General features: G+C 55.8%; 32 protein-coding genes and 1 riboswitch. Of the genes, 23 read left to right on the top strand and 9 right to left on the bottom strand.

From position 1 onward, the window contains the following. The first annotated feature begins 379 nt into the window (after positions 1-379). On the top strand, positions 380-790 hold the full coding sequence (locus VKV18_RS01210) for a DUF302 domain-containing protein (protein ID WP_324202407.1): 411 nt from the start codon (positions 380-382) through the stop codon (positions 788-790). Positions 791-834: 44 nt separating this feature from the next. On the opposite strand, the gene selA is transcribed toward VKV18_RS01210, so the two are convergent. Continuing rightward, complete coding sequence (gene selA, locus VKV18_RS01205) at positions 835-2,274, bottom strand: L-seryl-tRNA(Sec) selenium transferase (RefSeq protein ID WP_324202406.1); 1,440 nt, start codon at positions 2,272-2,274, stop codon at positions 835-837. 76 nt (positions 2,275-2,350) lie between these two features. On the opposite strand from selA, the gene ligA reads away from it, so the two are divergent. The 3 genes from ligA to VKV18_RS01190 all read left to right on the top strand — a co-directional run bounded on the left by ligA (position 2,351) and on the right by VKV18_RS01190 (position 7,330). Then, the gene (gene ligA, locus VKV18_RS01200) at positions 2,351-4,471 is read left to right on the top strand and encodes an NAD-dependent DNA ligase LigA (RefSeq protein ID WP_324202405.1); all 2,121 of its coding nucleotides are present in this window, start codon (positions 2,351-2,353) and stop codon (positions 4,469-4,471) included. Positions 4,472-4,547: 76 nt separating this feature from the next. Then, complete coding sequence (locus VKV18_RS01195; protein ID WP_324202404.1) at positions 4,548-5,450, top strand: sugar phosphate isomerase/epimerase family protein; 903 nt, start codon at positions 4,548-4,550, stop codon at positions 5,448-5,450. Between the two features lie 128 nt (positions 5,451-5,578). Continuing rightward, a complete protein-coding gene (locus VKV18_RS01190) occupies positions 5,579-7,330 on the top strand; it encodes a SurA N-terminal domain-containing protein (protein WP_324202403.1) in 1,752 nt (583 codons plus the stop codon). Between the two features lie 374 nt (positions 7,331-7,704). Here the strand turns inward: VKV18_RS01190 and VKV18_RS01185 are convergent, their stop codons facing one another. The 3 genes from VKV18_RS01185 to VKV18_RS01175 form a co-directional block, all read right to left on the bottom strand. Further along, positions 7,705-8,259, bottom strand: a complete 555-nt coding sequence (locus tag VKV18_RS01185) for a hypothetical protein (RefSeq protein ID WP_324202402.1) — start codon at positions 8,257-8,259, stop codon at positions 7,705-7,707. A 154-nt stretch (positions 8,260-8,413) separates the two neighbouring features. Next, positions 8,414-11,194, bottom strand: coding sequence for a DNA polymerase I (gene polA, locus VKV18_RS01180; protein WP_324202401.1), 2,781 nt, complete (start codon positions 11,192-11,194; stop codon positions 8,414-8,416). A gap of 30 nt (positions 11,195-11,224) precedes the next feature. After that, positions 11,225-12,259 carry an adenosine deaminase gene (locus VKV18_RS01175; protein ID WP_324202400.1) on the bottom strand — a complete coding sequence of 345 codons (1,035 nt, stop codon included), beginning with the start codon at positions 12,257-12,259 and terminating at the stop codon, positions 11,225-11,227. Positions 12,260-12,584: 325 nt separating this feature from the next. Here VKV18_RS01175 and VKV18_RS01170 point away from each other — a divergent pair, with 325 nt between their 5' ends. Further along, complete coding sequence (locus tag VKV18_RS01170; protein WP_324202399.1) at positions 12,585-13,595, top strand: Gfo/Idh/MocA family oxidoreductase; 1,011 nt, start codon at positions 12,585-12,587, stop codon at positions 13,593-13,595. A gap of 93 nt (positions 13,596-13,688) precedes the next feature. On the opposite strand, the gene purH is transcribed toward VKV18_RS01170, so the two are convergent. Then, positions 13,689-15,290 carry a bifunctional phosphoribosylaminoimidazolecarboxamide formyltransferase/IMP cyclohydrolase gene (gene purH, locus VKV18_RS01165; RefSeq protein ID WP_324202398.1) on the bottom strand — a complete coding sequence of 534 codons (1,602 nt, stop codon included), beginning with the start codon at positions 15,288-15,290 and terminating at the stop codon, positions 13,689-13,691. A gap of 82 nt (positions 15,291-15,372) precedes the next feature. Then, positions 15,373-15,457: riboswitch (ZMP/ZTP riboswitch) on the bottom strand. A gap of 131 nt (positions 15,458-15,588) precedes the next feature. Between purH and VKV18_RS01160 the strand changes: the two genes are divergently transcribed. Continuing rightward, positions 15,589-16,377: a sugar phosphate isomerase/epimerase gene (locus VKV18_RS01160; protein WP_324202397.1), complete on the top strand. Its 789-nt coding sequence runs from the start codon at positions 15,589-15,591 to the stop codon at positions 16,375-16,377. Here the strand turns inward: VKV18_RS01160 and fmt are convergent. The 4 genes from fmt to VKV18_RS01140 form a co-directional block, all read right to left on the bottom strand. Then, positions 16,357-17,328: a methionyl-tRNA formyltransferase gene (gene fmt, locus VKV18_RS01155; RefSeq protein ID WP_324202396.1), complete on the bottom strand. Its 972-nt coding sequence runs from the start codon at positions 17,326-17,328 to the stop codon at positions 16,357-16,359. The two genes, VKV18_RS01160 and fmt, sit on opposite strands and share 21 nt — an antisense overlap. A gap of 56 nt (positions 17,329-17,384) precedes the next feature. Next, entirely contained in the window at positions 17,385-17,972 is a 588-nt protein-coding gene (gene def, locus VKV18_RS01150) for a peptide deformylase (protein WP_324202395.1), read from the bottom strand. 118 nt (positions 17,973-18,090) lie between these two features. After that, positions 18,091-19,692, bottom strand: a complete 1,602-nt coding sequence (gene ggt / locus VKV18_RS01145; protein WP_324202394.1) for a gamma-glutamyltransferase — start codon at positions 19,690-19,692, stop codon at positions 18,091-18,093. A gap of 161 nt (positions 19,693-19,853) precedes the next feature. Beyond that, positions 19,854-21,029: a hypothetical protein gene (locus VKV18_RS01140; RefSeq protein WP_324202393.1), complete on the bottom strand. Its 1,176-nt coding sequence runs from the start codon at positions 21,027-21,029 to the stop codon at positions 19,854-19,856. A 204-nt stretch (positions 21,030-21,233) separates the two neighbouring features. Here VKV18_RS01140 and VKV18_RS01135 point away from each other — a divergent pair, with 204 nt between their 5' ends. The 17 genes from VKV18_RS01135 to VKV18_RS01055 all read left to right on the top strand — a co-directional run. Then, positions 21,234-22,427 (top strand): FhaA domain-containing protein, encoded by a 1,194-nt coding sequence (locus VKV18_RS01135; RefSeq protein ID WP_324202392.1) that lies wholly within the window; start codon positions 21,234-21,236, stop codon positions 22,425-22,427. 112 nt (positions 22,428-22,539) lie between these two features. Further along, positions 22,540-24,045 carry a Stp1/IreP family PP2C-type Ser/Thr phosphatase gene (locus tag VKV18_RS01130; protein WP_324202391.1) on the top strand — a complete coding sequence of 502 codons (1,506 nt, stop codon included), beginning with the start codon at positions 22,540-22,542 and terminating at the stop codon, positions 24,043-24,045. Positions 24,046-24,049: 4 nt separating this feature from the next. Continuing rightward, entirely contained in the window at positions 24,050-25,990 is a 1,941-nt protein-coding gene (locus VKV18_RS01125) for a serine/threonine-protein kinase (RefSeq protein WP_324202390.1), read from the top strand. 138 nt (positions 25,991-26,128) lie between these two features. Then, a complete protein-coding gene (locus VKV18_RS01120; RefSeq protein ID WP_324202389.1) occupies positions 26,129-26,701 on the top strand; it encodes a hypothetical protein in 573 nt (190 codons plus the stop codon). Positions 26,702-26,941: 240 nt separating this feature from the next. Further along, a complete protein-coding gene (locus tag VKV18_RS01115) occupies positions 26,942-28,243 on the top strand; it encodes an adenylosuccinate synthase (RefSeq protein WP_324202388.1) in 1,302 nt (433 codons plus the stop codon). Positions 28,244-28,739: 496 nt separating this feature from the next. Beyond that, entirely contained in the window at positions 28,740-32,150 is a 3,411-nt protein-coding gene (locus tag VKV18_RS01110) for a hypothetical protein (RefSeq protein WP_324202387.1), read from the top strand. Continuing rightward, positions 32,140-32,352, top strand: a complete 213-nt coding sequence (locus tag VKV18_RS01105; protein WP_324202386.1) for a hypothetical protein — start codon at positions 32,140-32,142, stop codon at positions 32,350-32,352. The genes VKV18_RS01110 and VKV18_RS01105 overlap by 11 nt, the downstream gene beginning before the upstream one ends. A 53-nt stretch (positions 32,353-32,405) precedes the next feature. Further along, complete coding sequence (locus tag VKV18_RS01100) at positions 32,406-33,374, top strand: tyrosine-type recombinase/integrase (protein WP_324202385.1); 969 nt, start codon at positions 32,406-32,408, stop codon at positions 33,372-33,374. A 166-nt stretch (positions 33,375-33,540) separates the two neighbouring features. Then, positions 33,541-33,795: a hypothetical protein gene (locus tag VKV18_RS01095; protein ID WP_324202384.1), complete on the top strand. Its 255-nt coding sequence runs from the start codon at positions 33,541-33,543 to the stop codon at positions 33,793-33,795. Continuing rightward, positions 33,770-33,991: a helix-turn-helix transcriptional regulator gene (locus tag VKV18_RS01090; protein WP_324202383.1), complete on the top strand. Its 222-nt coding sequence runs from the start codon at positions 33,770-33,772 to the stop codon at positions 33,989-33,991. The genes VKV18_RS01095 and VKV18_RS01090 overlap by 26 nt, the downstream gene beginning before the upstream one ends. A 114-nt stretch (positions 33,992-34,105) precedes the next feature. Next, positions 34,106-37,303, top strand: coding sequence for a DUF3987 domain-containing protein (locus VKV18_RS01085; RefSeq protein ID WP_324202382.1), 3,198 nt, complete (start codon positions 34,106-34,108; stop codon positions 37,301-37,303). Next, positions 37,296-37,763 (top strand): hypothetical protein, encoded by a 468-nt coding sequence (locus VKV18_RS01080; protein ID WP_324202381.1) that lies wholly within the window; start codon positions 37,296-37,298, stop codon positions 37,761-37,763. The genes VKV18_RS01085 and VKV18_RS01080 overlap by 8 nt, the downstream gene beginning before the upstream one ends. Before the next feature lie 150 nt (positions 37,764-37,913). Then, the gene (locus VKV18_RS01075; RefSeq protein ID WP_324202380.1) at positions 37,914-38,495 is read left to right on the top strand and encodes a hypothetical protein; all 582 of its coding nucleotides are present in this window, start codon (positions 37,914-37,916) and stop codon (positions 38,493-38,495) included. Between the two features lie 463 nt (positions 38,496-38,958). Next, a complete protein-coding gene (locus VKV18_RS01070) occupies positions 38,959-39,792 on the top strand; it encodes a hypothetical protein (RefSeq protein WP_324202379.1) in 834 nt (277 codons plus the stop codon). Positions 39,793-39,804: 12 nt separating this feature from the next. Further along, positions 39,805-40,998 carry a redoxin domain-containing protein gene (locus VKV18_RS01065; protein ID WP_324202378.1) on the top strand — a complete coding sequence of 398 codons (1,194 nt, stop codon included), beginning with the start codon at positions 39,805-39,807 and terminating at the stop codon, positions 40,996-40,998. 89 nt (positions 40,999-41,087) lie between these two features. After that, positions 41,088-41,882, top strand: coding sequence for a nucleotidyltransferase family protein (locus VKV18_RS01060; RefSeq protein WP_324202377.1), 795 nt, complete (start codon positions 41,088-41,090; stop codon positions 41,880-41,882). Continuing rightward, positions 41,869-43,062, top strand: a 1,194-nt coding sequence (locus VKV18_RS01055; RefSeq protein ID WP_324202376.1) for an MFS transporter, incomplete at its 3' end; no start/stop codon positions are given. The genes VKV18_RS01060 and VKV18_RS01055, both read left to right, overlap by 14 nt.

Here is a 43,062-nt window from a genome sequence, read left to right as displayed (position 1 = left end):
AAGTGCCTTCTGCGTAAGGCTATCCGTCAGCAGCTTAATGAGATAAGGCGGAGGTAAACTCAACGCGGAGGTGCACAGCGTCAAGACGACGATCAACAAAATCAACCGCCAATAGACGCGCACCTCTTTCAAAAAACGTATAAAATTTTGCATGCCCGTTCTTGTTCGATTTTGGAATCGGCCTCGGTTAAAGCCGCTTACTACCAATATCGGGAAAATGCATTTTTTATTCTACCGCACAAACCTTCATTATGGTTTCCTTTCGCAGCCTGTCCGCCGCAAAATGCTGAACCCCCTCAATCGCCGGTTTTAGCGATAACCTAGTCAAGGCCTCTATCGTATAAAAAGATAGCTATAAATCTATGTTTGGAGGAATTCAATGCAACAAGTCTGTCGCTACGGATTAGGCACCACGCTCTCTGCCTCCTTCGCCGATGCCTTGCGCCTCACCAAAGAGGCTTTCCAAAAACAGGGCTTTGGCACCCTCTCCGAAATAGATGTCCAAAAAGCGCTCCAGGAGAAACTTGGGCTTCACCGTGAACCCTATACCATTCTCGGCATGTGCAACCCACACCTCGCCTCGCAAGCGATTGAAGCGGAACCCCATGTCGGCCTGCTGCTGCCTTGCAATGTGCTGGTGGCACAGCGCGGCGCGAACGTCGAGGTCTCCGCACAAGACCCACGCGAGATGGTCGAGATCACACAGAACCCGAATCTCAAGCCTATCGCCGAAGAGGCCTATCAGCGCATCGTGGCCGCCCTCACCCAGCTGGGTTCTTATTCACCATAAGGAGGCCGCGGGTTCCAGAAGCCGACACGCGGTCTCTAACGCCTTCAGAGAAGCGTGCGTACCGTATCGGCGATCAGCTGAATCTCCTCCGATTCCAACGTGCGTGGGTCGAAAAGCACCCAATCGTCTTGAACCCGTGTGAAGACCGGTGTTGGGGCGAGGCGGAGGCGTCTTGCAATGGTCTCTGAGGAAAGTCCACCATCGGCACTCTGCAATGCCACACAAAACGTATCGAGCCGCTCCTCCGGCAGAGAGCCGCCTCCGACCTCCGAGTAGTCGCGACGGTATTCGATCCGAAAGCGCTCCTTAGGCAGCACCCGATGCAGAGCGCGATGGAGCCGTCTTGCTAGACGGACGATCTCTGGCATCGAGCGATGGAAATAGCGCAATGTAGGAATAGCCTGTAGCGCCTGCTCCCGATCACGATAGAGCCTCAGGGTGGCCTCCAAAGCCGCCAAAGTTAATTTATCAACTCTAAGCGCTCTCGCCAGCGGATGTTTCGCGATCCGCTCGATGTATCTACGTTTTCCCAAAATGAGGCCGGCCTGCGGGCCGCCCAACAGTTTATCTCCACTCGCCGTCACCACATCCGCCCCTGCTCGCACGCTATCGAGCACCGTGCCTTTGCCCTTCACGAAGTTCAATAACGCGCCACTGCCTTGGTCATCCATCACCGGTATGTCGTGGCTGTTGCCTAAAGCCACCAAATCCTCTAGGGGAACCGTCTCGGTAAACCCGATAATGGCAAAGTTGGAGGGACGGCATCGCAAAATAAGCCCAGTGCGTTCGGTGATGGCCTGCATATAGTCCGAAAGTCGAGTGCGATTTGTGGTGCCCACCTCCACCAACAATGCGCCGGAGGCCCGTACAATGTCGGGCATGCGAAAACTTCCGCCTATCTCCACCAGCTCCCCACGCGATAGAACGACCTCTCGTCCCGCCGCAAGCACGGTAACTGCCAGAAAAACCGCCCCGGCGCAGTTGTTCACCACATAGGCATCTTCAGCACCTGTCAGCTCGCAAAGCAGAGAGCGCACGTGGTCTTGGCGCGATCCGCGACGCCCGCTCTCTCTGTCTATTTCCAAAGTGCAGTGTCCTTTCGCCACCGCCCACAACGCCTCGGCGGCCTCGTCGGCCAACCGTGCCCTCCCTAGCCCTGTATGGAGGATCACGCCCGTGGCGTTGATAGCTCTGCAGAGCGAGGGTTGCATACGACGTTGTGTCTCCGCTATCACCTCCCTCACGATGTCGGCGTAGTTTGGCGTAGAGCAATCTGACCTGGTCTGCAGCTCCTCGCGTATCTGCTGCAACACATGCCGGATAGCCTGCACCAGCACGGTCTGAGGGATGTTCTCCGCCAGTCGGCGTATTTCAGGGTTCGCCAACAGACGGCTCACCGAGGGCAGAGAACGAAGTTTCTCTGCAAGCCCGTGGGCCTCTTGAGCGTCTTCATTACCGGCCGAATTGTGTTTCTTGTCCGCCATTTTGGTATAACTTTACCCGACAGATGTCATCTCGAAGCAAAGCGAGAGAACCTAATTTCCTTTGAGGTTTCTATCCATGCCCGAACCCCAGTCTTCACAACCGACCGAAGCCATCCGCCGCCGTGTACAGGAGCTGCGCGAGCAGATAGAGCGGGCGAACTATCGCTACTATGTGCTCGATGACCCCGAAATAACCGACGCAGAGTACGACGCCCTGCTGCGTGAGCTAAAAGAGTTAGAGGAGCGTTACCCGGAACTGAGAACTCCCGATTCGCCTACGCAAAGGGTGGGAGCCGAGCCGGCCGTAACAACCTTCGCTCCATTTCCCCATCGCGCTCCCATGCTCTCTCTCGATAATGCCTTTTCTTACGAAGAGCTACGCGCCTGGGAAGACCGCAATCGCCGTCTGCTTGGCGCCTCCCCGGAGACGCGTTTTGAGTATGTTTGTGAGTTGAAAATAGACGGACTCTCTATCTCTTTAATCTACGAAAACGGACGGTTTGTTAAAGGAGGCACCCGTGGCAATGGGGTTGTCGGCGAGGACGTTACCCTCAACTTGCTCACCATTCCGTCGCTTCCAAAACAACTGCGGCCTATCTCCAAAACATCCGAGCAGAAGGGCCTAACGACCTCGCAGCTACAGCCCACATTGAACTTCACCTCCGATTCACAACAGGCCGACTTCCCCACCTTCATCGAGATACGAGGCGAGGTCTTTCTCACCCATCAGGAGTTCCGGCGCATCAACGAGGAGCTAGAGGAGCGCGGAGAGCGAACCTTTGCCAACTGTAGAAACGCGGCCGCCGGCTCGGTGCGTCAAAAAGACCCGCGCATTACCGCGACTCGAAAACTCGATCTCTTGGTTTACGCGGTTGGGCACTATGAGGGCTGGGAGTTTCAAAGCCAATACGAACTGTTACAGACCTATCAGGCGTGGGGGCTGCCAACAAACCCCAATATTCGCCTGTGCGCTACGATAGAAGAGGCTATTACTTTTTGTGAAGAGTGGGCCACCCGTAAAGAAGAGCTTCCCTACGATATTGATGGCGTGGTGATTAAGGTCAATTCGTTTGCCCTCCAGCGCGAGCTAGGCCAAGTGAGTCGCTCGCCACGATGGGCTATCGCCTACAAATATCCGGCGGTTCAGGCTCGCACAAAGGTTCTAGCCATCGAAGTCCAGGTGGGGAGAACCGGCGCGTTAACCCCTGTCGCCCATCTCGAACCCGTTCCCCTTGCAGGGGTCATCGTGGCCCGTGCCACCCTGCATAACGAGGATGAGATACGCCGTAAAGACGTGCGCATCGGCGATACGGTCATCATCCAACGGGCAGGAGAGGTGATTCCGGAAATCGTGGAGGTTGTCACCGCCGAACGCGATGGAGATGAGATCGTCTTCCAAATGCCCACCCACTGCCCTGTTTGCGGTACGCCTGTCGAACGACCTCAAGGCGAGGCCATCGCGCGATGCCCCAACCCCCTCTGCCCGGCGCGTGTCCAACAGACCATCGAGCACTTCGTTTCTCGTAACGCCATGAACATCGAGGGACTTGGAGAGAAGCACATCGCCCAACTCATTCAGAAGGGGCTTATCAAAGACCCTGCCGACCTCTACTATCTCACGAAAGAGCAACTTCTTCCTCTGGAACGTATGGGAGATAAATTGGCCGAAAAGATTTTGGCCAACATCGCCGCCAGTCGAAGGCGTCCTTTAGCCAACCTTATCTACGCCCTAGGAATACGCCATGTGGGCGAACACGTGGCCGCCGTGCTTGCAGACCATTTCGGCTCCCTAGAACGTCTCCAAGAGGCTTCGGTGGAGGAGCTGGCCCAAATCTACGAGATCGGGCCTGCCACCGCAGAAAGCATCGCCGCTTGGTTTGCCGATCCACAAAACCGTCAGATGCTCGAAAAGCTCAAGCGTGCCGGGGTACAGCCGATGGCGCAAGGCAGCGCCCCCATCTCCGATGCGCTCAAAGGCAAAACCTTTGTCTTTACCGGCGCGCTTACACATATGACCCGTGAAGAGGCGGAGGCTGCCGTGCGCCGCTTGGGAGGGCGCGCGGCTAGCAGCGTGAGCCGTCAGACCTCTTATGTGGTTGTTGGAGAAAACCCCGGAAGCAAACTTACCAAAGCACAGCAACTCGGCATTCCCATCCTCACGGAAGCCGAGTTTCTCGAGCTACTCGAGGCGACCTGATGGACGCTCTACGACCACCCCTTGACAAAGCAGGCCAACCGTTGTAAACTTCAGCCTAACGCTAATGCCCAACGAGGTGCCCAAAAAAAGAACCATGCATCTTTCTGCCATCACCGATGAAATATCACAGGATTTCGAGCATGCGCTCGATGTCCTTCTGGAGTACGGCGCGGAAGGCGCCGAACTGCGTGGGCTATGGAATGTGAATATCGCCGATCTCAGCGACGAGCAGGCCCAAAAGGCCAAAAAAGCGCTTCAGGCTCGCGGCCTTAAAGTTGCCGCCCTCGCGACCCCCTTTTTTAAATGCGACCTCGAGCCCGCCGCCGGGGCGGAAGCTGCAGGCCCTCTGCATCTTGCCCCTCCGCGCGATTTCGCCCAGCAGATGCAGATTCTAGAACGATGCGCCCGCTTAGCCCACCTCTTTGAAACCCCCTATCTGCGCGTTTTTACCTTCTGGAAACGCGGCCCCTACACGGACGAGGTTGAAGATCGCATCGCGAACGCCTTTGAGCAGCCGTTGCAACTGGCCCAACGCGAGGGTTTAACGCTGGTGTTAGAAAACGAACATGCCTGCTATGTCGGCACCGGCGCCGAGGCAGCCCACCTGGCCGCTCGAATAAACCACTCTCATTTTCGCATATGTTGGGACCCAGGTAATGCCTTCGCCGGCGGAGAACGCCCCTATCCCGATGGCTATGAGGCGGTGCGCCCGTGGATAGCCCATATGCACGTAAAGGATGCCCGCATGGTATCAACCGAGCATCATGGCCTCCAGCCGCGCTGGTGTGTTATGGGGCAAGGGGAAATTGACTACGACGGCCAGTTTGCGGCGCTCCGTCGGGATGGCTACCAGGGCTTCGTCTCCCTAGAAACCCATTTCGTTCCCGAAACCGGCACCGGCCCCGACGGCAAGGGCACCCATGAAGATGGCTCTCGTGCCTGTCTGGAATATCTCCGCCGCTATTTTCACGTATCCTAAAAAAGACTCGTGATGGGATGGATCCGTTTGAACTTGAAGAAAAAATGGCCACCTATCCGCTTTGGGGTAGGATACACGTTGGTTCAGAAATCTAGCTTTTCGGTGCTCTTGGAGGACACAAACTTTTCATGAAAATCTTCTCTCTTACCAACTTTCGAAGGTTAACAAAAAACACAAACTGGTGTTGCGCCCTCTTCTTCGCCATTCTGTTGGGCTTCGGATTCGCCTGGAACCAGCTCGTTGGGGTGGGACGAGGTGGTGGGCCTACCGCCACAAACAGCCTCGACCGCACCGTGCTCAAAATTGATGGCGTTCCGGTTTCGCAACTCGAATACGAACGCGCGGTTCAGGCGCAGGGCCAGGCAGTAGCTCCCGGCCCCCCCTTCGTACAGGCCCAAACGGCCGCCATTGCCCAGCTGGTGCAGAATACAGCCCTACAGGAGCTGGCCAAAAAATACCATGTACAGGTGACCTCTACCGACGTAGATCGTTATATTGACCAACTGCGCGTGGAGGCCGGCCAGCAAAAAGCCTCCGACTCGGCTTGGGAAAACTTCGTGGAACAGAACATGGGCATGACGCTTGCCGACCTGCGTCGCCAGCTAGCAAAAAGCCCCCAGCTTCTCGCTCAAGCCCTCATCGCCTACTTCAAACGACAACAGCACATCACTCCACAAGATGCACAAAACCAGTATGCCCAGGTGAATCTCCTTACCGTCTTCGTGCCGATTGGGAACTCGCCACTCTCTCCGGTAAAGCCCGGTCAAAAACCGCTTACCGATGCGGAAGCCCAAAAGTTGGCCAACGAACTGCTGGCCAAAGCCAAAGCCGGTGCCGATCAGAAAGCCCTCGCCAAAACCGACCCACGTGTACGGGTGGTTCAAACGGGTTTTCGTTCGGAGTACTCGCAAGTGCCCGGTATGATGAGCGATAATAGTCCCTTCGGGGTTTTAGGCTACGGCAAGGATTTCGATGCCGCCGTTCACGCCACACCGGTCAACGGCTTTACCCCTATCGTCAAAACGAATGGTCTGTTTTCCGGCTATATCTTTGCCAAGGTGCTCGCTCGGAAAATCGCGCTACCTAAAAACTTCAATGCCCGCCAGGCCGTGGCCGATCTGCAAACCCAAAAAGCCCAGCAACAACTGCAAACCGAGTTGTTGCAGCTCATCAATAACGCCAAGATTCAGGTCGTAGACCCCGACAAGCAGCCCTATGTGGATGCCTATCTTTTGGAGCAACTGCAACAAAAGCAGATCATGGCGCAACTCGGTCAGCCCACTTCAGGCCCCGCCCCCACCAAAGCGGAAATAGATGCGCTGCAGAATAAAGAGAACGCTGACTTTGAAGCGCTTTTAAAACACAACCCTAACGATCCTACAGCCGCCCTCATGGTCGCCCAAAACATCGAGCAGAACAAACTTTACGCCAAGGGGGTCACTCCGGCACAACAGCAGGCCTATCGGCAACAGCTCATTCAACTCTACCAAACCGCCTTAAACAACTACGAAGATCGAGACCTGCGCTTTAAGCTGGCCGATCTCTACGCTGCACAAAAGGATTTCACCGACGCACAAAAGCAGTACGAACTCATCGCCAAATATCTGGCGGAGGACCCACCCTACAACTCAACCACCGATCAGCAGTACATCGGATACTACCAGAGGTTGGCCAATGCCTTCTCCGCGCTCGGCCTGCCCGATGAGGCCAAGAAGATGCAGCAGCAACTTGCGCTGGTAAAGCAGCAATTGGCTAAGGATAAAGCGAAAGAGGCGGCTGCCAACAAAACTTCGTCGCCCCTGCAAGGCAGTGTTAGCCTCCCTCCTGGCGGTAAGGCCACCGTCCCGTTAAACACTGGTTCAACAGCATCAAAACCGTAGTCTTAACTGCGTGACAGGCAAATCGGGGCAAGAGGCATGGGAGGATCGGCAAAACCCGCCGATCCTCCGCACGCAAATGGGGCGACCCGCTGGGTCGCCCCTACACAATTTCCATCAGTAGGCCCTCCTTAAAAACAACCATAACAGCTCTCTCCACAATGCGGAAAACTCGTCGTTCTATCTATCGGCAATCTTCTCTATAAACCGCCGTTTGCTAAAACCGCCTACATTGTGCTCTGCGAAGACAGCAAAAAACAAACGGAGGCGAGCAAGATTTCGGTTCGCCTCTGCCAACTGGCTCTTGCAGCAAGAAGTTGCCTGCTAGCCCCTCTCTCCATTGAGGAGAAAAGAGAGCATAGGGTTTCTGTCTGAGCTTAGGCTTCTACCCGATGCCTTCGACGGTAGTTCCACACTCCACCGGCCGTTAACATGAGCAGCCCCAACCCCAACAGAGAGCTGACTTCAGGCGTAGATGCTTTGCCGCCTACCAGAACACTAAAGTTCTGGGTCACAGAGCTACTCGTTCCATTGTCGGTGAAGTTTATCGTGTACGACCCGGTGTAAAGTGTGCCGGGCGTATAGTTGGAGGGCACAAACACATCAAACAGATCGCCCGTCCAGCTATCTCCACTCTGACCGGATGGACTTAAGGTAGGCGGAGTTTTAACGAAGTTGTCGGTGAAATCACTTGCAGCATTGGGGTCGGTGTAGGTGAAAGAGTCGCTGTCCAGACTAATGCTGTTGTTAGGGTCTGTGTTCGTTAACGTGGCGATGAAATTAAATGTGCTGCCCGGGCTCACGGTTGGGTTGGGGTTTTGGAGGGTAAAGCTTAACTGCGCGTTGCTCACACTTCCCCCCAACAGCCAAAATCCACCTGCTGCCACCACCGTAGCAAGGACAGAACGCACCGTAGCATGAAATCGTCGCATAGTCCTTCTCCTTGTTGTTTGTTATAGAACTTGCCTCTCGCAAACCTGCTTGCCAGGCTCTCGATCAATTATAATGCAATTTCCGTGCCAAATCCGCATTTCTATGGGCTTTTTTGGAAAAATTTTTAAAAATGACTCCCCGGGGGCGAAAAAGCTATCGCTTTTGTGAGAGAAACGCCACACTCTCCATATTCGCCCAGTCCAAACCCACCTTGGCGTCCACTTTCAGAGGCACTTTAAGCGGATAGGCCTCCTGCATTAAAGGAACGATCTCGGCAACACATGCTTCGATCTCATCCTCCTTCACTTCAAACAGCAGCTCGTCGTGTACCTGCAGCAGGAGGCTACAGTCCTTGCGATCGGCAACATGGTGGTACACACGGATCATGGCCAGCTTCATGATGTCGGCTGCCGTGCCCTGTATAGGCATGTTGATGGCCGCCCGTTCCGCCGCTTGACGCACCTGATGGTTGCCGCTATGCAGATCGGGCAGATAGCGCCGCCGGCCGAAAAGCGTTTGCACCCAGCCTTGCCGATGAGCCAGCTCTTTTATCTCCTCAATATAGCGCTTTACCCCCGGAAGCCGCGCGAAATAGGCCTGAATCCACTCATGCGCCACACCTGTCTCCACACCTAAAGTGGTGGCAAGCGAAAACGCGCTCTGGCCGTAGATCACGGCGAAGTTGATGGTCTTGGCAAGCCGCCTCTGCTCCGGCGTCACTTGGGACACATCTACTCCGAAAACGGTGGCGGCCGTAGCCGCATGAATGTCTTCATCGTTCAAAAAAGCCTGTATCAACGTGGGATCATCGGAAACGTGGGCCAACACCCGTAGCTCGATCTGAGAATAGTCGCAAGAAAGCAGCTTATAGCCTTTGGGGGCGATGAAAGCGCGACGAATTTGTCGCCCTACCTCCGAACGAATCGGGATGTTTTGCAGGTTCGGGTCGGAAGAGCTAAGCCGGCCTGTACTTGCTACCGTCTGGTTAAGGCTGGTATGGACTCGGTGAGTGTCCGGCCGCACAAGCCGCACCAAGGCATCGGCGTAGGTGGCCTTCAGTTTGGCCATCTCTCGATACTCCAATATCTTTCGGGCGATCTCATAGCGCGGGGCGAGCTGCTCGAGCAGATCGGCTCCGGTAGAATAGCCCGTCTTTGTTTTCTTACCACGCGGCAACTGTAGCTTATCGAAAAGCACCTCCTGCAGCTGCTTTGGCGAGCCGATGTTAAACTCCATACCGGCCAACTCATAGATTTCAGATGCAATTTTTGCGATCTGTTCCGCCATCTTTTGGCTTAGAACGGAAAGATAGTCAACATCCACCAACAGGCCATGCTGCTCGATGGCGGCCAGAACCGGCACGAGGGGCATCTCGATTTCATAGAAAACGCGCGTCATGCCGTTGGCCTCCAACTGCCTCTCGAGCGGCTCTTCCAAAGCTAAAATCGCCCCAGACTCGACCATGAGACGTTCTGCCGGTTCGAAGGCGTCCTCCACCTCGAGACGACGGCGCAGATGGGCTTCCGCGATGTCCATCAGCGGGTAGGCGCTGCGCCCCGCATCTAGGAGATAGGCGGCGATCTGCACATCGAAGTCGAACGGCAAGGGGCGAAAGCCATGACGCTGCAATACAATGAGCGCCTGCTTCGCCTGATAGGTCAGTCGCCGTATCCCCGATGCGTTAAACAGAGGCTCTAGCTCCTGTACAGAGGCCACATAGCCGGTCTTTCGAACGCTCGTCTCTTCCCCGTCCCCTTCGGTAAAAGACCAAAGCCCCCCTATCGCTTTCGGCTCTTGAACGGCCACATAGTAGCTGCTCGGCTCAGGACTGCCGCTACTCCCCTCCGCCTCCTCAACAGCAAAAGCCACTCCACGCAGCTTGGCGTCGAGCGGGGATTCCCCCTCCAGCTCAAGTCGGATGGCAACACGCCCTTTGGTTTTGACCCTCTCTAAAGCCTGTTGGAGCGTAGCCGCGTCTCTTATGGGGCGATAGGCCACCTCGAACCGCGCTTCCGGTGCCTCCTCTTCGCGTGCTGCCAGCGGCGAACTCGGCTGTGGGATTCGCGCTAACAACGAACGAAACTCCAGATCGCGAAAAATGGCGCGCACCCGTTGCCAATCCGCCTCGCTAGGTGAATAGGGCACAATTTCAACATCCAGCGGAACATCGCAGACGATGGTCGCCAGGCGTTTGGAAAAGAGCGCCTGCTCTTTGCCCTCCTTCAACGCCTGCTGGATGCGGGGCGGTGTAACCTCATCGAGATGCTCCAAGAGGTTTTCAAGCGTTCCGAACTGTTGCAGCAGTTTCGCGGCGGTTTTCTCGCCGATGCCGGGCACCCCCGGTATATTGTCGGAGGCATCGCCGGTGAGGGCTTTAAAATCGGGTATCTGTTCGGGCCATACCCCATACCGATCATAGACTGCCTGACGGTTATAGGCTTTTCTTTCAGAAACCCCTCTTTGGGTGATCTCCACGATCACACGTTCGTCCTCTACAAGCTGCAGCTGATCCGAGTCGCCGGTAATCACGATCACTCTATAGCCTTCCGCTTTGCCCTTGTGCGCCAAGGTGCCGATGATGTCGTCGGCCTCATAGCCGGCAAGTTCTACGCAGGGGATACCGAAAGCGCTCACCAACTCCCTTGCAATCGGCATCTGCTCTTTCAACTCCGGTGCGGCAGAAGGACGATGGGCTTTATAATCTACAAACTCCTGTTCGCGAAAAGTGGGAGCATGAGCGTCCCAGCACACCATGATGGCGTCGGGCTTATCCGTTTGCAGCACCGACAGCAGCATATTAGCCAGGCCGTACAGCGCGCCGGTCGGTCGCTTATCGCTTGTGGTAAGCGCTTGACCGGCAAAAAAAGCCCGAAACAAGAGGCTATAGCCGTCTATGAGGATCAGTTTTCGTGTCACCCCGTTTTCACTTTCCATTGTGTTCTCCTAGCTAGGCGCCTCGTTATATCACGCTCCTCGCGCAAGGCGAGCGGAGCCTGTGATGTTGGCGATGAGGCTATCCGGCGAATCGGCATGGGGCCAGGCGAAAGCATGACGATAGGCCGCTTGCTGACACCGTCGAAGCTGATCGAAATTGATGATGTCAAGGGTCAAAAGGTTTTCGTACTCGAACGGCAGTCGCACATTGTGCAGGCCGGGATTGTCGGTACAGATAACGACATCCACCCCGGCCCTCTCGCAACGCTCGAACACCTCACGCAGCGCCTCCAGCGATTGCATGGTGCCTGTGCGGAGATAGGAGGTTGGACAAACCTCTAAACACTGCCCTCGCGCGGCAATGGCCTCTAAAAGTTCTGGTTGCCGCAAAGGAATCTGAATGCCGTGTCCGATGCGGTCTACATAGGGCAACAACTCCGGGTAGAGGCCGTTGGGCGTCTCGAAAAGGTGGCAAGTGGTTTTCAGGCCGAAAGAACGTGCGTAGGCGAAAAGGTCCATCCACTCCTGCAGGCGCCCCGCGTAGAGCGTATCCGGCCCGGCCAGGTCTACCCCACATACGCACTCCGGTTCCGATGCCGCCAAATCCACAATCGCTCGATTGATGGAGTAGGGTAAACGGCTGTGCATACACAAAATCTGCCGCAAGATCAGCGGATATTCGGACGATTCTGCCGCCTGATGCACCGTGCGGACGACTTCACGCATCTGCAAAAGGCGTTCGGCTTCTGAAAGCGTGGGGTCGGTTCGATAAAACGGCGTGTAGCGCAGCTCCATGTAGAGAATGCCCTCAAAAACGTAGGCCCCTCGCACAAGCTTGGAAATAAAATAGGGCAGATTCTCCAACGTCTGCACCTGCTCGACCATGGTATGAAGTTCAAGAAACTCGGTTAGCGTGGCGCGCGGGCGCGTTACGAAACGCTCAAAGCTTTCGTAGTCAGGGTAGTGCGCAGCGAGAGGATGGTTGTGCCGATGAAGAAAGCGCCAAAAGATGCGCGGTACGACGGCACCTCCTAAATGACGATGAAGTTCGGCATAAAGCGGCATCGTTGGCCGGAGAGCATCCTTTCTATTTCGAGCGACAGAAACGCCATTTTCGCCTATTTTACCTTAATTTATCCGTACGAAACGGGCAGTGGTTCCCTTCGCCGGTTGGGCTTCCGTCCCCCGTTCCTGCCTTCCCAGCCGGAGCAGGACGATGAGGAGCTGGCCGCCATGCCCCTGATGCCAATGGGGAGGTGGCGCGTCTCACGCGGTTTCCTCTTTTCTCCGTGCCACCCTTTGCGCCTAGCGCGATTGTCGGGAAGCAGGAAATCGGCATCGGCTTCTCTAAATTAGCGATAGTCTAACACGAAAGGATCAGAGTGAGGGCATGTTTCGAGTAGCACTTGTCGGTGCCGGTGGCATGGCCAGCATGCACGCAAACTGTTATGCCAATATCCCAAACGCCACGCTCGTGGGCGTGATGGATATTCGGGCAGAGGCCGCACAGGCACTCGCCGCCAAGCATGGAGCCAAAGCCTTTACCGATTTCGACGCGATGCTAAAGGAGCTTAAACCCGATGTGGTGGATGTTTGCTGCCCCACTCCCTGGCATTGTGACTACGTAGAGGCTGCTTGCCAACAAGCGCAAGCATTGGGCATTCGGGGCATCTCCACCGAAAAGCCCATGGGGCGTACCCTAGAAGAGTGCGATAGGATGATTGCCGCCTCGAAAGCGGCCGGCATCCCGCTTTTTGTGGCGCAGGTCGTTCGCTTCTTTCCAGAGTTCTCTCTGGCCAAACGCCAGATCGCCGCCGGCGCGGTGGGAACCCCGGCGTGCGTGCGCACACGTCGCGGAGGCCCCATGCCGCGCGCCTGGAACGATTGGTATGGTAATTTTGCTCTTAGCGGCGGGTGTGTGCTCGACCTGATTATCCACGATTTTGATTGGCTACGTTGGACATTCGGCGAGGTAGAACGAGTTTATGCTCGCGGCTTTGGAGGCGCCCAACTGCCCGACAGGGACTACGCGCTGGTAACCCTTCGCTTCAAAAACGGATGTATCGGCCACGTGGAAGGAACCTGGGCCGACCCAGGCGGCTTCAAGGTAGCCTTTGAAATAGCCGGCGACGCCGGCCTGCTAGAGTATAACCATAACCAGCCCGCCGGCGTGCCGCTTCGCATCGCTTTGGAGGGCGGCGACGGCCCTCGGGCAGGCGTCGCTGTGCCCGAAAGCCCCGTCGCCGTAAACCCCTATCAAGCCGAACTGGCGCATTTCCTCGACTGTCTAGAAAAGGGGATTCCCCCCTCCATCACCGCCGAGGATGGGAAAGAGGCCGTACGCATCGCTCTGGCCGCCCTTGAATCCATTCAGACCGACAAACCCATCTTTCTCCTCTAAGTTCCCTACAAAGCAACTTGCCTATCCGTCTCGTGAGGGGTAGCCTCCCCCACATACTTCCTTGTGCGCGGAGGCTACCTCGCATCGTGTGTGTTAGTGCAGAAAGTGGCGAACGCCGGTGAAGACCATGGCGATGCCATAACGGTTACACACATCTATGGTATCCTGGTCTTTTTTGCTGCCCCCTGGTTGAATAATGGCCGTGATGCCCGCCTCTGCAGCCGCTTCCGGCCCGTCGGGGAAGGGAAAGAACGCATCGGAGGCCATAACGGCGCCCTTCGCTTTCTCTCCGGCCTGTGCCACGGCCAAACGCACGGATTGAACTCGATTCATCTGACCGGCGCCAACTCCAATAACCTGACGGTCTTTCGTGAAAACAATGGCATTGCTCTTCACATGGCGCACCACCCGCCAGGCAAAAAGCAACTCTTGTATCTCTTCCTCTGTGGGTGCCCGTTCGGTCACCACCTTCAGATCGGCCGCGGTAACCACGATATGATCGGGCGTTTGGGCTAAAATGCCGCCCGTTACTCGTTTGAAGTCAAGACCGGTACCTATGGCCTTCTCACGCCAGCCCCTCAGATCGCCCACTTCCAAAAGGCGCAGATCGGCTCCCCATCCCTTTCGTTCTGTGAGAATGGGAATGGCCTCGGCCGTATATCCCGGGGCGATGATCGCCTCGAAGAAGGTGTTCTTGCCCGTGATCGCCTCGGCGGCCTCCTCATCCACCGGACGAGTCAGGGCCAAAATGCCCCCGAAAGCCGAAACCGGGTCGCCCTCACGCGCTCGTCGAAAGGCCTCGGCGGTTGTTCTACCTAAGGCCACTCCGCAGGGATTGGCATGTTTGATGATCACCGCGGCCGCCTCCGGCTCCTCACTGAACTCCTTCGCCGTCTCTAAAGCGGCATTCAGATCGTAGATGTTGTTGAACGAAAGCTCTTTGCCATGCAACTGCCTTGCATTGGCAACGCAAGGCTCTGTGATGCCATCAGCTACATAGAAAGCGGCCTTCTGATGAGGGTTTTCTCCGTAGCGACATTTTTGTGCCTGCCGATAGGCGATGGCAAAGGTGTCCGGCAACTCCTCCTCCACCTGGAAGCGAGCGCTTAGCCATGCGCTAATAAAGGAATCGTAGCGTGCCGTATGGGTGAAGGCGCGTGCAGCCAACTTCCTTCGCGTCGCCGGTGTGGTCTCTCCTCCGTTGGCTTTCATCTCCTCTAGCACCCAACCGTAGTCGCGCGGATCGGTCACCACGGTTACGGCAGCGTGATTCTTCGCCGCAGAGCGGATCATAGCCGGTCCACCGATGTCAATGTTCTCGATGGCCTCTTCCAGCGAAACCTCCGGCTTAGAAACCACCGCAACGAAGGGATAGAGATTCACGCACACCAGGTCTATCGGCTTGATGCCCTGTTCGGCGATAGCCTTCATATGCTCCGGTTTTGTGCGATCGGCCAGCAGCCCACCGTGCACTGCCGGATGGAGCGTTTTCACCCGCCCTTCCAACATTTCGGGAAAGTGGGTAATCTCGCTGATGTTAGTTACCGGCAGGCCGGCTTCCCTCAGGGCCGCAGCGGTGCCGCCGGTAGAGATCAGTTCATAGCCTAGCTCATGAAGCCCTTTTGCAAAAGGCACCAGCCCGCTTTTATCAGATACACTAAGCAAGGCTCTACGTAACGGTTGTGAATGAGCCATCCCTCTTGTTCTCCTTTCGTATTTGCATGAACCGTATTTCGCTTAAACCGCATATAAAAACCAAAACGCCCAGGCTCTCTGTGTTGAGCGCCCAGGCGTACGGCATTCTCCCCCACCGATGCTCCCTCAGAGTAAGCTCTCTGTAAACGCCAGTGGCATCGGTGTCTCAAGTTTTTCAGGCGCTACTATACTACCCTGCCATGTCCTAAAAATCAATAGACACGGTTTGCGGAACCGGCCATCCCAAATCGTAACGATGTGTGGGAAAATAGATAGAGTTTCTAACAGGGGGAAGAAAATGGCAGCCATCATTGCCGCCCAAATGTACACACTTCGCGAGTTCACCCGCACGCGCCATGGCCTGGAAGAGAGCCTAAAAAAACTCCATGACATCGGCTACCAGGCGGTACAACTCTCTGCTGTGGGCGCCATGGACGGTGAGGCTCCAGAGGTTACCGCGCAAGAGGCGCGTGAACTTTTAGATCGTTTTCAACTGCGATGCGTGGCAACACACCGGCCATGGCCGCGTCTGGCGGAACGGACCGAGGAAGAGATCGCCTTCCACAAAACTCTGGGCTGCGACTATGTAGCCATCGGCGGGTTGCCGGAGCGTTACGCCGAGCGCAAGGCAGAAGGATATCGCCAGTTTCTTAAAGACTCTGCGCCCATCATCGCCAAACTAAAAGAGGCCGGCATTCGGTTCGGCTACCACAACCACGCCCACGAGTTCCAGCGAATTGGCCCCGGTCGGCGCACTCTCTTCGACATCTTCATCCAAGAAGGCAGCCCCGATTTCACCCTAGAGATTGATGTCTATTGGGCTGTGCATGCCGGCGTAAACCCCGTGCGAATTTTTGAACAGTGCCCCGGTCGGGTGCCGGTGATCCACGTAAAAGATAAAGAGGTGGTTCCTGAAGGCCCGGTGATGGCCGCGGTGGGCGAAGGGAATCTGGATTGGGATGCGATTCTACCGGCCGCAGCACAGGCCGGCGTTGAGGTCTATGCCGTAGAGCAGGATGTTTGTCGGCGCGATCCGTTCGACTGTTTGCGCTCTAGCCTTCAGTTCCTAGCCGGTTATCGGCTGTAGCGGCTCAAAACAGTCCCCAGGCTTTAGGCGTACCCCCCGCGCCCAGGCCGCAGCATCCATGCGTCGCCCGCTCTCCGGCTGCACCTCCAAGAGGGCAAGAGAGGTGCCGCCACCGGCTGCCACCACCACACCGGGAGGCGACTTCTGAAATGCCACGACCGTGCCCTCCGGCGCCTCAAACCGTTGAGCCGAAGGCACCGCACGCCAAAGTTTTACTCGCCTACCCTGTATCGCGGCAAGGGCGCCCGGCGCGGGGTTCATGGCACGAATGCGATTGACAATGGCCTGCGCGCTCTCATTCCATCGAATAAGGGCGTCTTCCGGTTTGATGGGGGGCGCATAGCTCGCCTCGGCCTCATTCTGTTTTTGACGCACGATAGTCCCACGCTTCAACCCCTCCAGTGTCGCCACTAACAGGCGCGCCCCTATGTCGGCCAACTTCTTCGTGAGGGTGCCTGTGGTGTCCTCTGGATCAATAGGGCAGGCTTCCGCCAACAGAATATCGCCTGTGTCTAGCGTAGGTTCCATCCACATCGTCGTGACGCCCGTCACGCTCTCCCCGGCCATAATCGCGCGCTGAATGGGGGCTGCCCCGCGATATTTGGGCAATAACGAGCCATGAACGTTGATCGGCCCGAGAGGCGGCAGCTGCAAAAGCGCTTCGGGGATGATCTGCCCAAAGGCGGCGAGCGCGAGGACATCGGGGGCAAGTTGGCGCATCGTCTCAATGAACGATTCGGAGCGTACCCGGCGCGGCTGCATGATCGGCAGTCCCAGCCGAAGAGCCGCCTGTTTCACGGGTGAAGGCACCGGATGCAAACCCCGCCCTTTTGGCTTATCCGGTTGGGTGACAACGGCCAACACCTCGTGCCCTGCCGATACAAGCGCTTCAAGCGAAGGGACGGCGAACTCCGCCGTTCCAAAGAAGACCACTCGAAGTTTCTCCGACAAACTTAAGGCCTCTCTCCCTACTTACTACCTACGAACAAAGCCTCATCCATCAGGCGCTAAGGGCGCGAATCGGCGGCTCCGGCCACCTCTAATTCAGGCTCCTCCTCAATTACCCAAACCAACGTCTCCGGGTCGGCACGGTCTATAAACAGGATGCCATCAAGATGGTCTACCTCATGTTGGATAACACGTGCCTCTAGTTCCGACACTTTTTTCACCACCGGTCGCCCGCGTTCATCGAAGCCCTTCACTTTCACCTCGTTCGCCCGTGCGACAATGCCACGCAGCCCCGGAATGGAGAGGCAACCCTCCGGTGGCTCGACCTGTTCACCGGACATATGGACGATTTTAGGGTTGATTAGAACCTGCAATCCCTCCCCAACATCGTAGACGAGGATGCGTTGCGACACTCCAACCTGGGGCGCCGCCAACCCAAGCCCATCTGCATCGCGCATGATGGTCTCCATCCGCCTAATCAACTCCTGCGTCTCTTTGGTAAAACGTATAACCGGCTTGGCGACCGCCCGCAACACAGGGTCCCCCAACTTCACAATCTCCGGGTGCTGTTGCCAAAACTCCTCTAACTCCGGCGGCGGCTTAAGACTATCATCAAGACGCCCCAAAGCCTCTTTGTTCTCTTCCATCCTACCAACTCTCCCCCAAAACCATCCCTGCAATCCATCTATTGGCACACTTCAGATACATTATACTGTGCCGAGCGGGCCAGGCGCAACCGCTCCGCCTTAAACCCATTCATACACGCTAAAATCCCACCGCCTCCCCATCGCAACGGGGGTCGGAAGCGCCAAGCAAAGCCTCCGTTTGCGCATCACGTGCAATGAGCTGGCAAGCGCTTCCGTGAGCCCACGGGCCGATAGGCGCTACCTCATGCCCCCGACGCCGAAGCGTCTCTATTACCGCCGTATCCACCCTGCTTTCGATCTGCAGAAGATTTGCCGGCCCGTTTCCCGCAACGGAAGGGCCGTGCGCCCAACGAGGAGCCTCCAATGCCTGTTGCGGATTCATGCCAAAATCGAGTAGGTTACAGATCACCTGTAAACTCGTTTGAACCTGCCAGTCGGCCCCTGGGGTTCCGCCCACGTAGGCCACGTCTTCCCCACCCGCCGTCTGCCGGGTAATAAGCCAGGCATTGAGGGTGTGCAACGGCTTTTTGCCCGGCTGCAGGAAGTTCGGGCTTTTGGGGTCTAGAGAAAAACCGCTAAGCCGGTTGTTCAGCAAAATGCCGGTGTTCTCCACCACAACGCCGGAGCCATATCCCCAAAACACGCTTTGTATAAAGCTTACCGCGTTGCCGTCGCCATCCATCACACAAAAATAGGTTGTATCGTGCGTCGGTTCTGAATAGCTTTGCAGAGAAGAGGCCCGTTCCATCCGAATTTCATTGCGTCGGCGGGCGGCATAGCTCTTATCCAGAAGTTTCTCCACAGAAACCGACACAAAATCGGGGTCGCCCAAGCATCGCGCCCTATCGGCAAAGGCCAACTTTTTCGCCTCTACCATCACATGGATGGCATCGGCGCTCAGGGGCCCTATCTGCGCAAGTTCAAAACCCTCTACCAGGTTCAGCTCCTCAAGCAAAAGCAGTCCTTGAGATACAGGCGGCTGGCCATGAACGGTATGGCCACGGTAGCTCGTTTCTATCGGCTCCCCCACCCAGGTGCGGTGGTTCGCCAAATCCTCATAGCTCAACAGACCACTTCGTTGCCGGCAAAAACGCGCTATCTCTTCGGCCAACTTGCCCTCATAGAAGGCCTCTCGCCCAGAGTCGGCAATAAGAGCGAGAGTTTTTGCCAAAGCGGGCTGCCGTATGGTTTGGCCTACTGCAGGGGGACGATCCTGACCGGTGAGCGCCCGTAACGTATCGGGAAACTCCTGCCACAACGCCTGCGAGTCGCGAAAAACACGGGCTGTGCGAAAACCTATTGGGTAACCCTGCTCGGCATAGGCAATGGCCGGCTCCAAAACTTTGGAAAGCGGCAAACGTCCCCATCGTTTATGAAACTCGTGCCACACGTCCACCAGGCCGGGCACCGCCACAGAAAGCACGCCGCGCGTGGGAATGGCAGCACCAAAGCGCTCGGCCGTAGCGGCCTGCGGAGCCTTGCCGCTTCCGTTAAAGGCATAGGTTTTACCGGTGGCAGCCTCATAAACGATAAGGAAAGCGTCCCCGCCGAGGTGGCTTGCATGAGGCTCTGTTACACAGAGCACAGCCGATGTCGCGACGGCGGCATCGGCAAAAGAGCCGCCGTCCATTAACATCTTCAATCCCGCCGCCGCTGCCAACGGCTGTGAGGCGGCCACCAGCCCCCGTTTGGCCACAACGATCCCGCGATGCTGTTCCATATTGACCTCCTGCCCATACCGAGCCATGTGCGATATGCAGATGCGCCTTGAATATTCTACTCGAGCCGCCCTCCGCACCCACGCTTTTTATTAGGAACAGGGCAGCCCAAGAGAAAATCCTTCCAAAGGCAGCCTACCTACGGCGGAAAGTTCTGGCATCTCTAGGACTGTTGAGCCACCATAAGGCCTGGGCGAAGCCCCTTAGGAGCAGGCGGTCTGTGAAAAAGTTCATCCTGCGACCGCCAAAAGAACTCATGATTCCATGAGGGTGTTTCGCTGTCTTCACAATAGAGATGGAATCCGTTCCTTATCTTGCTATAGCCTAGCGCATGGCCGGTGTAAGGATCACGTGGCCAGTGCGACAGATTCGGCCTTTCCGGTAGCCGGCCGGAGGCACTGCGCCATGCGAGCAGTTCGAGGGCCGAACGGGTCAGCAACGACTGGGCCATCACATCGGCGCGCACTTTGGCGATGTCGGCATAGAAGGCATGAGGAGCACCTCGCTTCAAGCCGGTTTCAGCGGAACCGTTCATTCCCTTCCGATCAAGCGCTTTAAGCTTATCCACAACCTGCCAGTAGGGCTTTGTCACCAGAGGAAGCGCCTTATTGAGGCGGGTAAGTACCTCGGTGGTATCGTCTTTCGCCTGCCCCTCCCTCGTCGCGCATTCACAAAGCAAAAGCCGCCGTTCGCCCTTTAACGCGCTCACGAAATTCGGCAGAATATAGCCCTGCCGATAACAAGCCAAAGCCTCTTTCACAAACGCGCTATTCTTGCCCTCCACGGCCAAGAAAAAACGCAGGTTTTCAAGGGCGAGCCGTTCGATAGCAGCCTGCGTTAGGCAGGCACTTAGGCAGGGGTTAGCTCCCAGGCGCTTGGCCAACTGAAAGAGAAGTTTCTCGTAGCGCAGCGCCACGTCCTTTTCTCCTTTCCTCATGGAAACGCGGCTTGCAGCGACCAACAAAATGGCGCTTCCTCGAAATATCGTTGCGGCGGGAGAGGTGAGATCAAACGGATAGTGCTCCGTACACGGAACGGAGGCGCTCCTCCCTCCGGCAAGTCGCTCCGCCTGATACAACAGATCGGCATGCAACTTCAATGTTCTTTCCGCCTGACAGAAAGCCACTTCACTGGGCAGGTTCGTCTGGCAAAAAGCGCTCAAGAAACAGAGTTCCCCGCTCTCCGACAGCGCGCGTATCTGCGCTACCATATCGGCCCCAACCGGTGCACGAGAGATAACTTGTGTGGGAGCTGTGCGGGTGGCCCAACTGGGGAAACTGGTCGCAAAGAAAAGGCATGCCATCGTGAGCACGCAACGTGATCTCCAAATCACCGACACCTTGCTTTTTTCCTTTCTTCATCGAACAAAACCGCTTGCACACTCTTGAGCAGCGGCAATTCCAAATAGAAAGACGGAATACTATTCACGGCGTTTCAGTTTTTTGAAGCTTTTCTTCGCGGCCACCCGTTCTAAACGGCCAACGTTGACGGCATTGCTTGATTGAAGCTATAATGCAATCGTTACTGCTAGGAGGCTGGCAAGATGGATATCTTTGAAAAGATCAATCGCTCTTTTGCCCAATGGTATGAGGGACTTTTTGGTGGCAACGACGATGTACGCCCCCGCGATATTCTGCGCATGATCCTCACCGAACTGGAGGAGAATCGAAAAGAGGGTTTCGACACGCGCACCTATGTGCCTAACCAGTACATCCTCGAACTCTGCCCAGAAGATGAGGAGGAGAAAGAGTACCTCCTCTCGTTCCTCGATAAAGCGGAGCTTGAGGAGGCCGTTCGGCGCTACTGTCGTCAGAACCGGTACCATATTCGAGGGGAGCTGGAATTCGTGCTGAAAGTGCTAACGCCCGAAGAAGTGGAGGAGCGACATCCCCCCAAAATATCCATTCGTAGCCGCTACACCGCTCGCGTAGCCACCCCCGCATCCCCGCAGATGCCCCTAGAAGAAGATCGCACCGTTGCCGCAGTGGGTCGCGCCGGGGAGGAGAGCCAAACCGTTGCCGGCATGGCAACGGCCTACCTTCAAATTCAAACGCCTGGAAAATCGGTCTTTCGCTATCCCCTGCTGCGCAGCACCATCTATATCGGGCGTTCGTCGCGCGTCGGCAACGACCTCGTGCTGGAAGAAGACCCCATGGTTTCCAAACGCCACCTACGCATCGAACGCGAGAAAGACGGACGTTTCACACTCTATGATCTCGACAGTACCAACGGAACCTGGGTTAATGGGCATCGCGTAGAAAGCTATGTGCTGCAGCCCGGTGATGATATCCTTATCGGAAGCACCCACCTGGTCTTTGAACAAGAGGCCAAGCCGGTGCCGAACGGTTCAGCAAAACCAACAGCTCCTGAACCTAAAGCGGTCATCGCTCAATTCGGCGGCGCTGCCGCTGAGGGAGATGCCGTTCACCCCTCCCCCGCAACGAAGGCGGAACTGCTGCTTCTAGAGGGCGACAAGGTACGCGATAGTTTCGTGCTCGGTTCAGAGGCTTACATAGGCCGCGGCATCACCAATGATATCGTTCTGCCCTATCGAAATGTGGCCATTCGGCACGCCCGTATGTTCCTTCAGGAGGGTCGCTATCGCGTCGAGCCGCTGGAGGGTGCCCCCGTAAAACTGAACGATATGCTGCTTGAGCCGGACGAGATCGCCGTTTTGCATAGCGGAGACCGTATTCAGCTGGGGGACGTGCTGCTCAGCTTTGAGATCGGAAGTTAACCATGATTGTTTTAGGACTACTACGTTTCGCATTACTGATTATTTTTCTCTTTTTTGGACTTCTGGTCGTTCGCTTGCTCCGCCGAAGCCGCGATTAGGGGAGAGATAAAACGTGCAGATCGTTGCTGAACCGATTCCGATTCGCGTTGGGTGTCGTACCGACGTCGGCCTCAAACGTGAGCACAACGAAGATAGCTTTGCCGTTGTTGACGGGGCGGCTCTTAACGGGCTGCTCGACTGCGTTCTGCTCGTTGCCGACGGGATGGGCGGAATGGGTGGAGGCGATGTGGCTTCCCGAATCACCGCCCATACGGTGCCGGAGACCATCCATCAGCTTTTGCAGACAAGCCCCTATGAAGAGCTACCAAGCCTCCTACTTCAGGCCTTTCGGGTTGCCAACCAAGAGGTTTTCACCCGTCGCGCCGATCGCATCGAGCAACGCAGCATGGGCACCACCTGTGTCTGTGCCCTCATTCGCAACGGCATGTTGGCCATCGCTCACGTCGGCGACAGCCGCGCCTACCTCCTCCGTCATGGACGCTTAAGCCTCCTTACGGCCGACCACTCGGCGGTATGGGAGGAGATACAGGCCGGGCGCATGACCCGCGAGGAGGCCGAAGCGAATCGGTATCGCCACGTCATTACCCGCGCCATCGGCATCGCACCCGATGTAGAGGTGGATACCTCGTTGCACTCCCTTGAAGTAGGCGACATCCTGCTCCTCTGTTCCGATGGCCTCACCACCGAAGTGAACGAGCGGGAGATCGCCCAAATTCTCGTCTCCTCCGCCGATCCTCAAGAGGCCTGCAATCGGCTGGTTGAATCGGCGCTGCACCACGGCGGCTCCGACAATGTAACGGCGATTGTGGCGCGTTATGGCCCCGTAAGCGCCCTTCTGCCATCCGACGAGGAAACCCCTACCGACAATGCCGCCACTTGGCGCCACGCTCTCGCACCGGAAGCGGTTGCTGCCCCCAAATCTGTTTCCAAAGTTACCGTAGGTTGGGTCGTTGCCACGCTTGTGTTGCTCTTGGTGGCTCTTACCGAAGCCGCCGGGATATACTATCTGCGCTCCAAGTTTCACCATGTAGCGCCTCCTCAGCCTATCGTACGCTCCCAGCCACCGCCCAAACCCGCCGTGTTCGGGCCTTTAAGCTATGCCACCACCGCCACAAAACTGCTCGATATGCCGCTGCGCAACGATGTTCTCCAGATCATGCCCAACGGCGACCTCCTGCTGGTCAACCTTCAAGGCAAGCTGATGGACTTCAACCCCCAAACCCACCTTCTGCGCCCTATCCCGGTAAATGCACAACTCCCTCCTGCGCCAGAAACATCCACAAAGAAAACGAAACCTACCGCCCATTTTTTCCTTACTTTAGATAGGGCAGGAAATCGCTATCAAATTCGACCTGACCTACGCTGTATCGAGAAATTTACACCGGAAGGCACGCGCGTCGCGGCCGACATCGGGAAGGGATCCCTGGTAGCCCCTACCTGCTTAGCTGTGGCACCTTCGGGGACGATCTACGTCATTGACAACGGGCGACTGAAATCTATTCAGGCCTACCCGGCGCGCCCGCAAAACTCTGAACCATCCCCCTCTCAAGCGAGATAAAACGATGCCCTTAGGAATGCTCGGTAAATATGAACGCCTTGACATTCTAGGCCATGGGGCCTCTGGAATCGTCTATCTTGCCCGCGACACACTCTTAAATCGCCAGGTGGCCCTCAAGGAGATAGATGCGGAAGCGGGAGATGTAAGACGCTTTCTTGAAGAGGCACGCCTGCTAGACCGCCTTCATCACCCGAACATCGTGCGCGTGCATAGTATCGATCGCATTGAGGGACATCTGGTCATTGACATGGAGTATGTGCGCGGGAAAAACCTGGCCCAAATCCTACGCGAGGAGGGTTCCCTCCCGCTTGGTCAGGCCCTCGACATCGCCATTCAAGTGCTCGATGCCCTCGATTATGCCCATAACCTCCAGACCGTCCATCGCGACATCAAACCGGCCAACATCCTGGTGGGTCGCGACGGGGTGGTGAAACTGGTGGATTTTGGGCTTGCCGAAATCCTGGCCACCAATGCCTATGCCGGTGGCGCCGGCACCTACGCCTACATGGCCCCGGAAGACTTTTCCTCTGAAGACCGGTCTGACTATCGCTCCGACCTCTGGGCTGTGGGGGTTACGCTCTACGAAATGCTGACCGGAGAACGCCCTTTTAAAGTACGCCAAACGCGAGACCCCTTTGCATGGAAACGGGTACTGGAAACAGAAAGCCCAACCCCGATCACAGAATACTTACCGCAGGCGCTTGTTGAGGGGGAGGGCGTCGGCCTTGAGGGGAAGGGCGTCGGCCTTGAGGGGAAGGGCGTCGGCCTTGAGGGGGAGGGCGTCGGCCTTGAGGGGGAGGGCGCCCTGCCCCAGAAAATCTTGCGATTTTCTGGGGACCCCAGTACTGGCCTTGAGGGGAAGAGTGTTGGTCTTGAGCTGGAACGTATACTTGAGCGCGCGCTGGCTCGCAACAAGCAAGATCGCTATGCCACGGCTCGCGCGTTCCGTGACGAGCTTGTAGCGCTGCGCACCAGCCTGTCGCCCGAAACCGCAGAGGTGCGTCTACAACCCCCACCCGCCTATTCCGCTTCTCCCATCCCGTCCAATCGCACAGCAACCCGCCTAGAAAACCCTCCACCGGTGCAGAGGGCACAAGAGATGCCAGGTACCGTCGTTGCCGAGGTGCTGCCGGAGCCTGCAGCCCCCAAAACCTTCTTCCGAAGGCGTCCACGCCCCATCCTTATGGTTGCCGACCCGCAGGAGATAGATTTTGGCGAACTGCGAAAAGGAGAAAAGCGCACCGTGCGCGCACGGGTACTCTCTAAAGGGGTGCAGGGGCCTGTGCAGGGATGTGTTGTTCATGCTCCAGAGTGGGTTGAGGTAAGTCCCATCAACTTTCAACATCCTCGACAAACGCTCCAGATTGTGGCCGATAGCAGAAGAGTCTGGGAAACGGGCGCCTTTGAAGATCACATCACGGTAGAAGGCAGCGCTGGCCAAGTGCAGATTCCGGTGTTCCTTCGCGTACTGCCCGCACGGCCCACCTTTCGGCAAGTGGCCTTCTGGTTTTTACCGCTTTGGCTACTCTGCCTCTCGCCGCTTGCCATGATGGCAGTACATCTCTACCAAGAGCCTACCGCTTTTACCTCCCTACTTCCCAGTCTTTGCATCTCCGGCCTACTTGCCCTCAGTCTCTTCATCACGGCATGCGCCGCCGACCTCGGAACGAACGAGCGGATTGCTTGCCTCGTCTTTATCTTTGTCATGCTCTTCTTTATGGGAGGAACCGCCTCGCTCTGGCGAGAGCATGCGCTAACGCCTTCTGTCCATAGAGCGCTGGTCTACGGAGTGCAGCAGAGCGCCATTCCAGCTTTTCTCCTCGGTGTTATGCTGCTTCTGCAATCGCTCCATTTCCGCAAGTGGAAGCTTTGGGCCGTTGTAATGGCCTGTTTGGGGCTATTGCTCGACGGCATGTTGCTTCGCATTTTGTGGCCATCAGCCTAGCTCGCCAAGAGGACGAGGCAGCTTTCTTGAAGACAGGGAACAAAATTTCTCTGAATCGCTTCCAATATGCTAGACTAAAGAGGTTGCCTTTTTCCTTTCTCAAATCAATATCTTTCTCGATGAGGAGGTTTTTCGCCCATGATTTCCCGCTTTCAGCTGAGCAAAGCCATCGCCTTCGCCACGCTCGTAAGCGTTCCTCTGTTCGCCAAAGCGGATACGCCCTCGCTCCCTGCCACATCGTCTTCGCCTGTCCTCCAGCGTCCAACCCCCGATCTCTTTTCTAAATCCGCTCCCTGTCAGGTTGGGCCTATCATTGGAGGTCATTTCGTTCCTCTCAACCTGCGATTAGGAGCGGAGCTTTCCCCTCGCACCAAATTCGACGGTGGGGTAGACCTCGACGTGCCCGGAGTTCATTTCGGAAGGGGTTCTAGCGCTCGAATCGATTTTGATGCCATCGTCTCGGCGAACTTCGGTGGAGTTTCCACCCTCTTCCCGCTCACCTTTGATCTGATCTACCATCCGGCCTTCGTCGGCATCCATAACCCCTATCTTGGGTTTGGCATCGGCCCCTACTTTGGTGAGCGAACGCGATTTGGTGGCAAAATCGTCTTCGGAGCCAACTTCACACGGGAGCTAGGGCTTGAGGGCGCCGTCCATTTTGCCGGATTTGGCCCTGCGCTCTTCACGCTTCAACTCCGCTTCCCGCTTTAACCTAACAACACACCGACCCTCTTTAGGCAAAGAGGGTCGGTACGGCTCTCATTCCCCGTATGGAAAGCTTTGTGCTATAATAGTTCGGCATTTGGGGTTGCATTTTAAAAAATACGAGAAGTTTGGCAGCCCTATGCCGCTATTCTATCGCCTCCGGATCCCCTCAGGTGGAGGGAAAAGGGAGGAACGAAACCGCCCCGCGCGGCTTCGACTCCCGTGGGGCTGGAGGTCGAGAAACGTATGAACAACTTAGTTATTGTGGGCGCGCAGTGGGGCGACGAAGCCAAAGGGAAGCTGATAGACTATTTGGCCCAAGAGGCGCGCATGGTGGTTCGCTACGGCGGTGGCAACAACGCCGGCCACTCGGTGAAAGTAGGTAACGAGGAGTTTCGTTTCCATCTCATTCCTGCCGGCATCCTTCATCCGCACCTTCAATGCGTTATCGCGGCGGGCACCGTTATAGACCCGGCCATCCTTTCCGAAGAGATCGCCGATCTCAAACGGCGTGGCGTGGAACTACACAACCTTCACCTTTCCGCAGCCGCCCATGTCATTCTCCCTTATCATCGTCTCCTCGATGAACTCGAAGAGAACCGACGGGGCGAAGCGAAAATCGGGACAACCGGTCGTGGCATCGGCCCGGCCTACGCCGATAAGGCCGCCCGCATCGGCATTCGCCTCGGCGATTTCATTCATCCAACGCGTTTTAGAGAACGCCTCACGGAGGTGCTCGCGCTTAAAAACGCTATATTAACCCATGTCTATCAACAGCCCCCACTAAACGCCGACGCGCTTTTCGAGGAGTATGCAGTCTACGCCGAACAGATAACACCCTATGTCTGCGATACAACTCCCCTCATCCACGCTGCGGCCGTGCAGGGCGGCGTGCTTTTTGAGGGCGCACAAGGGAGCTTGCTCGATATAGACTTGGGCACCTATCCCTATGTCACCTCGTCGCACCCTATTGCGGGCGGGGCCTGTCTGGGCACCGGCGTGGGGCCTACCCTCATTAACGGTGTAGTCGGCGTTGCCAAAGCGTATACCACCCGTGTTGGGGCCGGCCTGTTCCCCACCGAACTGCACGACGCCACCGGCCAATATATTCGAGAAAAAGGCCACGAATACGGCACCACCACCGGCCGCCCAAGAAGATGTGGGTGGCTCGATATTCCCGTCCTCCGCTACTCCGCCCAGATCAATGGGCTTACATGCCTTGCTCTGGGCCATCTCGATGTTCTCTCCGGCCTAGATGAGGTGAAAATCTGTTATGCTTACGCCGATAGGCAAGGCCGCACCCTCGACGTACCCTCCGTCGAGATTTTCATGGAGAACACCGTGACCCCCCTCTACGAAACCCTTCCAGGTTGGCATGAAGACCTCGCCTGCGTGCGCGATGTTAAAGACCTGCCTTCCACCGCCCTGCGCTATATCCAAAGAGTGGAGGAACTGACTCAACTCCCCATCGCCATGCTTTCCGTAGGGCCGGAACGCAGCCAAACGATACCGCTTAAACCTGAACTCCTGAACTCACACCGGGTCTAAAGGAAAGCTACAGGTTATGCCGCGGGCATCGCCTCATCGGTTTTGGTGTGTCGGTAGTGGATGGCCTTACATTGCATGTTTGGAGGATATAAGTCCTGACCTCGGATGTTTAGACCTAGACAGAGAGTTTCTTTTGGTTCACTTCCTCTCGTAGAGGCTACGAGAGGATTTTTGTCAAAAAGCATACTGCATAGTATAATTGTAGTTGTTCCGCAAGGGCTTCGCGTCTAAGCACAGGGAACTCGGTGCCGCTGATACTCGATTTGCAATCTAGGCTCAAATCTCGCTTCGTGAGGCCCTCCATGCAAAGAGCGAGACAACCGTTATAACGCGGCCTTAAAAAGGCGCTCGCTGCACCTAGGCTCAGCGGCAAAGCTGAAATTTGACAAAACCTGACTTCTTCAAGAGGGAATAAGCGCCTATTCGACGCCCATGTTGGTTGAAGGCCGTTCCCTCCGCACACTATGCGGCGGAACAGAGATTAGGAGACAACTGAATGACCCACGACGAACTCCGGCAGGAAGCCGACACTCCGAACGCTTCAGAGGAGACGCTTCCTACGCAGGGGCCGTCTGATGCGGATGCGCCGCCCGCAACGCGCCGCCGAACCCGTAGGCGCACGGGGTCTGCCGCAGCATCCACATCGGAACCGGCATCTGGGACAAGTTTAACGGCAACAAACAATGAAAACTCGGAAGACGTAGAGGGGAGTGCAACCCAAAGCTCAGAGACGTTAGAGACAGCCGAGGAGCCTGTCCCCAAAGCCTCCTCTGCGAAACGCACAACACGCCGACGCAAAAAGAGCGCGGTCGAACCATCGCCTCCAAATGCCGCCGATGTTGCGGCGGAGGGAACCTCATTGGCTAAGGCGCCCCCAGAAACCAAAGGAACAGGGAACGACGGCACGACAGCCGAAGGCGCTAGCCTCGCCGAAGTGCAAACAGAGGAGCCTTCCTCCGCCGAGCAGCCGGTGTCTAAACCGCGTCGCACGTCTAGACGCAAAAAAGGGGAGGAGGCTTCAACGCTGACACCCCTCCCCGCAGCGCCAGATTCTCAGGAGAGCGTTAGCCCCCTAGCGGAACCGCCCTCAGAAACGCCTCCCTTAGAGGTCACCTCACAAGCTTTACCTACTCAGGAAGCGCTGCCGACACCCGAATCGGCAGCCGACATAGAAGCGCCTACCGCCCCCATAGAACGCCCGCAAAAGCGCTCCGATGCCCAAAAGACAGCAGAGACTAAACCCACGCGGCGAGGCGCAAAAAAGTCGCTCGACGAGGGGAAGGGCGTCGGCCTTGAGGGGAAGGGCGTCGGCCTTGAGGGGAAGGGCGTCGGCCTTGATGCCGCACCCGCATCGGCTACGGCCTACCCAAGAGAGCGGGCACGTACTACCCGCAGACGTACCGAACGCGCGCCGGCTCTGCCGGAGACGCTGCCCTCCGCAGAAGAACCGCCCATAGATATCGCCGTCGGTGCCCACATTGTGGAGCGCGACGGCATGCCGGTGATTCTGATCAACGGTTGGGCCTATCCGCCCACTCTCTTCTTTGGTAACCTGAGCGACGAAAAATGCACGGCCCAGGTGCTTCGTGAGATTCGTCAGGCAGCCCAAGCGGGCATTCATCTCCACTCCACTCTGATCGAACTCCCCTGCCCCCTCTCCGAAGCGAGTGAGACACTGGAGATCATCGACTCACGCCTACGCGCCATTCTTGAGGCCGACCCTGAAGGGTTCGTCATGCCACGGCTCGTGTTCTACCCGGCTCCCGGCTGGCGACGCGAGTATCCCCTTGAGATGAGCACTTACGCCGACGGCACCATCGGCGATCCCTCCATCACAAGCCAGCGGTTTTGGCAAGAGTGCGAACGCTCCCTGCAAACCCTCATCGAGCACCTGCGCCTGCAACCTTGGGGCGAACGCATCTTCGGCTATCACCTCGAACGAGGGGAGTGGTTTCAACCCGCCGATCTCGGCTTCGACCGCTCGATGGCCAATCGTGACGCTTTTCGAGACTGGCTTCGCGAGCGCTACCAAGGTAGCCTTATAGCCCTCCGCGCAGCGTGGTTCGATGGCGACGTGCAGTTTCATACGGCGGAAATACCCGCTCTTCCCACCAAACCCGACCCAACGCGCGCCTTCTTTGAGACACGCCGCGAACGCCACCTCATTGACTTTATGGAGTTCACCTCCGAAACCACCGCACGACGTATCGTTTCCCTGGCGCGCACCGTGAAACGCGCTACAGCCTACCGCGCCCTGGTTTCGGTATGCTACGGGTACACGTTCGAGTTCACCCACGGATACAGCGGTCATCTTGCCCTCGATAGGCTGCTGGCCGAGCGTTGCATAGACCTAATCTGCGGCCCTCCTTCCTATCGAGATAGAAAGCCCGGCGGGGCCGCCTCCTTTCCGGCTCCGGTCGACTCCATGTGGCTTCACGGCAAACTGTGGCTCTCGGAAGACGATACCAAAACCCATCTAGCCGTTCCCAACAAAACACCCGACGATTTTAACCCGCGCCTTGCAGACGCACGTCAAACCGAACAGGCTCAACTGCGCACCATAGGCCGCGCCCTTGTTCATCGCACCGCCGTAGGCTGGATGGACCTCTGGGGGGAAGGCTGGCTCGATGACGAGGCCATCTGGAAACGCCTGAACCTCTTCGCCAATATCGTCTCTGCCCCCGGCATCCCTCGAAAAGACCCGGAAGTGGTCGTTCTGATAGATGAAAAGAGCCTGCTTCATATCCAGCGTGGTGAGGGGTTCTTCCGTCGTTTCACCACCGAGATGCGCGATGTAGTGCAGCGCTGCGGCGTTGAATATGGCCTCTACTTGCAAAGCGACATCACCTCGCCGAACTTTCCAACCGAAGGCAAGCTCTACATTTTTCTCAATCCCTTCCGCCTTACGTCGGAGCAGCGAACGGCCATTCGCGAGAAGTTGCACTCCGGCAAAAAAACACTCGTTTGGCTCTACGCGCCGGGCACGTGCGAGGCGAAACCACGCGCTTCAAGCGGCATGGAGGAGACCGCCTTCGATGTGGTGGGCATTCGCTTGCGCATGCAACCTTGGAGCGCTGAAATGGGCTCGCGAGTTGTGCAAACCGCCCACCCCATAACGGAACGCCTTACCGACCTCGAATTTGGCTATCGGGAGCGTCTAAACCCCTCTTTTTATGTGGATGATCCCGATGCCATCGTGCTGGCCGAATATATCGAAACCGGCCTGCCCTCCATGGCGGTGAAACAGCTTGGCGATTGGAAGTCCGTTTTTATCGGCGAGACGGTTCTACCGCTGGAACTGTTGCGCGGGCTTTGCCGTTTCGCCGGCGCCCACCTGTGGGTTTCTGAGGGCGAACACATCGTAGAGGCCGGATCGGGGTGGATCGTCCTTCATGCCACACAAGATGGCCGGTGTGTCCTGCGCCTGCCAGCTCCCGCTGCTCTCTATGACCTCGCTCAATGCCGCCTGCTCTCCCAGGAAACCGCCGAATATACGCTGCCTCTGCGCCAAGGCACAACCTATCTCCTCCTTGCCGCCTCTTACCATCAGATGGAGCGCATTGGCCTTCCTCATCTGGATGAGCCGGTGCAAGACGCCGCGTCTCCCCTGCTGCCTGAGGCGCTGCCAAAAACCGATCTCGACCCAAGCGTGGTGGCGGAGGCCCTAGAGACCCTGCAAGCGGTGCTCGCCCCCACGCGCGAGGAGCTAGGGCTGGAGCCAGAGGCGCCTGCGGCAAACGGCAGCGAAGAGGAACCCGCCGATACCGGGGAGCCGCTCTCTGCCGGCAGGCGACGCCGCAGACGGCGCGGAGGGCGCGGCCGAGGAAAACAGCAGAACGGTTCTATAGAACGTAACAACACGAATAACAACCATCCTCCTAAGGAGGATAACGCGCGTGAACCCTAAACTCTCCAACAAGCAACTCATCGCCTTCAAAATAGGGGCACGCGCGCATAAGTTCCTCCTGGAGGGCTGCCCCCTGGAAGGATACGACTATCTCTTCGCATGCCTGCAAGAGGCGAAGGCAACCGATACAGAGCTTTATGCCCTCCTTTGCAAGGAACTTGATAAGTTCGAACTCAGGCATAAAAAGCTTGACGAGACTTAAAACAACGTGATATACTCTCATTATGCCGGCCTTCCTCCGCTATGGAGGGATACATGCTTCACAACAATCGAAATACTTTGGCCGCTTTGGCCAAACGAGTGGACGTTACCCTGAAAGAGTCGCTCTCTATCGAAGCTGCAGAAGCCTACTTCCAAAGCTTCCTGTACACCAAACAGATCAGTGGCGTAAGCGATAACACCCTTGACTGCTATAAGCGAAGCTTCAAAACCTTCTTACGCTTCGCTAAAGAACACGAACGAGACCGTCTCAACACCGAAACCCTCAAGGCCTTCTTTGCCTATCTCCAGCGCAAAGGGCTTAAACCCTGGACCGTCAACTCCCGCTACACCGCCCTTCGTAGCTTCGTAAGCTATCTTCTCGAAGAAGGGGAACTCGACGTAGACATTCTAGAGGGCGTGCCACGTCCTATCATTCGGCAAGACGAAATCGCCCCCTTCACAGAAGACGAGGTCATGCGCCTACTCGAAGCCGCAAAGCAAACAAGACATGCCGAACGCAACTACGCCTTGTTGTGCCTTCTCTTGGACACGGGTATGCGCATCAGCGAAGCCCTAAACCTCAACGTTGATGACATCAACATCAGGACACGAGAGGTGTTCATTCGTCACGGCAAAGGCAACAAAGGGCGTGTCGTGCCGATTTCCCCTCGATGCTACAAGGCGCTGGTAAGCTACATCAAGACACGAGAAGGGATAAAAGATGACGACCCCCTCTTCGTCACGGAACGAGGAACCCGATTCGTCCGTGCGTCTGCAGACCGACTCTTTGAAGTGTTGGGCAAGAAGGCTAAGATCACGGGTAAGCGGTGTTCCCCCCACACGATGCGACACACCTTCGCGATTATGTTCCTGAGGAACGGTGGGCGCCAACTGCCCTTGATGAAGATACTAGGACACACCAGCTTGGCCATGACGAACCGTTATGTGCAGCTCGCCGGTGCCGATATGGCAAGGGAACATGAGGTAGCAAGCCCCTTGGCCAACTTGGGGAAGAAGAAGTAGGCTAAACCCCACACACACCCCTAAAACCCTCTAGCCCTTTCGCTTTTCTATGGCGGAAGGGCTTTTTGTTTGGCCCCAAAAAAAATTCACCTCCGCCTATTAGCGGGCCCTGGTAAAGCGACGTGGCATAACTTGTTAGAACCCGAACCAAAGGAGAACCAAAAAGATGTGGGTATCGCTCAAAGAGTACGCCGAACTGAATGGTCTTGAATACTTTGGAGCTTACAACCGAATCAAGAAAGGTTTGATTAAGGCACCAGTTCGACGCCACTATCGCCAATGGCAGATATGGGTCGCACCTCGTGAATTTATTGAGATGGAACTCAAAAAAGCCATTCGTGAGGGGCGCGCCGAAGTTGCCGCTACGCTTGCCGCAAAGCTGGAGGAGATAGAGAATGAGACGAAGATTCAAGGAAGCTAGAGAAGCAGCGGGACTTACACGAGAAGAGGTAGCTAAGAGACTTCGGATTAGCGAGCGGTATCTTGCCGCTATCGAGAATGGGCACCACCTACCTGGTGGGCTTCTCCTTCAAAAAATGGCCGCCATCTACAAGCTTGACGAAATCGCTCTGTTACTCGCAGAGCGAGACAATGGCAAGGAGGGGCATGCAAACTAAAAGCTGGAGGAAGGCCGGCAAACCTCTCCTTCAAGGCAAGGAACGCCCCCCCCTTGCCAAAGCAAAAAAAAGACACTGCCGGCACGAAGCCGGCTAAAAACAAGGAGGAATAAGATGTCCAGAACGATTTTACTAGGGAATCGTTCCTATATCTTCTACGAAAACAAATTACAAAATGCTTCGCCAACAGGAAGCGGCTACATCTGCAGCTGCCCTTGCGGAAGCAATCATGCGAACGGTGATGAGCACCCTTCGCTTTCGATCACCATCGAAGGCACGAAGCTTCTCCTCCACTGTTTTCGAGAATGCCCCTTCGGCGACATCGTGCGAGAGTTTGAGCGAATGGGTATTTTGGTTCCGCTGAATGACCAACGCCCTGCCGCTGCCGTCGTAAAATCTGCTCCAATGAGACTAGAGAAAACGAAAGCCCTCGCACTTTATGATCGGCAGCAGATGCTTCGTTTTGCCCAAATATATCGAGAAGCTGGTCTGAATCCTATTCCCATACCGTTCGGGGAAAAAGCCCCAATAGAGACATGGAAGGAGTTTCAGGAAACCCCCTTCGATGCGAAAGAATTTGAAAAGAGGGCACAATCGCCCTCGAACTTAGCGGTCGTATGTGGGCAACGATGGAATTTGGTGGTGCTGGACATTGACGATCTCAATGTCTTTCGAGAAAAAATTCTCGAACCAAACAGTCTAACGATCGAAGAGTTCCTCGAATTGTGCCAAGCAGAAAGCGCGCACGTTGAAAAGACGGGAAAAGGCTACCATGTTTATTTCGCCTTTAGCGAGCTGCCTTCGCCACTCTTAGAAAAGCAAGCTACACTAAGGCTTTGCGGGTTTGAAGTTCGAACGCAGCACACCGAATTGTGCGTCGTAGCCCCTTCATATCATGCCCAAAGCGATTGTTTCTACAATGCGTTGACGCCCCCTGAGACTTTGAAAGATCGAAAAACCATACCACAGGAGATTCTGGAAATGCTAACAAAAGCACTCGAACAAGCTTCGGTCGCCAAAATCGAATGGCACTACCCGCTTCCTCTCGACGAAGAGGTCATTCTTCCCCCTGTTCCGTTGGGAAGCTTCCCCTCTCTCCTTCGGGAGATGGCCGAAGAGATCAGCACGAAAATACAAGTTTCTGTCGAACTCGCTACCAGCGTTCTTTTGGGCACGCTTAGCGCTTGCGTGGCCGGCGGATGGAGAGTAGAGCCGAAAGAAGACTACAAGGAAGAGTTAGGTTTGTACGTCCTGGCTATCGCGCCTAGTGGGGAGCGTAAGAGTGCTGTTTTTGAATTCGTGACTGCCCCCTTCCTCGAGTGGGAAGCGAAAAAACGCAAGGAAGCAGAGGAGGAGATAGAACGCACCGAAGCCCTCATGGAAGCCTATCAAGGGCGAAAAAAAGAGATAATCTCGAAACTCTCAAAGTTAGAGCGTTCGGCGCCAGAACGAGCTGCACTCGAGCAGGAGCTGCAAGAACTCACAAAACCAGAGGTTCGGAAACCCGTTCGCCTACTTGTGCAGAGTGCTACCATTGAAGCCTTCGAGCAGCGCCTAGAAGAAAACAAAGGTCTGGTCATCGTCCTAGATGACGAACCTGAGCTTTTACGGGTTGTGGTAGGGGGAAGATATGCGGAAAACGCTTCTCGCTTGGCGCGCACTACCGGTGCCTTGCTGAAGGCCCATGGAGGAGCGCGCCTTGTGGTTGATCGAAGAGATCGGAGCGTCGATCTCGCACGTGCCGTAGCGTCCATAACCACATGCCTTCAACCTCATGTCGCAAGAGAGCTGCTTCGTGATGGGGAGTTGGTGGCTTCGGGTTTCCTTGCACGTCTCCTCTATTGTTGGTGTCCTCCTGTAGCCGGCGAACGCACTTTCTGTCGAGATGAGATTAAGCCGTCCTTGAAAGAGAGATGGCGCACTTTAATGCGAACCCTCTTGTCTGCACGAATAGAGCGTTTCCCAAACCCTTCGCGACTCATTTTGTCTCCCGAAGCGTTTGAGCGTTTTTGCCGATATCATGACAACGAAGCGGAACCCCTTTTGAGGGAAGGAGGGATACTCTGCGAAAGAAAAGAATGGGGTTCACGATTACCTGGAGTGGTGTTGCGGATAGCTGGAATTCTCCAATTGGTGGAGGATGTGGAAAGCACCAAAATCACTCTGGAGAACCTAGAGAGGGCAATAGAGATCGCAGGATGGTGCGTTCAGCATGCCCTCTATGCCTTCGCACAAGCGAATTCGGACACCACACGGAACCTCGCCCTCACCCTCGCAAAAAGAATCAAGGAAGAAGGCCTAAGAGAGTTTACTATGCGGGATGTCGAACGATGGTATCATGCTACCGCAGACGATGTTTCGGTCGCATTAAACTTTTTGGCCAAAAACGGATGGATTCGCACCGATCAGATATACCCCCAAGGGGCCGGTAGGCCTAGCACCAAATGCTTCGTTAACCCCCTCGTTTTCGATTCCGATCCCCCCAAAACCTGTGACAAAATTGACAAAATTAGTTCCAAAGGGGGGGTAAGCCGAATTTTGTCTATTTTGTCACACGATTCTACGGACTCCGATTCAAAAATCCCCCCAACTGAAGGGGACGAAACGCCAGAATGGGCGGTGGTTAAGGAGGATAAAGAAAACACACTTCATGACGACGAGGAAGCGGATGAACTCTCACCGGTGGGGGGTGACGACGCAGAACCCGAATGGGTGATTGACGATGCCTTCGATGAAGACGAAAATCCCTTCTCTGAAGAGTCGGAAACAGACACGCTAACAGAAGACGATGAATATCCTTTTGATCAAGACGAAGAGGAGGAAGAAGCCGATATAGATCCGTTCGATGATGACGAAGAGGGAGACCCGTTCGCCGAAGACGAAGCAGCAGAACCCGCTCCCCCTCCAGCTGAAGAGAACCACACCGTAGAGGAGATTCCCTCTTCCCCTTCACCTCCACCTCCCACCGCTGACGTAAACGCCAAGTTAGATTATTTAGCATGTTATCTCAGAAAACGGCTTGAGCAGGTAGGGGAAATTTGTATGACACCAAACCAAGCGGGTTATGGGCAAGTCGCATTTTACATGGAGGAATTGCGAAAAAGAATCCTTCCTGCCTTCACCCTCGTAAAGGCGGAAAACGACGTTATCATAGCACGACCTGCCCTTAGTGACGAAGACAAAGAGTTCCTCACCAAAAGCAAAGCCTTGTGGGATTCACCGCAAGTCTTAGCCCAAGTTCTCAAGAGTGATGTTTTTGCTGTTGTTGCTGCCATTGAAGACCTGAAGCGAAAGGAGAAACAACATGGCTAACCTCACCAAAGCTTCGGCTATCGCCCTCTGCATTCTGCTGGAAGCCGGTGGTACGATGCCCCTCTCTCAGCTGTTCCCAAAGCTTCGTACCCAAGCCGAATGCGATTACGATGCCGCTATCGAAGCCCTCGATGCCCTCTACGAGCATGGAGAGATCGGCTACGACTTCGACGTTCCCACCGCTATGCCCCTTGCCTACGTTAAAGACAAGCGTCCTGCCTTGCCCCAAGACATCGAAGGCCTTGCCGTCTTGTTAGGCCTTGCCTTTGACTTCTACCTCCAAGACAACAACAAGGCCCTGGTACGCATTCACCAGCTGGAAGAGTTCATGGTACCGCTTCGTGCCGTAGCCGAACACTTCGAGGAGCTACGAACCCTCCTAGAGCGGCACGGCTTCGCCCTCAGCGTCTGCCCTGATGGGTTCCTGGTGAATCGCACACACCACCCCCCTGTGCGCTGAAGGCGGAAAAAGGGTTCCTTTCAAACGGTGGTGGTACATTCGGATGGAGTGTGAAATCGAGAAGGCTTGAAAGCACAAGGCCTTTATATTAATAGAGAGAGACGAACCGTAAGGTCGAGGAGACGAACCAAACGCAAACAAGGAGGGAAGATGGAAGGTCAAAAAGGGCGCTGGATTTTAGCTTCCGTCTATGCTGCCGAAAAAGGGGTGACCAGAGAAGCGATCTACAAGAAGATAAAGCGAGGAGAGTTACGTTCTAAGCACGAAGACGGTCGTGTATGGGTATGGGTGGAGGGCGAGGAAGCTTCGCTTGAGAAGCTGTTAGAAGCGGCCCAAGAGGGGAATCTGACGGCAGCACGGGTTTATGAATCCCTCATGCGCGCCGGATACTACCAAGAGATAGCGGCCAAGACGAGGAAAGAGCGGGAACTCTACGATAGGGCTTATTTGGACGCCAAAGCCGTAGGCGAGATCGTCAAGGGTACGGTCTTTGACTTAGTTCGGTTGCTGTTGGCGATAGGCTATGAGGGCATGCAGCAGTATTGTAGAGACGATGCCGCTTACCGTCAGTTCCTGGATAAATTAGCCAAGCGGATAGAGGTGAGCTTAAGGAACCGGTTACGAGGGGATACGGGTGAGGTAGGCTTTTCCGAACTCGATGAACTCGAAGCAGAGCTGCAAGCCGAAGACGCTTCCGAATTTGGAGGAGGAGAAGCCGAAGCCGAAGGGTGAAACAAAATGGCCATTGTGAAGTGTTTCTTATTTTTCCCCAACTCTTGAGGTGTGCCGAAACTTGCCTTAGGCCTAAGCCCATCTCTTTGCGAGTCCCTCTTCAAAAAGGCCTACTGCTGCCGCTAGAAGCCGTTTCTAGCCGTCACGCGCAAAAGCCTTGCGTGTCTTTATCCCCCTTGTTAGAAGCTTCTAGGAAGTCCTTCTGTGTAGCCCTTTTCAACCCCCAACAAGCCTTTTGGGAACTAATCTAAGCAGGAAGTCGTAATACAATACACATACTTTTGGCGGTTTTTGGGAAGGCCTAAGACGGCGTTTTGAGAGTAAATCAAGGTCAAAAATGCGCCATACTTGATAAGTTCGAAAAACGTATTGCGGCCATAATAGATCAAAGCGAGCCTTAGGTGCCCCGTCGCCTGGCCCGCGCTCCCTTTCAAATTAAACAACCTAAGTGAGGTGCCTTCGTATGAAAGTCGCTCGGTTCTTTGGATGGTTTGGGGTAGTGTTAGCCTGTTTGGGCGTCTCGGCAGCGGCGCAGGAACCGAACAACACAACGGCTAACCCCTACAGTGGACTACGTCCCGAAGTTGCCACCCTACTGCAGCAGGCCACTGCCGCCTACCAACATATGAACTCCTATCGCCATACCGCAGAGCTGATTCAACGGGATGCCCAAGGCCAAATCATTGTAGACCGCGCCTATACGCTGGCCATGGTTCGCCCCAACAAATACTGCTATCGCTCGGAAAGCAACTCCACGAATACCGTCGTCTCCGATGGGCAGTACATCGTGAACTACGATGGTAATGATAAAACTTATACGCGCCTTAGGGCGCCCGCCTCGCTCACCCAGTTCGACTTCGTAAATGATGTGAACTTCGATGGAGTGGCCTCCTACCTCGTCAGCCTCATGCTTCAGGGGAATCCCCTAGTTGACCCAGAGTTACGTGCTGGCTTCCAGGCGGCCCCAGCCCCAACCACCGTAACCGATAACGGGAAGACCTATCAGGTTCTCTCGATCAATCTATCCGACCAAGATATGCCCGTTTCGCTCTATTTTGACCCCACAACGCACCTTCTCCATACATCGGTTCAAAAAGGGGTAGATAAAAGCGAACTCGCCGAGATCATCGAGAACGTGAAAATCGATCAGCCCGTGCCCGACGACCTGTTCCAATTTGCCGTCCCCGCGGGCGCCCACTGGATCACGCTAGGGCCTACACGCCAGTCGCATCTCCTCGTGGCCCTCCGCGAGCAGGAGAAGAGCGCTCTGCGCCAGAAAATCCTGCGCTCGTTTTGAAAGGAGACATCTATGAACACCTACCATCGCCTCTTTGTAGGCCTCATCGGCGCTCTCTGCAGCCTCGCTCCCATACGCGCTGCCAAGGCTGATAACAGCCTGCAAAATGTTAAGCCGGATGTGGCAGCCGTATTGAAAGCGGCCTCATCGGCCTACGATAAGCTCACCGCCTACGAACATACTGAAACCTGGACTCTCCACTCCGCTGATCAGAAAACGACCTCTTTTGTTACCAAACTCGCCTTTAAACGCCCCAATCGCTTCTACGTCCAAGCCTCTTCGGACGATGACCTCCTCATCTCGGACGGACAAAACCTCTACACCTACAGGAAAGCCGTTCAGGAGTACACCAAAGACGCTGCCCCCACCTCTTTGGCCAAGTCCGACGATCTCCTCGGCGCCATACCCCGCAACCGCTTCGTGAGCGTGCTTGTGGTGCTCATCGTGCAACACAGTCTTGATAAAGCCTCCGGCTTTCTCTCTTTGGCCACACTAGCCCCACCCACGAGCTACCATGGGCAACTTTGCAACGATATGGTCGTCAAAGCGGGAGCCACCACCATTCACATCTACTTTAACAAACAGACCCACCTCCTGGCCGGCGCCTACTGGAAACACGATGCCGAATCGGTTACCGAAGAGCTAAGCGACGTCCATACGAATTCCGCCGTCCCGAACGACCTTTTCACCTTCGCCCCTCCCGGCGATGCGAAACTGGTAGCCGATCTCGATGACCCCGAAGAGCTGGCGATGCAACAAAAGTACGTTGGGAAACCGGCCATTGACTTTAGCCTTAAAGACACCAACGGGAAAACATGGGACCTCGCCGATCTCAAAGGAAAGGTGGTTATTGTGGATTTTTGGGCGAGTTGGTGTGGGCCATGCCAAATGGTAATGCCTACTATCGAGAAAATCTACGAGAAGTACTCCGATAAGGGCGTTGTGGTGCTGGCCGTTAACACATGGGACACTCCCGATGCCTGCGCCGCCTTCTTAAAGAAACATCCCGAATACAAGATGAACGTGTTGTTAGACCCGGCAGGAAAATCCGAAGATTCTGTGGCCACAAAGCTCTACGGCGTTCAAGGCATTCCGACAACCCTCTTCATAGACAAAGACGGAATCGTGCGCACCTACGCCATCGGCGCCCACCCACCGGAGTTTTATATGGCTCAGCTCAAAAAACTCGGTGTCATAACCGACTAGACATCGTAAGTAAACCGCTCCGCCCTGCGGCTACCTAGGCGGCAGGGCGGAGTGATAAGGATACATAAAGAGCGCAGAGGACATGCTCGGTGGAATTTTATGATGCCATCCTGCCCGCCGACGGGCGCATTGGTGGGGCTTTTGCGGCAAAAGTTGGCACAACCATAAAAGCGCTCATCCCTTGGCAAGGGCAAACGCTCCTAGGTAGTGCTCTTTCTGCCTTACGTTCCACCCGCCAGGTGAGGCGTGTTGTAGTTATCGGGAACGAGGAAGTCGCCTGCGAAGCCCGACGCTGCGGTGCCGATGCCGTCGTCCCCCCAGCACACTCGGCACCGGAAAATATCGCGCTGGGCATTCAGTGGCTGTGCGAACAAACCGACGGCCCCACAGAGAAACTGCTTCTGCTTACCACCGATCTGCCCTTTATCTCCTCCGAGGTGCTAACCAACTTTCTTAACGAATGCCCTGCCGATGCCGACCTCGTGGTGCCCGTCGTGCGTCGCGAGGTGTTTGAGGCCCGTTTTCCTAGCTCGCCGGCGGTCTTCGTACGGTTAAAGGACGGATACTGGACAACAGGCTGCGTTTTTCGCGTCTCTACCTCGCTCTACCTGCATCTGCTGCCCTTATTAGAGTCTCTCTTTCATTCACGCAAGAGCCAGTGGAAAACGGCTCTTCGCGTGGGGCCTGTTGTCGCCTGGCGTTTTTTTACCCATCAACTCACGGTTCCCGAAATTGTGCAACGGGCCGAAAGGATACTTCAGTGCAGAGCCTTCGCGCACGCCAAAGCTCCTCCCGAGGTCGCCTACGACATAGATAACCTTTCAGACTACGAAAAGGCCTTCAACTATCTTCCAGGCGGAGCGACATCGCGTGAACCCCAATAAGGACGATTCCGGCGCCCCCCAAGGCTTTCTAACCCCAAGCCAAATCTTTTGGTACAGTTTGGCCAATTTCGGCTATGGCACCTTCTTCTCTTTGAATAATGCCCTCATCGCCCCATTTCTCAGCAGTTTCACAAAAAACGCCATTCTGATGGGGCTTATGGGCAGCACCCATTCCTTTGAAGGGGCGATCATTCAACCTCTTGTGGGCACCGCAAGCGACCGTTTGCGCCACCCTCTCGGTAAACGACGGCCCTTTATACTGCTGTTTACTCCATTGGCCGCTCTCTTCCTCGCCCTGGTTCCAGCGGCAACCCACCTCCCCTCTTCTATCCGTCTTGGTCTTCTTGTGCTTCTCATCTTCCTATCCACCGTCCTTTTCAATATCGCCTACGATCCCTATCAGGCGCTCCTACCCGACATCACCCCGGAACCACAACGGGGGCGCGTTACCGCCATCTGGAGCCTGTTTGGACTGTTCGGACAAGCGATGATCCTCCTCATGCCGGGCAACTACACCACCAAATTTCTGCTTTCTGCGGCTCTCATGCTCATTCTAGCACTCATCACCTGTCTAACCACACCGGAACCTCCTCCTCTTGAGGCATCGGAAGGAGACATTGAACCCCCCTCCTTTAAACAGCAGCTTGTCCGCGCTCTTCAAGGGCTTCGTGTTTTACGCCAGGCTCGGCTAGGACTACTTGGCTTCTTCCTTGCCGGTCTTGGCATCGGCGCCGTGCTGCCTCTGCTCACCGAGTTCGTCATTCATATCACACACTGCACGGCCAATCAGGCCGCTCAAATGTTTCTCATTCTTATGGCCTCTACCGCCCTCGCCGTTATTCCGGCAGGCCAAATAGCTGACCGAGTTCTTACTCCCAAAAAGACTCTCATTGTCGGCTTCCTGCTTATCTTTATCGCCTGCCTTTGCGGGCTGCGGGTCACCACCCTCACGCAAATCGCCTGGGTCATGGGGTTGGCCGGCATCGGCAACGCGGCTCTCAGCGCCTCAAGCTACCCTCTATTGGCCGACATCGTGCCTCCGGAGGAGGTGGGTTTCTACGTGGGGCTACAGTCCACCGCAGCCTCTTTGGCTCAGCCGCTCACTATCATTGTCACAGGTGCTCTTGTGAACCACGGCAGTTATCGGGTAATTTTTCTGGTCTGCGCGCTTTGCATTCTC

The organism is Chthonomonas sp. (assembly GCF_035294505.1).
Taxonomy (GTDB): Bacteria; Armatimonadota; Chthonomonadetes; order Chthonomonadales; family Chthonomonadaceae; genus Chthonomonas.
Note: the sequence above shows the minus strand (reverse complement) of the source record. Positions and strands in the feature narration are given on the sequence as shown.

Excerpts from the sequence above, each read along its gene's own strand:
- VKV18_RS01210 (WP_324202407.1), top strand. The coding sequence starts at position 380 with ATGCAACAAGTCTGTCGCTACGGATTAGGCACCACGCTCTCTGCCTCC.
- selA (WP_324202406.1), bottom strand. The coding sequence starts at position 2,274 with ATGGCGGACAAGAAACACAATTCGGCCGGTAATGAAGACGCTCAAGAG.
- ligA (WP_324202405.1), top strand. The coding sequence starts at position 2,351 with ATGCCCGAACCCCAGTCTTCACAACCGACCGAAGCCATCCGCCGCCGT.
- VKV18_RS01190 (WP_324202403.1), top strand. The coding sequence starts at position 5,579 with ATGAAAATCTTCTCTCTTACCAACTTTCGAAGGTTAACAAAAAACACA.
- VKV18_RS01185 (WP_324202402.1), bottom strand. The coding sequence starts at position 8,259 with ATGCGACGATTTCATGCTACGGTGCGTTCTGTCCTTGCTACGGTGGTG.
- polA (WP_324202401.1), bottom strand. The coding sequence starts at position 11,194 with ATGGAAAGTGAAAACGGGGTGACACGAAAACTGATCCTCATAGACGGC.
- VKV18_RS01175 (WP_324202400.1), bottom strand. The coding sequence starts at position 12,259 with ATGCCGCTTTATGCCGAACTTCATCGTCATTTAGGAGGTGCCGTCGTA.
- VKV18_RS01170 (WP_324202399.1), top strand. The coding sequence starts at position 12,585 with ATGTTTCGAGTAGCACTTGTCGGTGCCGGTGGCATGGCCAGCATGCAC.
- purH (WP_324202398.1), bottom strand. The coding sequence starts at position 15,290 with ATGGCTCATTCACAACCGTTACGTAGAGCCTTGCTTAGTGTATCTGAT.
- VKV18_RS01160 (WP_324202397.1), top strand. The coding sequence starts at position 15,589 with ATGGCAGCCATCATTGCCGCCCAAATGTACACACTTCGCGAGTTCACC.
- def (WP_324202395.1), bottom strand. The coding sequence starts at position 17,972 with ATGGAAGAGAACAAAGAGGCTTTGGGGCGTCTTGATGATAGTCTTAAG.
- ggt (WP_324202394.1), bottom strand. The coding sequence starts at position 19,692 with ATGGAACAGCATCGCGGGATCGTTGTGGCCAAACGGGGGCTGGTGGCC.
- VKV18_RS01135 (WP_324202392.1), top strand. The coding sequence starts at position 21,234 with ATGGATATCTTTGAAAAGATCAATCGCTCTTTTGCCCAATGGTATGAG.
- VKV18_RS01125 (WP_324202390.1), top strand. The coding sequence starts at position 24,050 with ATGCCCTTAGGAATGCTCGGTAAATATGAACGCCTTGACATTCTAGGC.
- VKV18_RS01120 (WP_324202389.1), top strand. The coding sequence starts at position 26,129 with ATGATTTCCCGCTTTCAGCTGAGCAAAGCCATCGCCTTCGCCACGCTC.
- VKV18_RS01115 (WP_324202388.1), top strand. The coding sequence starts at position 26,942 with ATGAACAACTTAGTTATTGTGGGCGCGCAGTGGGGCGACGAAGCCAAA.
- VKV18_RS01110 (WP_324202387.1), top strand. The coding sequence starts at position 28,740 with ATGACCCACGACGAACTCCGGCAGGAAGCCGACACTCCGAACGCTTCA.
- VKV18_RS01100 (WP_324202385.1), top strand. The coding sequence starts at position 32,406 with ATGCTTCACAACAATCGAAATACTTTGGCCGCTTTGGCCAAACGAGTG.
- VKV18_RS01095 (WP_324202384.1), top strand. The coding sequence starts at position 33,541 with ATGTGGGTATCGCTCAAAGAGTACGCCGAACTGAATGGTCTTGAATAC.
- VKV18_RS01090 (WP_324202383.1), top strand. The coding sequence starts at position 33,770 with ATGAGACGAAGATTCAAGGAAGCTAGAGAAGCAGCGGGACTTACACGA.
- VKV18_RS01085 (WP_324202382.1), top strand. The coding sequence starts at position 34,106 with ATGTCCAGAACGATTTTACTAGGGAATCGTTCCTATATCTTCTACGAA.
- VKV18_RS01080 (WP_324202381.1), top strand. The coding sequence starts at position 37,296 with ATGGCTAACCTCACCAAAGCTTCGGCTATCGCCCTCTGCATTCTGCTG.
- VKV18_RS01075 (WP_324202380.1), top strand. The coding sequence starts at position 37,914 with ATGGAAGGTCAAAAAGGGCGCTGGATTTTAGCTTCCGTCTATGCTGCC.
- VKV18_RS01070 (WP_324202379.1), top strand. The coding sequence starts at position 38,959 with ATGAAAGTCGCTCGGTTCTTTGGATGGTTTGGGGTAGTGTTAGCCTGT.
- VKV18_RS01065 (WP_324202378.1), top strand. The coding sequence starts at position 39,805 with ATGAACACCTACCATCGCCTCTTTGTAGGCCTCATCGGCGCTCTCTGC.